This window comes from Streptomyces sp. NPDC041200 (assembly GCF_055591805.1).
In genome coordinates this window covers 1-56,992 of record NZ_JBVIZF010000016.1, presented here as the reverse complement: position 1 = coordinate 56,992, position 56,992 = coordinate 1, and the positions used below count along the sequence as shown (strand labels likewise).

46 protein-coding genes (1 of these 46 cut by a window edge) are annotated in these 56,992 nt (G+C 73.2%); 18 read left to right on the top strand and 28 right to left on the bottom strand.

The genetic code is table 11. The features are described 5' to 3' along the window. A protein-coding gene (gene afsR, locus ACZ6CL_RS28720; protein ID WP_468940579.1) for an SARP-family global regulator AfsR crosses the window boundary here: on the top strand, positions 1-1,637 show its 3' portion. Its footprint begins 1,297 nt before the window's first position; 1,637 of the gene's 2,934 nt are visible here — the last part of the coding sequence; its start codon lies off the left edge, out of view; it ends in the stop codon at positions 1,635-1,637. Positions 1,638-1,849: 212 nt separating this feature from the next. After that, the gene (locus tag ACZ6CL_RS28715) at positions 1,850-2,128 is read left to right on the top strand and encodes a hypothetical protein (protein WP_468940576.1); all 279 of its coding nucleotides are present in this window, start codon (positions 1,850-1,852) and stop codon (positions 2,126-2,128) included. 481 nt (positions 2,129-2,609) lie between these two features. On the opposite strand, the gene ACZ6CL_RS28710 is transcribed toward ACZ6CL_RS28715, so the two are convergent. Then, the gene (locus ACZ6CL_RS28710) at positions 2,610-4,211 is read right to left on the bottom strand and encodes a FadD3 family acyl-CoA ligase (RefSeq protein WP_468940573.1); all 1,602 of its coding nucleotides are present in this window, start codon (positions 4,209-4,211) and stop codon (positions 2,610-2,612) included. Positions 4,212-4,312: 101 nt separating this feature from the next. Between ACZ6CL_RS28710 and ACZ6CL_RS28705 the strand changes: the two genes are divergently transcribed. The 3 genes from ACZ6CL_RS28705 to ACZ6CL_RS28695 are packed head-to-tail and all read left to right on the top strand — an operon-like array spanning position 4,313 to position 6,681. Then, on the top strand, positions 4,313-5,458 hold the full coding sequence (locus ACZ6CL_RS28705) for a lipid-transfer protein (protein ID WP_468940571.1): 1,146 nt from the start codon (positions 4,313-4,315) through the stop codon (positions 5,456-5,458). Positions 5,459-5,461: 3 nt separating this feature from the next. Next, positions 5,462-5,917, top strand: a complete 456-nt coding sequence (locus tag ACZ6CL_RS28700; RefSeq protein ID WP_468940568.1) for a Zn-ribbon domain-containing OB-fold protein — start codon at positions 5,462-5,464, stop codon at positions 5,915-5,917. Further along, a complete protein-coding gene (locus ACZ6CL_RS28695) occupies positions 5,914-6,681 on the top strand; it encodes an enoyl-CoA hydratase/isomerase family protein (RefSeq protein WP_468940565.1) in 768 nt (255 codons plus the stop codon). The genes ACZ6CL_RS28700 and ACZ6CL_RS28695 overlap by 4 nt, the downstream gene beginning before the upstream one ends. Positions 6,682-6,699: 18 nt before the next feature. Here ACZ6CL_RS28695 and ACZ6CL_RS28690 read toward each other — a convergent pair whose 3' ends face one another. The 4 genes from ACZ6CL_RS28690 to ACZ6CL_RS28675 all read right to left on the bottom strand — a co-directional run bounded on the left by ACZ6CL_RS28690 (position 6,700) and on the right by ACZ6CL_RS28675 (position 11,792). Continuing rightward, complete coding sequence (locus tag ACZ6CL_RS28690; RefSeq protein ID WP_468940563.1) at positions 6,700-7,233, bottom strand: hypothetical protein; 534 nt, start codon at positions 7,231-7,233, stop codon at positions 6,700-6,702. A 162-nt stretch (positions 7,234-7,395) separates the two neighbouring features. Then, positions 7,396-7,944, bottom strand: coding sequence for a hypothetical protein (locus ACZ6CL_RS28685; protein ID WP_468940561.1), 549 nt, complete (start codon positions 7,942-7,944; stop codon positions 7,396-7,398). A 102-nt stretch (positions 7,945-8,046) separates the two neighbouring features. Beyond that, positions 8,047-10,710 (bottom strand): protein serine/threonine kinase AfsK, encoded by a 2,664-nt coding sequence (gene afsK / locus ACZ6CL_RS28680; protein WP_468940559.1) that lies wholly within the window; start codon positions 10,708-10,710, stop codon positions 8,047-8,049. Positions 10,711-10,907: 197 nt separating this feature from the next. Continuing rightward, positions 10,908-11,792 (bottom strand): VOC family protein, encoded by an 885-nt coding sequence (locus ACZ6CL_RS28675; RefSeq protein WP_468940556.1) that lies wholly within the window; start codon positions 11,790-11,792, stop codon positions 10,908-10,910. Between the two features lie 356 nt (positions 11,793-12,148). Here ACZ6CL_RS28675 and ACZ6CL_RS28670 point away from each other — a divergent pair, with 356 nt between their 5' ends. After that, the gene (locus tag ACZ6CL_RS28670; RefSeq protein WP_468940553.1) at positions 12,149-12,796 is read left to right on the top strand and encodes a TetR family transcriptional regulator; all 648 of its coding nucleotides are present in this window, start codon (positions 12,149-12,151) and stop codon (positions 12,794-12,796) included. Between the two features lie 159 nt (positions 12,797-12,955). Here the strand turns inward: ACZ6CL_RS28670 and ACZ6CL_RS28665 are convergent, their stop codons facing one another. From ACZ6CL_RS28665 to ACZ6CL_RS28655, 3 genes are all read right to left on the bottom strand, one after another. Then, positions 12,956-13,321, bottom strand: a complete 366-nt coding sequence (locus tag ACZ6CL_RS28665) for a hypothetical protein (protein ID WP_468940551.1) — start codon at positions 13,319-13,321, stop codon at positions 12,956-12,958. Positions 13,322-13,438: 117 nt separating this feature from the next. Continuing rightward, entirely contained in the window at positions 13,439-13,915 is a 477-nt protein-coding gene (locus tag ACZ6CL_RS28660; RefSeq protein ID WP_468940549.1) for a nitroreductase family deazaflavin-dependent oxidoreductase, read from the bottom strand. Positions 13,916-13,932: 17 nt separating this feature from the next. Next, positions 13,933-15,180 carry an acyl-CoA dehydrogenase family protein gene (locus ACZ6CL_RS28655; RefSeq protein WP_468940546.1) on the bottom strand — a complete coding sequence of 416 codons (1,248 nt, stop codon included), beginning with the start codon at positions 15,178-15,180 and terminating at the stop codon, positions 13,933-13,935. 68 nt (positions 15,181-15,248) lie between these two features. On the opposite strand from ACZ6CL_RS28655, the gene ACZ6CL_RS28650 reads away from it, so the two are divergent. Then, positions 15,249-16,418, top strand: coding sequence for a thiolase C-terminal domain-containing protein (locus ACZ6CL_RS28650; protein WP_468940543.1), 1,170 nt, complete (start codon positions 15,249-15,251; stop codon positions 16,416-16,418). 56 nt (positions 16,419-16,474) lie between these two features. Beyond that, entirely contained in the window at positions 16,475-17,173 is a 699-nt protein-coding gene (locus tag ACZ6CL_RS28645) for a pyridoxine/pyridoxamine 5'-phosphate oxidase (RefSeq protein ID WP_468940541.1), read from the top strand. Between the two features lie 50 nt (positions 17,174-17,223). Here the strand turns inward: ACZ6CL_RS28645 and ACZ6CL_RS28640 are convergent, their stop codons facing one another. The 7 genes from ACZ6CL_RS28640 to ACZ6CL_RS28610 all read right to left on the bottom strand — a co-directional run bounded on the left by ACZ6CL_RS28640 (position 17,224) and on the right by ACZ6CL_RS28610 (position 23,631). Then, positions 17,224-18,459, bottom strand: a complete 1,236-nt coding sequence (locus tag ACZ6CL_RS28640) for a cytochrome P450 family protein (protein ID WP_468940539.1) — start codon at positions 18,457-18,459, stop codon at positions 17,224-17,226. Beyond that, positions 18,450-19,820, bottom strand: a complete 1,371-nt coding sequence (locus ACZ6CL_RS28635) for a cytochrome P450 family protein (protein WP_468940536.1) — start codon at positions 19,818-19,820, stop codon at positions 18,450-18,452. Before ACZ6CL_RS28635 ends, ACZ6CL_RS28640 begins: the two co-directional genes overlap by 10 nt. After that, positions 19,817-20,431, bottom strand: coding sequence for a GTP-binding protein (locus ACZ6CL_RS28630; protein ID WP_468940535.1), 615 nt, complete (start codon positions 20,429-20,431; stop codon positions 19,817-19,819). Before ACZ6CL_RS28630 ends, ACZ6CL_RS28635 begins: the two co-directional genes overlap by 4 nt. 37 nt (positions 20,432-20,468) lie before the next feature. Beyond that, positions 20,469-20,879, bottom strand: coding sequence for a DUF742 domain-containing protein (locus ACZ6CL_RS28625; protein WP_468940532.1), 411 nt, complete (start codon positions 20,877-20,879; stop codon positions 20,469-20,471). Then, entirely contained in the window at positions 20,876-21,292 is a 417-nt protein-coding gene (locus ACZ6CL_RS28620) for a roadblock/LC7 domain-containing protein (RefSeq protein ID WP_385443668.1), read from the bottom strand. The genes ACZ6CL_RS28625 and ACZ6CL_RS28620 overlap by 4 nt, the downstream gene beginning before the upstream one ends. Further along, positions 21,289-23,007: a sensor histidine kinase gene (locus tag ACZ6CL_RS28615; protein WP_468940529.1), complete on the bottom strand. Its 1,719-nt coding sequence runs from the start codon at positions 23,005-23,007 to the stop codon at positions 21,289-21,291. The genes ACZ6CL_RS28620 and ACZ6CL_RS28615 overlap by 4 nt, the downstream gene beginning before the upstream one ends. A gap of 180 nt (positions 23,008-23,187) precedes the next feature. Continuing rightward, positions 23,188-23,631 carry a Zn-ribbon domain-containing OB-fold protein gene (locus tag ACZ6CL_RS28610; protein WP_468940526.1) on the bottom strand — a complete coding sequence of 148 codons (444 nt, stop codon included), beginning with the start codon at positions 23,629-23,631 and terminating at the stop codon, positions 23,188-23,190. A 200-nt stretch (positions 23,632-23,831) separates the two neighbouring features. Here ACZ6CL_RS28610 and ACZ6CL_RS28605 point away from each other — a divergent pair, with 200 nt between their 5' ends. The 4 genes from ACZ6CL_RS28605 to ACZ6CL_RS28590 all read left to right on the top strand — a co-directional run bounded on the left by ACZ6CL_RS28605 (position 23,832) and on the right by ACZ6CL_RS28590 (position 29,011). After that, positions 23,832-24,989 (top strand): flavin-containing monooxygenase, encoded by a 1,158-nt coding sequence (locus ACZ6CL_RS28605; protein ID WP_468940524.1) that lies wholly within the window; start codon positions 23,832-23,834, stop codon positions 24,987-24,989. 218 nt (positions 24,990-25,207) lie between these two features. Then, positions 25,208-27,448 carry an acetate--CoA ligase family protein gene (locus ACZ6CL_RS28600; protein ID WP_468940521.1) on the top strand — a complete coding sequence of 747 codons (2,241 nt, stop codon included), beginning with the start codon at positions 25,208-25,210 and terminating at the stop codon, positions 27,446-27,448. Positions 27,449-27,518: 70 nt separating this feature from the next. Next, complete coding sequence (locus tag ACZ6CL_RS28595) at positions 27,519-28,337, top strand: enoyl-CoA hydratase/isomerase family protein (protein ID WP_468940518.1); 819 nt, start codon at positions 27,519-27,521, stop codon at positions 28,335-28,337. 56 nt (positions 28,338-28,393) lie between these two features. Continuing rightward, positions 28,394-29,011, top strand: coding sequence for a flavin reductase family protein (locus ACZ6CL_RS28590; protein ID WP_468940515.1), 618 nt, complete (start codon positions 28,394-28,396; stop codon positions 29,009-29,011). On the opposite strand, the gene ACZ6CL_RS28585 is transcribed toward ACZ6CL_RS28590, so the two are convergent. Further along, positions 28,986-30,320 carry an MFS transporter gene (locus ACZ6CL_RS28585; RefSeq protein ID WP_468940513.1) on the bottom strand — a complete coding sequence of 445 codons (1,335 nt, stop codon included), beginning with the start codon at positions 30,318-30,320 and terminating at the stop codon, positions 28,986-28,988. The two genes, ACZ6CL_RS28590 and ACZ6CL_RS28585, sit on opposite strands and share 26 nt — an antisense overlap. 97 nt (positions 30,321-30,417) lie before the next feature. Here ACZ6CL_RS28585 and ACZ6CL_RS28580 point away from each other — a divergent pair, with 97 nt between their 5' ends. Beyond that, positions 30,418-31,548: a GlxA family transcriptional regulator gene (locus tag ACZ6CL_RS28580; RefSeq protein ID WP_468940511.1), complete on the top strand. Its 1,131-nt coding sequence runs from the start codon at positions 30,418-30,420 to the stop codon at positions 31,546-31,548. Here ACZ6CL_RS28580 and ACZ6CL_RS28575 read toward each other — a convergent pair. The 4 genes from ACZ6CL_RS28575 to ACZ6CL_RS28560 are packed head-to-tail and all read right to left on the bottom strand — an operon-like array spanning position 31,470 to position 36,300. Continuing rightward, a complete protein-coding gene (locus tag ACZ6CL_RS28575) occupies positions 31,470-32,522 on the bottom strand; it encodes a Zn-dependent alcohol dehydrogenase (protein WP_468940508.1) in 1,053 nt (350 codons plus the stop codon). The genes ACZ6CL_RS28580 and ACZ6CL_RS28575 overlap by 79 nt on opposite strands. A gap of 37 nt (positions 32,523-32,559) precedes the next feature. Beyond that, positions 32,560-34,038 carry an aldehyde dehydrogenase family protein gene (locus tag ACZ6CL_RS28570; RefSeq protein ID WP_468940505.1) on the bottom strand — a complete coding sequence of 493 codons (1,479 nt, stop codon included), beginning with the start codon at positions 34,036-34,038 and terminating at the stop codon, positions 32,560-32,562. Next, complete coding sequence (locus ACZ6CL_RS28565; RefSeq protein WP_468940503.1) at positions 34,035-35,348, bottom strand: acyl-CoA dehydrogenase family protein; 1,314 nt, start codon at positions 35,346-35,348, stop codon at positions 34,035-34,037. The genes ACZ6CL_RS28570 and ACZ6CL_RS28565 overlap by 4 nt, the downstream gene beginning before the upstream one ends. Positions 35,349-35,388: 40 nt before the next feature. Further along, positions 35,389-36,300 carry an SDR family oxidoreductase gene (locus ACZ6CL_RS28560; RefSeq protein ID WP_468940502.1) on the bottom strand — a complete coding sequence of 304 codons (912 nt, stop codon included), beginning with the start codon at positions 36,298-36,300 and terminating at the stop codon, positions 35,389-35,391. 150 nt (positions 36,301-36,450) lie between these two features. On the opposite strand from ACZ6CL_RS28560, the gene ACZ6CL_RS28555 reads away from it, so the two are divergent. Then, the gene (locus ACZ6CL_RS28555; protein ID WP_468940500.1) at positions 36,451-37,377 is read left to right on the top strand and encodes a cyclase family protein; all 927 of its coding nucleotides are present in this window, start codon (positions 36,451-36,453) and stop codon (positions 37,375-37,377) included. 246 nt (positions 37,378-37,623) lie between these two features. Here the strand turns inward: ACZ6CL_RS28555 and ACZ6CL_RS28550 are convergent, their stop codons facing one another. The 3 genes from ACZ6CL_RS28550 to ACZ6CL_RS28540 form a co-directional block, all read right to left on the bottom strand. Then, a complete protein-coding gene (locus tag ACZ6CL_RS28550; protein WP_468940498.1) occupies positions 37,624-38,241 on the bottom strand; it encodes an ATP-binding protein in 618 nt (205 codons plus the stop codon). A gap of 484 nt (positions 38,242-38,725) precedes the next feature. Then, positions 38,726-39,754, bottom strand: a complete 1,029-nt coding sequence (locus tag ACZ6CL_RS28545; protein WP_468940496.1) for an acyl-CoA dehydrogenase family protein — start codon at positions 39,752-39,754, stop codon at positions 38,726-38,728. Positions 39,755-39,762: 8 nt separating this feature from the next. Continuing rightward, a complete protein-coding gene (locus tag ACZ6CL_RS28540; RefSeq protein WP_468940494.1) occupies positions 39,763-40,926 on the bottom strand; it encodes an acyl-CoA dehydrogenase family protein in 1,164 nt (387 codons plus the stop codon). 150 nt (positions 40,927-41,076) lie between these two features. On the opposite strand from ACZ6CL_RS28540, the gene ACZ6CL_RS28535 reads away from it, so the two are divergent. Beyond that, positions 41,077-42,624, top strand: a complete 1,548-nt coding sequence (locus ACZ6CL_RS28535; protein WP_468940493.1) for an AMP-binding protein — start codon at positions 41,077-41,079, stop codon at positions 42,622-42,624. Positions 42,625-42,641: 17 nt separating this feature from the next. Here the strand turns inward: ACZ6CL_RS28535 and ACZ6CL_RS28530 are convergent, their stop codons facing one another. Together ACZ6CL_RS28530 and ACZ6CL_RS28525 are read right to left on the bottom strand one after the other, a co-directional pair. After that, positions 42,642-45,410 (bottom strand): protein kinase, encoded by a 2,769-nt coding sequence (locus tag ACZ6CL_RS28530; RefSeq protein WP_468940491.1) that lies wholly within the window; start codon positions 45,408-45,410, stop codon positions 42,642-42,644. Between the two features lie 162 nt (positions 45,411-45,572). Beyond that, positions 45,573-47,753 (bottom strand): serine/threonine-protein kinase, encoded by a 2,181-nt coding sequence (locus ACZ6CL_RS28525; protein ID WP_468940489.1) that lies wholly within the window; start codon positions 47,751-47,753, stop codon positions 45,573-45,575. Between the two features lie 212 nt (positions 47,754-47,965). On the opposite strand from ACZ6CL_RS28525, the gene ACZ6CL_RS28520 reads away from it, so the two are divergent. Continuing rightward, positions 47,966-49,105: a serine hydrolase domain-containing protein gene (locus tag ACZ6CL_RS28520; protein ID WP_468940486.1), complete on the top strand. Its 1,140-nt coding sequence runs from the start codon at positions 47,966-47,968 to the stop codon at positions 49,103-49,105. Between the two features lie 80 nt (positions 49,106-49,185). Here the strand turns inward: ACZ6CL_RS28520 and ACZ6CL_RS28515 are convergent, their stop codons facing one another. Further along, the gene (locus ACZ6CL_RS28515; RefSeq protein WP_468940484.1) at positions 49,186-50,892 is read right to left on the bottom strand and encodes a glycerol-3-phosphate dehydrogenase/oxidase; all 1,707 of its coding nucleotides are present in this window, start codon (positions 50,890-50,892) and stop codon (positions 49,186-49,188) included. 245 nt (positions 50,893-51,137) lie between these two features. Here ACZ6CL_RS28515 and ACZ6CL_RS28510 point away from each other — a divergent pair, with 245 nt between their 5' ends. Then, positions 51,138-52,409: a nucleotide sugar dehydrogenase gene (locus ACZ6CL_RS28510; RefSeq protein ID WP_468940481.1), complete on the top strand. Its 1,272-nt coding sequence runs from the start codon at positions 51,138-51,140 to the stop codon at positions 52,407-52,409. Positions 52,410-52,475: 66 nt separating this feature from the next. Here the strand turns inward: ACZ6CL_RS28510 and ACZ6CL_RS28505 are convergent, their stop codons facing one another. Together ACZ6CL_RS28505 and ACZ6CL_RS28500 are read right to left on the bottom strand one after the other, a co-directional pair. Then, complete coding sequence (locus ACZ6CL_RS28505) at positions 52,476-54,659, bottom strand: DUF6049 family protein (protein WP_468940480.1); 2,184 nt, start codon at positions 54,657-54,659, stop codon at positions 52,476-52,478. A 94-nt stretch (positions 54,660-54,753) separates the two neighbouring features. Further along, positions 54,754-55,902 (bottom strand): rod shape-determining protein, encoded by a 1,149-nt coding sequence (locus ACZ6CL_RS28500; RefSeq protein WP_468940477.1) that lies wholly within the window; start codon positions 55,900-55,902, stop codon positions 54,754-54,756. A 293-nt stretch (positions 55,903-56,195) separates the two neighbouring features. Here ACZ6CL_RS28500 and ACZ6CL_RS28495 point away from each other — a divergent pair, with 293 nt between their 5' ends. Continuing rightward, positions 56,196-56,855, top strand: coding sequence for a hypothetical protein (locus ACZ6CL_RS28495; RefSeq protein ID WP_468940475.1), 660 nt, complete (start codon positions 56,196-56,198; stop codon positions 56,853-56,855). Positions 56,856-56,992 lie beyond the last annotated feature (137 nt).

The window sequence follows — 56,992 nt, the reverse complement described above, 5'->3', positions numbered from 1 at the left end:
GCGCCCACCTGGTCGACCTCGATGTGATGAGCCCCGAAGAGGCGCTCGTCCTGTTCACCCGCATCGTCGGCGAGGAGCGGGTCGGCTCCGAGCGCGACGCCGCCATGGACGTCGTCGCGGCCTGCGGCTTCCTGCCGCTGGCCATCCGTATCGCCGCCTCCCGGCTGGCCTCCCGCCGCACCTGGACCGTCTCCGCCCTGGCGGGCAAGCTCGGCGACGAGCGGCGGCGGCTGGACGAGCTGCGCGCGGGTGACCTCGCGGTCAAGGCCACGTTCGAACTCGGCTACGGCCAGCTCGAACCGCAGCAGGCCCGCGCCTTCCGGCTGCTGGGCCTGGCCGACGGCCCGGACATCTCGCTCGCCGCGGCGGCGGCCGTGCTGGAGATGGACGTCGACGACGCGGAGGACCTGCTGGAGAGCCTGGTCGACACCAGCCTCCTGGAGTCCGCCTCCCCCGGCCGCTACCGCTTCCACGACCTCGTCCGGCTCTTCGCGCGCGCCTGTGCGGAGCGGGACGAGATGCCGCCCGCCGAGCGCGACGCGGCGCTGTCCCGGCTGCTGGACTTCTACCTGGCCTCCGCCGCCCGCGTCTTCGCCCTGGCCCGCCCCGGGGACCGGCTGGTCGACCACCTGGAGCCGACGCGGTACCCGGGGCTGGACTTCCAGAGCCGGGAGGCGGCGGTCGACTGGCTGCTCGCCGAGGCGAACTGCGTGCTCTCCTGCATCCAGCAGTCCGCCGTCGGCGACACCCTCCGGCGTGCGGCCGACCTACTGCTGGCCACCAAGGACCTGGGGGAGTCAGGCGCCAACTCGCGCCAGTACGAAGCGGCGGCCAAAGAGGTGCGTGACGCCGCCCAGCAGGCGGGGGACCTGCATTCCGAGGGCCGGGCGCGCATGACCCTGACGCACCTGCACTGGATGGCCAGCAGGTACGAGATGGCCGACGAAGAGGCGCGGCAGGCCATGGTCCTCGCGCTCGCGGCCGAAGACCCGGTGCCCGGCTGCGAGGCGCCCAACGAGCGGGGCATCATCGCGCTCTACCAGAAGCGGTACGAGGACGCCGAGAGGTTCTTCCGTCAGGCGCTCGACGCCTTCCGAACCGATGAGAACCGCCCCGGCATCGCCAGCGCCCTGTGCAACATCTCCCGGGCACACGCGGCCATGGGCCAGTACGAGAGTGCCATCGCTCTCGCGACGCAGGGCATCGAGATCCTCAACAGCCTGGGGCTCGCACTGCGTGTGGCGAACGGCCGTTTCGCGCTGGGGCTCGCCCTTCTCCAAGCCGGACGGCATGCCGAGGCGCTGGAGCAGCTGACCAGCGCCCTCGAATTGTTCCGCGAGAACCGGCAGCGACTGTGGGAAGGCTCCACCCACGCCAGGCTGGCCGAGGTCCACCTCGCCGCACACCGTCCCGCCGAGGCGGCCACACACGCCGAGCGGGCACTCGCTCTCCGTCTCGTGGGTGGAGAGTCCCGCCGCGGCAACGTGCTGACCGTACTGGGCAAGTCTCTGGACAGGCTCGGTCAGACGGACCGAGCCCGGGCCTGCTGGCGCGAGGCGCTGGTCATCTACGAGCGGCTGAACTCCGCCGAGGCGGACGAGGTTCGCAACCTCCTGGCCCCCGCGGAAGCGGCGTAGCAGAGCCAGTACTGACCGTTCATCAATCGTTTATCGCCGGACGGCACTCTCTATATCAGTCGGTCCGTCCCCGCGGGGGGCAGACGGATCGATTGTCAGGCCCCGCCATTACGGTGAGTGGCTCTGGAGACATCCGTCCGGCGACCCACGGGGGAGTCGCTGGGCGGATGTCGATCGCCCTGCAAGCTACTGCCCTGAAGGAGTCGATCCTGATGAGTCAGGACAACAAGCCCACTTCCGACGCCTACCGGCCCCTGGACAGCTTTCCCGACAGCGCGGCCGCGGCCGCGCCTGTCGGCACGGACGACAGTTACCCCGACGGTATCAAGTCCGCCGCCGCGCAGGACAGCTACCCGGACAGCGCCAAGTCCGCTGTCGCGCAGGACAGCTACCCGGACTCCCCGGCTCCCGCATCCGCACAGGACAGCTACCCGGACTCGCCGGCACCGGTCGCGCCGAAGGACAGCTACCCGGACGGGGCCAAGCAGTAGGGAGCGGTACATCCCGTTGGGGGGCGGGAAGGCGGGACCGGCCGCGATGGCCAGGAGGGGAGGCCATCGTGACCGGTCCCGCCGAAAGACGGCGAATGACGACAGTCGCGCCAATATTCGATCACTTCAGGACAGTTGATCGAACATATGCTCCCATGCCGCCAGGTCTGGGTATCAGTAGCGAATATTCGTGCCCCACGGAGGAGTTGGAATGACCCGCTCAAAAAAGGCCCTTCTGGCCTGCGCGTTTGCTGCGACCATAGCCGCCGGAACCGCAGCCCCAGCCTTTGCGGATGCTTACCCGGACCACGCCTCGGGCGTGACGACACAGGACGCTTACCCGGACAGCCCCGCGCCGGTTTCCCCGGCTCTCGAGACGAGCGACGTCAACAGCTGACTGCCCGCCGTCGCATACCTCACCCGTGGGGTCGAGCCGCACCGGCTCGGCCCCACGTCGTGGTTTCCGGTCTGCGTCGCGGCCTCAGGCCCGGCCGCTCCGCAGGCTGCGCTTGAGCACCTTGCCGCTCGCGTTGCGCGGCAGCTCCGGCAGGAACTCGACCTGGCGCGGCACCTTGTAGTTGGCCATCTCGCGGCGGGCCCAGGCGACCAGGCCGTCGGCCGTCAGCGCGGAGTCCGGGCGGCGGACCGCGTAGGCCTTGGCGACCTCGCCGAGGCGGGCGTCCGGGACGCCGACGACGGCGACATCGGCGATGTCCGGGTGACGGGCGAGGAGTTGCTCGATCTCGGCGGGATAGGCGTTGAAGCCCCCGACGATGAACATGTCCTTGATCCGGTCGGTGATCCGCAGATTGCCCTCCGCGTCGAGGACGCCGATGTCGCCCGTCCGCAGCCAGCCGTCCGGCGTGATGGCGCGGGCGGTGGCGACCGGGTCCTCGAAGTAGCCGCGCATCACGTGATAGCCGCGGACCAGCACCTCACCGGGGGTGCCCGGCGGGCGCGGGCCGCCCGCTGGGCTCACCACCTTGACCTCGGTGTCCGGGATGGCGCGACCGGAGGTGGCGGCGATGGTCTCCGGCGGATCGCCCCGGCGACACATGGTGACGGTGCCGGACGCCTCCGTCAGGCCGTACGCCGTCAGCACGGTGGCGACCCGCAGTTCGGAGCGCAGCCGCTCCACCAGCTCCAGCGGGACGACGGCGGCGCCGGTGACGACGAGGCGCAGCGTGGACAGGTCGTGCGCGGCGCGTGCCGGGTGGTCCAGGATCGCCTGGTGCAGCGTCGGCGGCCCGGGCAGCACGCTGACGCGCTCGGCGGCGATGCGGGCGAGCGCGGTGTCCGCGTCGAAGACCGGCTGCGGCACCATCGTCGCGCCGCGCGTCAGGCAGGCGAGGACGCCCGCCTTGTAACCGAAGGTGTGGAAGAAGGGGTTGACGATGAGATAGCGGTCGCCGTGCGTCAGCCCCGTCACCTCGCTCCAGGTGTCGTAGACGCGCAGGGTCTGCGCATGGGTGATGACCACGCCCTTGGGGTCGCCCGTGGTGCCGGAGGTGAAGGTGATGTCGGAGGGGTCGGACGGGCGGACGGAGTCGGCCCGGGCCCGTACGGCGTCCGGCGGCACGGACTCGCCCGCGGCCAGGAAGTCCTTCCAGGTGCGGAAGTCGTCCGGGGCGTCCTCCGCGAGGACGATCACCTCGCGCAGATACGGCAGCCCCGGCAGCGGAACCCCCTGCCCGGCCCCCTGCTCCGCCGCCCGCCGCAGTGACGCCACGTACGAGGCGCCCAGGAAGGTGCCGGTGATGAACAGATGGGTGGCCCGGGTGCGCCGCAGGACGTACGCCGCCTCGGCCCCCTTGAAGCGGGTGTTGACCGGGACGAGGACGCCGCCCGCGGTGACCGCGCCGAGGGCCGCCACGATCCAGTCGGTGGTGTTGGGCGCCCAGATCGCGACCCGGTCGCCCCGCTCGACGCCGGAGGCGACGCAGGCGGCCGCGGCGCGCTCGATACGGGCGCCGAGTTCGGCGTACGAGATCCGCGCGCGGCCCTCGACGACGGCTTCCGTCGCCTCCCCGTAAGCCCGCGCCGCGTCCCGTATCAGCGCCGGGATGGTCTGCCACTGAGCCATGAGACGCCTCCGCACCCGGATCCCACTAGCTGACTACCCGTCAGATTAGCGGTAGCCTTCCCCGCTGTCAGCACCGGTGACCGCGACGTACGGAGGTGGCCATGGGCCTGAAGGACGCGACGGCGATCGTCGGCATCGGCCAGACCCCGTTCGCCAAACGCCTCCCCGAATCCGAGAAAACCCTCGCCTGCCGGGCGATCCTGGCCGCCCTCGACGACGCCGGAATCGCCCCCTCCGAGGTGGACGCCTTCGCCTCGTACACCATGGAGGAGACCGACGAGGTCGAGGTCGCCAAGGCGATCGGCGCGGGCGACGTCACGTTCTTCAGCAAGGTCGGCTACGGGGGCGGCGGTTCCTGCGCCACCGTCGCGCACCTGGCCGCCGCGATCGCCACCGGCCAGGCGGGCGTCGGGGTGGCCTGGCGCTCCCGCAAACGCGGCAGCGGGCCCCGGCCCTGGACCAACACCCGCGTCCAGCTGCCCACCCCCGCCCAGTGGACCCGGCCGTACGGACTGCTGCGGCCCGCCGACGAGATCGGGCTGCTGGCGCGGCGCTACATGCACGAGTACGGCGCCACCCGCGACCACTTCTTCAACGTCGCGCTGGCCTGCCGCAACCGCGCCAACCAGAACCCCGCCGCGATGATGTACGACCGCCCGCTGACCCGCGAGATGTACATGACCGCCCGCTGGATCAGCGAACCGCTGTGCCTGTTCGACAACTGCCTGGAGACGGACGGCGCGCTGGCCTGCGTCATCGTCTCCGCCGAGCGGGCGCGCGACTGCGCCCGCCCGCCGGTGTACGTCCACTCCGCCGCCCAGGGGCTGCCCGCCCAGCACCACGGGATGGTCAACTACTGGAACGACGACCCGCTCACCGGGCCCGCCTGGACCGCCGCCCGCCACCTGTGGAAAACCGCCGACTTCGGCCCGCGGGACGTGGACGTGGCGCAGATCTACGACGCGTTCACCCCGCTGATCCCGCTGTCCCTGGAGGGCTACGGCTTCTGCGGGCGCGGCGAGGGCGCCGCGTTCACCGAGGGCGGCGCGCTGGAGGTGGGCGGACTGCTGCCGCTCAACACCGGCGGGGGCGGGCTGAGCGAGGCGTACGTGCACGGCTTCAACCTCATCACCGAGGGGGTCAGACAGCTGCGCGGAACCAGCACCGCCCAGGTCCCCGACGCCCGGACCTGCCTGGTCACAGCGGGCGAGGGAGTTCCCACATCGGCCCTGCTGCTGAGGAGTTGACCCATGACCGAGCCGACCGAGCCGCTGGAGCTGCTCCGGCCCGTGCCCGACGAGGACGGCGCCCCCTTCTTCGACTACGCGGCCCGCGGGGAGCTGCGCGTCCAGACCTGCGGCGGCTGCGGTGAACCGCGCTTCCCGCCCCGGCCGTGCTGCCCGCGCTGCCAGTCCTTCGACAGCCTGTGGACACGGACGAGCGGGCGTGGCCGGATCTGGTCGTACGTCCTGCCGCATCCGCCGCTGCTGCCCGCCTACGCGGCCCAGGCCCCGTACAACGTGATCCTCGTCGAACTGGCCGAGGCCCCGCGCATCCGGCTGGTGGGCAACCTGGTCGACTCCCCCGGCGCCGCGCTGAACTCCGTCGACCCGGCGCGGATACGGATCGGCGCGCCCGTGCGGGCCGTCTTCCATCCCATGCCGGGCGGGCCCACGGTGGTGCGCTGGCTGCTGGAGCGGCCATGACGGTCGTGAGGGAGACCCGGGACGACGGGGTCGCGGTCGTCACCCTGGACCGGCCCGAGCGCCACAACGCCATCGACCTGGCGACCGCCGCCGAACTGGCCTCCGTATGGCGGGACCTGCGCCGGGACGAGTCGGTGCGGGCGGTGGTGCTCACCGGGGCGGGCGAGCGGGCGTTCTGCACCGGGATCGACCGCACGGTGACGGTCCCCCAGCCGCCGTCCCCGTACGCGATGGACGATCCGCTGCGGGACATCGGGCCCAAGGCGAACGACCTGTGGAAGCCGGTCGTGGCGGCGGTGGGCGGGATGGCGTGCGGCGGGGCGTTCTACCTGCTGGGCGAGACCGAGTTCATCGTCGCCGACGAGACCGCCACCTTCTTCGACCCGCACACCTCCTACGGGATGGTCAGCGCGTACGAGGCCGTCTACATGGCGCAGCGCATGCCCGCCGGGGAGGTCGCGCGGATGGCGCTGATGGGGACCGCCGAGCGGGTCTCCGCGCGACGGGCCTATGAGACGGGGCTGGTCAGCGAGGTGGTGCCGCCGGGCGAGGCGGTGGCCGCCGCGGTGCGGGCCGCCGCGGTCATCGCGGCGCACCCGACGGAGGCGGTCCAGGGCACCGTACGGGCGCTGTGGGCGGCGAAGGAGGCGGCGCTGTCCCCGGCGCTCGCCCGGGCCCCGGAGCTGATCGCCCTGGGGAACCTGCCGCCGGGCGCGCAGGCCGCGCTCTTCGCGGCCCGCACGCCCGGCTTCCGTACGCGGTGAGCCGGAGCCCCCGCCGCGTCAGCTCGTCGTGTACTTGGAGGAGAGGCTGATCTGGCAGGTGTACTGGGTGCGCTTGGTGATGGTGTAGCTCGCGGTGGCCGTGAACGTCTCGCTCTGGCCGGGCAGCACGGTCACGTCCTGGCTGTCGTAGCCGAGCAGCCCGTCGTCCGCGTAGTCGTTCCACTTGACGCTGACCGAGTAGCGGAAGCTGCGGGTGGTGTCGGTGTTGGTGACCTTGATGTCGTACTTGAACTGGCTGGTCGACTGGTCGTAGCGGCAGTTGGTGCCGCTCGTCTCGCTGGTCGCGTCCGGGTTGTAGGTGGGCGGCGCGGAGTAGGTGTATGAGTCCGACGGCGTCGGGGCGCCGTAGGACGGCAGGTCCGAGGGCCCGCTCGGCAGGTCGGTGGGGATGTCGCTGGACAGTCCGCTGGGGCCGGACGCGGGCTCGTCGCCGCCGCCGGTACCGCCGGAGACGAATCCGTTGTCGCTCCCCCCGAGTCCGTGGCTCTTCTTCTTTCCGCATCCGGTGAGCGATCCGGTGAGCGCGAGCACGCCGACCAAGGTGACGGCAAACAGGCGCGAGGAACGGCGTTGCATGGAATTACCCCCGTGGAAAAGCCGCAATCAAGCCAACCTGATATCGGTTGACAAGTGCACGCCACCCTAGCCAACGGGTGCCCGTACTCCCAAGTCACCACGGCTCGGCACACCGGCTCAGTAGACGGACGCGACCTCGCACCGCACGACGTTCCGGGCCTCCAGCGGATCGTCGAGCGGCACCCGGACGGTCTCGGTCCGCCCCGCGGGGACGCGTACGTTCTCGCTGCCCCGGGTCACCTCGGCCCCGCTCTTGTCGAGGAAGGTCATGTCGACGATGTACAGCTCGGACGAGCCCGAGCGGTTGCGCACCTTGACCGTGGCGGCCGGGTCACCGTCCTTGTCCCGGCCCGCGCAGGTGACGACGGTCGTCTCCGGCTCCTTCGGCGACGCGCTCGCCGTACCACCGGCGGACGGGGTGGAGCCGTAGCGGTTGTTGTGGCGGTAGCGGGAGCCGCCGGAACCGGAATACGAGTCGTCGGAGTCCGAGTAGCCGCCGGAGCTCGAACCGGAACCGGAACTGGAACCGGACTGATGCGAACTGGAGCTGGAGCAGCCGCCTCCGCCGCCTCCGTGCCCCCGGCTTCCGCGCGATTTGCCCTTGAACCCGGTGAGCGCCACCAGCACCACCATGAGCACGGCCGTGAGCCGCAGACCTCTCCGCATGATGAACCACTTTCCCCCGTCGATACCAGCGGCCTCCCGGGCGCCGCCCGGGAGGTCAGTGAACGCGCATCACCGTAGCAGGGGTTGTCAGGGACACAGCCGCTATGGGCGGGCCGAGGGGCGGGACTGGCCGGTGCCCTTGACCGCGTCCAGGGCGTACACACAGCGGTCCTTGCTGCACGCGTACACCACACCGCCCGCCGCCACCGGCGAGCCGGTGATCTCGCCGCCCGTGGCCAGCTTCCAGCGGAGCTGGCCGCCGGCCGCGTCGACCGTGTAGAGGCAGTGGTCGGCCGAGCCGAAGTGGACGCGGCCGTCGGCGACGACCGGGGAGCCGATGACCTCGCCGCCCGCCGCGAAGCGCCACTTGGGGGTGCCCGTGACCGCGTCGAGCGTGTACAGGGCGCTGCCGCTGCCCAGGTGGACGGAGCCGTCGGCCACCAGGACCGGTTCGACCGAGCCGCGCGCCTCGGTGGCGATGCGCCAGCGGTCGCGGCCGTTCGAGGCGTCGAGCGCGTAGACCGTGCCCAGGTAGTCGGCGATGTAGATGCCGCCGCCGGTCACCGCGGGCCCGGGCGCGTACGCCGGGGCGCTCAGGAAGACGGCGGGCGCCTCGAAGCGCCACCGCACCTCCCCGCGGGCGATGTCGATCGCCAGCACCCGGGTACCGGCCGAGACGTACACGGCCCCGTCGGGCGCCGGGAGCAGCCGCAGCGGCACGCCGCCGCAGGACGCCGTGTCGCCGACCGGGTACGACCAGCGCTCATGGCCCGTACGCGCCTCCAGGGCGCGCAGCCGGGCGTCCGACCACACGTAGACCGTGCCGTCGTGCACGGCCGGACCGGACTCGGGCGTCTCGAAGTCGGTCTGGATGCCCTGCGTCTCCCACAGCAGCTCGCCGTTGGCCGCCTCCCAGGCCTGGACGCCGCCGCCGCGGGTGCCGGTGACGACCGTGCCGCGGTCGACCTTGAGCGAGTAGACCCAGCCGTCCGTGGACAGCCGCCACCGCTCGGAGCCGTCCGTCGCGTCCAGCGCGTACAGGGTGGGCCCGTCGGAGGCGTGGATACGGCCGCCCTCGACGGCCATCGCCCAGGCCACGTCGCGGGTCTTGAACTGCCGCCGCCCGGTGGCCACATCCAGGGCGTGCACCTCGAACGAGGTGACGTAGAGCAGGTCTCCGGCGACGGCCGGGGTGCCCCACACGTCGTTCGACATGCGGAACCGCCAGGGGCGCCAGCGGCCGTGGCCCGCCGCGCCCGGCTGCTCGGCCGCGTCGGTGGCCGGGGAGTGGGAGGGCGGCGGGACGGCGCCCGCGGCCTCGCCCCCGCTCACCCCGCCGGTGGTCAGACCGGTGGGCGGCCGCACCCAGCCCGTGGCCGGCCCGGTGTCGTGCCGCGGCTGCGGGTCGCGCGTGGCGGCGGCGTGCAGCCCGGGGCCGATGGCCACCTGGGAGTTGTGCAGCCGGACCGGCCCGTCAGTCCCGGTGGGCATGGGCATGGGCAGGGGCGCGGGCGCCGGGGCGGGCGCGGGCGCGGGTGCGGAGGGCACGGGAGCTGAGGGGCCGGGTGCGGACGGCGGCGCGGCGTGCCGCCCGGGGCCGATGGCGCCCAGCGCGTTCGACGGACCGGCCGCCTGGTCCGCGCGCATGCCTCCGCGCGGATCGCCCGCGCCCACCGGCTCCCAGCCGCCCGCTCCCGCGGGCGCCCCGTGCCGCCCGCCGCCGCGCCCGTCGGCCCCGGCAGGGGCGTACGAGGGCGGTGTGGGCGGCCGCTCGGGCGGCAGCGGCACGGACGGACGGCTTCCGGCCCCGCCGCTCCCGGAGGGGCGGGAGGAGCCGGACGGGGGCCGCGAGCCGCGGGCCACCTGATTGCGTCCGCTGCGCTTGCGCTCGATGAGCGCGACCGCGCCGCCCGGCAACCACGCCGAGGCCGTACCGCTGTCGTCGGCGTTGGACGCGAAGAGGTGCGGGGCCAGCTGCGACTGCAAATCCGCCGGGGACGGCCGCCGGTCGGCCTCCATCTGCATGCACGACTCGATGAGCGGCCGCAGCTCGTCCGGCAGCCCGGTCAGGTCCGGGCCCTCGCGCAGCAGCATGAACACGGTCTCGACCGGGTTGGCGCCGTGGAAGGGGGCGTGCCCGGTGGCCGCGAAGGTCAGGGTCGAGCCGAGCGAGAAGATGTCACTGGCGCCCGTCACGCTGCGTGAGTCGCGCGCCTGCTCGGGTGACATATAGGCGGGCGTGCCCACGGCGACGTTGGTCATCGTCAGCCGGGTGTTGGAGACGCCCGAGGCGATACCGAAGTCGATCACGCGCGGGCCGTCCTCGACGACCAGCACGTTCGACGGCTTCAGGTCCCGGTGGACCAGGCCCGCGCCGTGGATGGACTGCAGCGCCTCGGCGACCCCGGCCGCCAGCCAGCGCACCGCCTGGGCGGGCATCGGCCCGCACTCATTGACTATTTCCTCAAGGGAGGGCGCGGGGACGTAGGCCGTGGCCAGCCAGGGCACCGCGGCGCGCGGATCGGCGTCCACGACGGCGGCCGTGTAGAAACCGCTGACCGCGCGGGCCGCCTCCACCTCGCGGGTGAAGCGGACGCGGAACAACTGGTCCTCGGCCAGCTCGGTCCGGACCGTCTTGATCGCGACCCGTCGGCCGGACGCCGAACGTGCCAGATAGACGAGCCCCATGCCGCCCGCGCCAAGCCGGCCCAGCACCTCGAAGGGACCGATCCGCCTCGGATCGTGCTGCGTCAGCTGGTCCACCACTTGCCTGCCACCTCCCCGTGGGGGCTTGAAAAAATACAGCCCCGTGCAGCGTCTCACCGACAAACCAACCGGCGGCACGCATCCTGCATTCTCTCTGGCGAAGGCGGCGGTTGCGAACCCGGGGGCGATTCGTCGTGTCATCGGGCGATACGGAGCCGGAGCCCATCCGGTTCGACCGACCGGCCGCCGGACCGCCCTCAGCCCCGCCCCGCCCTGTTCTCCGTTGTTCCGGAGTCCGCCGACGAGGTGTCGATGACCGCGAAAACCGCGCCCTGATTGTCCGCTAGGACCGCGAAACGCCCGTACGGCGTATCTTCGGGCCCATTGAGGACCCGCCCGCCCAGCCGTTGGGCCGTACGCGACACATGATCGCAGTCCGCCACCACAAAGTACGTCAGGAAGTGCGCGGGCAGTTCGACCGGGTGCCGTTCACTCATCACGACCCGCGCGGCGACGGCGTGACCGGGGTCGGCGGGGTCGCCGCGCGGCGACCACAGCAGGATCTCGGCGGGGCGCTTCGACCCGGGCGCGGGCCCCTGGGCGCCGGGCGCGGGCCCCTGGGTGCCGGGCGCGGTCTCGCCGACGCCGGGCGCGGGAGCCGCCTCGTAGCCGAAGACCGTCCGGTAGAAGGCGTCCACCACCCGCGGCTCCCGGGTGTGGACCTCGGTCCATCCATACGCGCCGGGTTCGTCCCGGCGGGCGAAGCCGGGGTGGCTGCCGGCCTGCCAGAGCCCGAAGACCGCGCCGCCCGGGTCGGCGGCCGTGGCCATCACACCCAGGTCGTCGATCCACCGGGGCGCGACGATCACCCGGCCGCCCGCCTCGCGGATCCGGGCGGTGGCCGCGGCGGCGTCCCCGGTCGCGAGGTAGACGTTCCAGACGGTGGGCATCCGGCCGTCGGACTTGGGGACCAGCGCCGCGACGTCCTTCCCGCCGAGCCGGGCCCAGGTGTACGGGCGGTAGCCCGCGGTGCCCTCGGTGAAGGTCCAGCCGAACAGCTCGCCGTAGAAGCGGCGGCCCGCCGCGAGGTCGGGCAGCATCGCGTCCACCCAGCAGGGCACGCCTTCCGCGCAAGCGACCATGGCCCGAGTCCTCCCGCGTCCCGCGTATTCGCGGCCTTTGCCGCGTTTGCCACGCTAACGGGGGATCGCCGCGTCTGCCCGCTCCGGAAGTCGAAATATTTGGCCAATCCTTGGCCCGTTCCGCCAGGCTCCGACCGGGTCATCCACGCTTCTTATCCACAGCCTGTTGATAACACGATTCACCCGCATGGCTGAGCGGTGATTGACGGCTTGACGCCATCCGAGAGGCCCTCGGATGGGGCCGGAATCAGCCATTCCGAGCTGCGACGGAGGGCTCACAAACCCTCTCATCCCGCACGAACCCCATTTGCACGCAGTCGAATCGCGCTTCGATCACCCCTCGGTAAGCTGACTGCATGACAGGACAAGTACGCACCGTCGACGGTCGGGTGGCCGGTCGTCGCGGGCAGGCGACGCGGCAGAAGCTGCTCGACTGCCTCGGCGAGATGCTCAGCACATCCCCGTACCGAGACGTCAAAGTCATCGATGTCGCCCGCAAGGCAGGCACCTCACCGGCGACGTTCTACCAGTACTTCCCCGATGTGGAGGGCGCCGTCCTCGAGATCGCCGAGGAGATGGCGAAGGAGGGCGCGAGCCTGACCGATCTGGTCGCCGGGCGCTCCTGGGCGGGCAAGTCCGGCGCCACGGCCGCCGACGAGCTGGTCGACGGCTTCCTCTCCTTCTGGCGCAAACACGACGCCATTCTGCGTGTGGTCGACCTCGGCGCGGCCGAGGGAGACAAGCGGTTCTACAAGATCCGCATGAAGATCCTCAACGCCGTCACCAACTCCCTGACGGACGCGATCAAGGAGCTTCAGTCCAAGGGCCGGTACGACAAGGACGTCCAGCCGGCTGCCGTGGCGGGCTCGCTCGTCGCGATGCTGGCGGCGGTCTCCGCCCACCAGAAGGGGTTCCAGAGCTGGGGCGTCAAGCAGGCCGACCTGAAGCCGAGCCTGGCGCTGCTGGTGCACCTGGGGATCACCGGTCGCAAGCCACCGAAGTAGCGCCGCGGCGCTCACTACCGCGCCCGCGTGCCCGTCCGCGCCCCCGCGTGCATCCGCGCGCCGAAGCCGGCCGGGCCCGGTCGGCGGGCCAGCACGTCCTGTCATGTCACGGCGGACCACTCGACCCGAGTGGTCCGCCGCGGCCGTTTCCGCGCGGGGTCAGTACCGCGTCGGGAACAGCTGAAGGCTGGCCTTGCGGCCGGAGACCGACTTCACCCAGATCTTCAGGTTGTTGAACGTGACGGTGCCGCCCGGGCTGGTGCTGCCGCTGAGGCTCCCTCCCGCGGCCGACATCCTGACGGTCCGGGAGCTGACGCTCGTGATCTTCAAGCTCCCGAACCCGAACTTGCGGCTGTCGACCTTGATGGTCTTGGGCGCCGACACGGTGGTCTTGCACCGCCCGTCGTAGCAGGGTCCGTTGGCGGCGGACGCCGTCGGCGTCATCAGGCCGAACCCGAGGGTGCCCGCCATGGTCAGCGTCACGGCGGTGGTCGCGGCCCGTCGGCCCATACGGTTGCTGTTCACGTCATCGTCCTTCGGTCGGTCGGAAGCGGTACGGCGGGTGCTGCCCCGCCGCACCGATTCCAACGGCCGCCGGGTTGTTCGGTAAGGCACTCCCCCGCCCTGAACAACCCGCGGCGCCTACCGCTCCCGCCCGGGCACCGGCTCCAGGCGGAAGAGCCGGATCCGGCGGTCCACCCGCGCCTGGTAGCTCGCGTACGGCGGCCAGAAGGCCACCACCGCCGTCCAGGCCCGCTCCCGCTCCGCGCCCTCCAGCAGACGGGCCCGGACCCGGATGTCGCGGCCCTGCCAGCTGATCTCCGCGTCCGGGTGGCGCAGCAGATTGGCGGTCCAGGCCGGATGGCCGGGGCGGCCGAAGTTACTGCCGACCAGGAGCCAGCCGCCGTCCTCCTCCGGCATGCACGCCAGCGGCGTACGGCGGGGCAGCCCGGACTTCGCGCCGCGCGCCGTGAGGATCACCCCCGGCAGCATCCGCGCGCTCGGCAGCACCCGGCCCCGGGTCAGCCGGTGGACGGCGCGGTCGAGGGCCGGGACGACGTGCGGGGCGAGCCGCGCGAAGGTACGCCCCGAGGACATCTTCTGGACGAGCCGCGTCATCCGCGCCCCCGGCGGCATCAGACCGTCACCGCCGCGGCGGCGGCCGGGGCGAAGAGCCCGTCCCGGTCGGCCGCCCGCTCCCGCAGCCGGTGCGCGGGGCCGAACAGCAGCTCGTCGGAGGCGGCCCGCTTGAGATACAGATGCGCGTCGTGCTCCCAGGTGATGCCGATGCCGCCGTGCAGCTGCACGGCCTCGCCCGCGGCTACCCGCTGCGCCTCCAGGGCCGCCGCGAGCGCCAGCGGCCCCGCGACCCGGCCCTGTGGCCCGTCGGCCGCCCATGCCGCGTAGTACGCCGCCGAGCGGGCCGCCTGGACCGCCACGTACACATCGGCCAGCCGGTGCTTGACCGCCTGGAAGGAGCCGATCGGGCGGCCGAACTGCTCCCGGGTCCGTACGTGGCCGACCGTACGGGCGAGGGCCGCGTCCGCCGCGCCCACCGCCTCGGCGGCGAGGGCGGCCGCCGCCGGTCCGCCCAGCCCGGCCAGCGCGCCCGCCACGTCCGCGCCGTCCTCGCCCAGCAGCTCGGCCGGGACGTCCCGCAGCTCGATACGGGCCTGCGGCCGGGTCTCGTCCAGCGCGGTCAGCCGGGTGCGGACCAGTCCGGGCGCCCCCGCCCGTACGGCGAAGACCAGAGTGCGGCCGCGCGTATAGCCCCCGGCGCGGGCGGCGACCAGCAGCAGCCGGGCGCTGTGCCCGTCGAGCACCTGCTCCACCTGCCCGTACAGCCGCCAGCCCCCGTCCCGGACCCGGGCCTGGACACCCCCCGCGCGCCCGCCCCCCGCCCAGTCCGCCGCGCCCTGGCGATCGCACGCTCCCCCTGGCGCCGCGGGCCCGTCCGGCGCGACCACGCGGACCAGCCCCAGCGCCGCGGGCAGCGCCCGGCCCGGGACCGCGAGGGCCGCCGTCAGGTCGCCGCGCGCGACGCGCGGCAGCAGCTCGGCGCGCTGGGCGGCGGTCCCGAGGGCGGCGACCAGGGGCGCGGCGAGCACGGCGGTGGCCAGCAGCGGCGAGGGCAACAGCGCGCGCCCGGTCTCCTCGCAGGCGAGCGCCAGCTCGACGGACCCGCAGCCGACGCCCCCGTACACGGTGGGCAGCGCGAGCCCGGGCAGGCCCAGCCGTCCCGCGAGACAGCCCCACAGCGCCTCGTCGTATCCGGCGGCGGTGCGGACCGCGGCCTTGACCTCGTCGCCGCCGCACCGCCCCCGCAGCAGCTCGCGCAGGGTGCGCCGGATCTCCTCCTGCTCCTCACTGAGCGCGGCATCCATCGGACGAAGCACCTCCCGTTCCTGACGACCAGTCATACTAACGCCGAATCTGATGTACCGTCAGATACATGACGCCCGCCCCCCGCAAGGTCGCCGTCGTCGGCGTCGCCCTCGCCGACTGCGGGCGCGTCGACGGCCCCACCCCCTACACCCTGCACGCCCAGGCCGCCCGCCGCGCGCTCGCCGACTCCGGTCTCGACCGGTCCGTGGTGGACGGCTTCGCCTCGGCGGGGCTCGGCACCCTGGCACCCGTGGAGGTGGCCGAGTACCTGGGGCTGCGGCCCGGCTGGACCGACTCCACGGCCGTCGGCGGCGCCACGTGGGAGGTGATGGCGGCGCACGCGGCGGACGCCATCGCCGCCGGGCACGCCCGCGCCGTCCTCCTCGTCTACGGGTCGACCGCCCGCGCCGACATCCGGGCGGGACGCCGGACCGCGAACCTCTCCTTCGGGGCGCGCGGACCGCTCCAGTTCGAGGTGGCGTACGGCCACACCCTGATCGCCAAGTACGCGATGGCCGCGCGCCGCCATATGCACGAGTACGGCACCACCCTCGAACAGCTCGCGGACATCGCCGTTCAGGCACGCGCCAACGCCGCGCACAACCCGGACGCGATGTTCCGCGACGCGATCACGGTCGATGACGTCCTGAGCGGGCCGATGATCGCCGACCCGTTCACCAAACTGCACTGCTGCATCCGCTCGGACGGCGGCTGCGCGGTGCTGCTGGCGGCCGAGGAGCTCGTCGCGGACACGGCCCGGCCCCCGGTGTGGGTGCTGGGGGCGGGCACCGCCGTCTCCCACTCCGCGATGTCGGAGTGGGACGACTTCACCGTCTCACCCGCGGCGGCCTCCGGCCGGGCGGCCTTCGCGCGGGCGGGGGTGCGGCCGTCGGAGATCGATGTGGCGGAGCTGTACGACGCGTTCACCTATATGACGCTGGTGACCCTGGAGGACCTCGGCTTCTGCGCGAAGGGCGAGGGCGGCGCGTTCGCGGCGGGCGGCCGGCTGACGCTCGGCGGCGCGCTGCCGGTCAACACCGACGGCGGCGGCCTGTCCGCCTGCCACCCCGGGATGCGCGGGCTGTTCCTGCTGGTCGAGGCGGTACGGCAGCTGCGCGGCGAGGCGGGTGAACGCCAGGTGCGCAAGGCGGGCGGACGGCTGCCGGAACTGGCCGTGGCGTCGGGGACGGGCGGCTGGTTCTGCTCCTCCGGGACGGTCGTGCTCGGCCGCGGCTGACCGGCGTACGGCTTCCGCTTGCCCCGCCCGGCGCCGGGTGGTCGGATGGTGCCCCCATGAACGACGCCCACGACGCACACGACGACGAGGCCTTCCGGGAACTGCTGCGGGGCCTGCGCGTCCCGCACGCGGACGAACTGCCCGTATTCGACCCCGCCCAGGCCCCGGACGCACCGCTTCCGCTGTTCCGGCGGTGGCTGCGCGAGGCCGCCGAGGGCGGCGAACCGGGCCCGCACACGATGATGCTCGCCACGGCCGGTGCGGACGGCCGCCCGTCCCTGCGCACCGTGATGCTGCGCGGCGCCGACGCCCGTGGCTGGCACTTCGGCACCCATCGCACCAGCCGCAAGGGCCGCGATCTGGCCGAGCACCCGTACGCGTCGCTGGGCTTCCACTGGATGCGCGACGGACGCCAGGTCCGGATCAGCGGGCGCGTCACGCAGGCCGCGCCCGAGGAGAGCGCGGCGGACCTGCGCGGCCGCTCCCCCGCCGCGCTGGCGGCGGCACTGGCCGGGGCGGGGAGGCAGAGCGCGGTGCTCGGTTCGCAGGAGGAGCTGGAGGCGGCCTTCGCGGACGCGGACGAGCGGGCCGCGCGCGAACCGGACGCCACCGCCTCCACCTGGACGCTGTACGCCCTGGAGCCGGACGAGGTGGAGTTCTACCAGGAGGAGGCGCGGCGGCGGCACGTACGGCTCCGCTACCGCCGCGCCCCGGAGGAACGCGGCGGCTGGCGGCGCGAGTCGCTCTGGCCGTGAGGTCCCCCGTAAGGCCCCGCAAGGCCCCGCAAGGCCTGCGGTCAGGCCCGTCAGCCCAGCCGCACCGGCAGCGCCCGGTGGCCGTTGACGATGACCGACGGGGAGCGCTCCAGCGGCTCGTCCGGGTCGGCGAGCCGCAGACCGGGGAAGCGGGCGAAGAGTTCCCGCAGCGCGATGGTGGTCTCCAGACGGGCGAGCGAGGCGCCCGGGCAGCTGTGCGGGCCATGGCCGAACGAGGTGTGCCGGGGGCGGCGGGCGATGTCGAAGCGGTCGGCGTCCGCGCCGTGCTGGGCGCGGTCGCGGCCCATGCCGCCGTAACTGATCACCACGCCCTCCCCCGCGCGCACGAGGGTTCCGGCGACGTCGATGTCCTCCGTGGCGAAGCGGAACAGGAAGTTCAGCGCCGGGGCGTCCAGCCGCAGGCTCTCCTCGACCACGTCGTCCCAGCTGTAGCGGCCGGTGTGGACGAGTTCGAGCTGCGCGGGGTCGCCCAGCAGCGACCGTACGGAGTTCACGATCACATGGACGCTGGTCTCGTGCCCGGCCGTGATCATCACCTGGATGGTGGCGATCAGCTCCTCGAGGGCCTCCTGTGACGGTTCGTCGCCGAGTTCCGACAGCAGCGCGCTGGTGAGGTCGGCGCCGGGCTCGTCGCGCTTGAGCTGGACCAGCCGCGCGATGTAGTCGTACAGCCCCTGGAGGGTGGCGAGGACGGTCTCGGGGGCGGAGTTGTTGTCGAAGAAGGCGTCATACAGCTTCCGCATCGGCCGGTGCCATTCGGTCGGCATGCCGAACAGCTCGCCGACCACGGTGATGGGCAGCGGGAACGCGAAGGTGTCCTTGAGGTCCACCACCCCGCCCGAACCCCCGTCCGCGACGGCCTCCGCCGTACGGTCGAGCAGCTCGCGGGTGATCTCCTCGACACGGCCGCGCAGCGCCTCCACCCGCTGCGGGGTGAACTCCCGGGCGACCGGGCGGCGCAACCGCCGGTGCTCGGGGCCGTCCGTGCTGACCATGGAGGTCCCCAGGTCGACCAGGCCGATCAGCGGCCAGTCCGGGGGGATCTCCCCGCGCGTCCAGGCGCCCCACTGGCCGATGTCCTTCACGAAGCGGCTGTCGCGCATCACCTCGCGGGCGGGCGCGTCATGGGTGACGGCCCAGGCGGGCACCCCGCCCGGCAGCTCCACCCGGACCACGGGGCCTGCTGCGTAGAGGAGTTCGCTCTCCTCCGCGGACGTACGGATCGTCGGGTCGAGCAGGAAGGGTCGTTCCTCGGTCAGTCCCAACCGAAGCCTCCGGTGTATGAGTGGGCGGGCGTATAGGTGACGGGCAGCGAGGTCAGGCCGCGCAGCCACGGCGAGGGACGCCACCGCAACGCGTCCGCGGGCACGGCCAGTTCCACGTCCGGCAGGTGCTCCAGCAGCGTCTCGACGGCGGTGTGGGCGACGACCTCGGCGATCCACTGGCCCGCGTACGGGCACCGGTGCTCGCCGTGGCTGTACGACATATAGGCGTTGTGGCCCTCCGGCCCGGCCGCCCCGGCCATCCCGGCGATCCCGGCCGCCTGGGGGCGTACGTACGGGTCGGTGTTGGCCCCCGCGAGTCCGAGCAGCACCAGGTCACCGGCCGGGATGCGGGTAGCGCCGAGGACGGTGTCCTGGGTGGTGAACCGGCCCGCGAAGATCTGCACCGGCGTGTGGTCACGCAGCACCTGGTGCATGGCCTGGCGGACCGAGCGGCGGCCGCCGCCCATGTCGGCTGCGTAGTCGTGGTCGGTGAGCAGCAGCCACAGCGTCATGCCGATCCAGTCCATGCAGGGCTGGTGTCCGGCGAGGGTGAGGACCATCAGGTCCTCGACCACCTCCTGGTCGGTGAGACCGGCGTGGTCGGCGAGCATCCGGGAGGTGGCGTCCGGGCCGGGGTCCTTCCGTTTGCGGGCCACCAGCCGCTCCATGGTGTCGCGCACCTCGATCTGCCCGCGCAGGGCGTCGGGGCCGCCGTCGACGATGTCGTTGATGGCCTTCACCAGGGCGACGCCCTCGGCGTCGGACAGGCCGAGGACGCGGCTGAGGGCGAGCACGGGCAGCGGATGGGCGTAGTCGGCGATCAGGTCGGCCCGGCTGCCTTCGCTCAGCTTCTCGATCAGGCCCTGCGCGAACGACTGGGTGGCGTCCTGCATCTGATTGAGATCGACCGCTTCGAGGGCGGATCCGACCGCTCCGGCGCGCCTGCGGTGATCGTCGCCCTCCCGGTACAGCAGCGACCCGTTGTCCTCGACCATGGGACGCAGCGGCCAGTCCGGCGGGATCTGCGGCCACAGCTTCCAGCGCGCCGAAGCGCGCCCGAACACCTTGGTGTTCTCGGTGACGCGCAGCAGTTCGCGGTAGCCGACGACCAGCCAGGCGGGGACGCCGCCGGGGAGCAGCACGGGGGCGACCGGTCCGTAGGTGTTCCGCAGCTCCCGGTACACCTCCGCGGGCGTGTCCTGGAAGCGCGTGCCGAACAGCTCGGGGGCGTCGTGGTGGGACGCGGGCTGCTCGATGGGGGGCGCGTCGGCCTCTGGCGGGGAAGGTGCGCCGGGTTCGTCGCGTAAACCCGGCCCGTCTGGTGCGGCGGGTTCGTCGGACGGTGAGGTCGGCTGGGTCACGAAGCGGCCTCCTGGGCGGCGGACAGGGTGTGGAGATGGTCGAGCAGCGCCACCAGGACGTCCTTGCCCGAGGTGTGGGAGCGGGCGTCGCAGGCGACCAGCGGTATCGCGTCCGCGAGGTCGAGCGCGCCGCGTATGGCGTCGAGGCCGTGGTCCGGACTGTCGTCGAAGCGGTTGTGGGCGACGACGAACGGCATCCCCTTGCGCTCCAGGTGGTCGATGACGGGGAACGAGTCCGCCAGCCGCCGGGTGTCCACCAGGACCACCGCGCCCCAGGCGCCCACGAACAGGTTGTCCCACAGGAACCGGAAGCGGCTCTGCCCGGGGGCGCCGAACAGATACGTCACGATCCGCTCCGTGACGCTGATCCGGCCGAAGTCGAAGGCGACCGTGGTGGCCGACTTGCCCTCCACCCCGGCCACGTCGTCGACGCCCACGCCCGTCTCGGTCATCACGGCCTCGGTCGTCAGCGGGTCGATCTCGCTGACGGCCCGGACGAAGGTCGTCTTGCCGACGCCGAAGCCGCCCGAGATCACGATCTTCACCGCGTCCCGGGCCCTGTCGCTCAAGGGCGCCTCGACGTCGCCCAAGGAGGCCTCGACGTCGCCCAAGGGGGACTCGTCGACCGTCTCAGAGGTCTTTGAGTGCTCAGAGATTTTTGAGTGCAACGAGAACCTCTCGGACCAGGCCGGTGTCGGGCAGCGGGTGCCGCGCCGGGGCGGGCTCCACGCCGCGCGGAGCCGACTGCCCGCCGGAGCGCGGCGGGGCACCGGCCACACTGCTGGGGTGGCGGACGGAGATCCGGCCCTCGGCGAGCAGATCGGACAGCAGGATCGCGACGACGCCCACGGGCATGCGTAGCCGCGCGGAGACCTCCACCAGCGCCATCGGATGGCGGCACAGCCTCAGGATCTGAACCGTCTCCGGGGTCATACCCGCCGCCGGTTCGGACTCGCTGACGACCAGTGACACCAGATCGAATTCCGTGTACGCGCGGCTACGTCCTCCCGTCGCGGCGAACAGCCGGTCCGGCTGTTCATGGACGTCCCAGCGCATCATGCCGTCGCGCCGCCCTCCTCCCCGGGCATGCGCTGCGGCGAGGTGAGGTACGAGAGAAGCCCGTCGACCAGCACGGACATGCTGTTGCCGACGATCCCCGGGTCGGCGTCCTCGCGGGCGAGCACCGCGAGATGGGCGCCCTCGCCCGCCTCGACGGTCATCAGCACCGCACCGCCGACCGCGACCAGGGAGTGCTCCACGCTGCCGGTGCCGTCGCCGAACTTGGTCGACACCGTTCTGGCCAGGCTCTGGATGCCGGAGGCGATGGCGGCCAGCGTCTCCGCCTCCGACTGGGTCAGGTCGGAGGAGTGGGTGATCACCAGCCCGTCGTTGGACACCGCGAGCGCGTGCCGCGCCCCCGGCGTCTTCGCCAGCAGGGCGTCGAGCTTCCAGTCGAGGTCATGCGGGTTCATGAGGTCGTGCCTTCCGAGCGTGGTGTCGTGCGAGTGCGGTCCTGCTTGACGGCGGTGTGGAACGAACCGAACCGGTTCCCCGCCTCCGCGGGCTTCTTCCGTACGGGAGGCGGCGGCACTGGTGGCGGGGCACCCCGCTCGGCGCCGGTCTCGACCTGTTTGCGGCGTCGCCTGGGCAGCCCCTCGGGGGTGAGCGGATGGGCGCCGGACCGCTCTTCGGGCGACTCCTCAGGGAGTGGGGGCGTGGGCGACGGCGGTCGGCGGGAGGGGAGCACGGGCGCGGCGGCGCGGTGTTCCGGAGCCCGCTCGCGCGTCGTGCCGCGCGGGTGATCGTCCGGTGCGTGCCGACCCGGTGCGTGCCGACCCGGTGCGTGCTGGCCCGGTGCGTGCCGACTGGGTGCGTGGTCGCCCGGTGCGTGCTGGCCCGGTCCGTGGTGCTCGGCCCGGGGCTCGGTGAGCAGCTGCTGCGGGATCAGTACGGTGACCGCCGTACCGCCGGTCGCGGACGACTGATACGTGACGCGCAGCCCGAACTTACGGGCGATCATGCCCACCACCAGCAGCCCCTGCCGGGTGCCGGACAGCTTCAGCATGCTCGACGGGTCGTCGGTGACCGCCTGCTGCGCCCGGGCGAGCATGTCGGGCTGCATGGCCAGGCCGCTGTCCGCGATCTCGACGGCGATCCCGCGCGGGACCTCCTGGACGTAGACGTTCACGGTGGTGGAGGGCGGCGAGAAGCTCACGGCGTTGTCGATCAGCTCGGCGAGGAGCGTGATCACCTTCTCGGCAGCGGCGCCGACCACGGCCTGTTCGCTGGAGCAGCGGATCTCCACCCGCTCCAGCCCCTCGATACGGGAGGTGGCGGCCCGCAGCACCCGCCAGATGACGATGGGCCGGGGCCAGTGCTTACCGGACAGCGCGCCGGTGAGGACGGCGACGCGGTCGGCCATCCGGCCGGTCTGCGAGGCGGTGCTGTCGAGCTGGAAGAGGTCGTCGAGGGCATCGGCCTCGTAGCGGTCCTGCATCTCCCGCAGCCGGGCGAGGTTGCCCGCGACCAGCGCCTGGAGGCGACCGGCGATGCTGCGGAACGCGGCCACCATCTCGGTGCGCTTCTGCCGCTCCCGGGACAGCTCACCGCCCACGGTCTCCAGCAGGGCGCGCAGCGGGCCGGTCGCGGGCCGCTCGGTCCCGGCCAGGGCCTGGTCGACCGGGACCCGGCCGCGCAGCTGCCCGACGAGGGCGGGTAACGCGGTGCCGACGGTGTGGTCGAGGTCCCGTTCCGCGGCGGCGGCGCGCTGCTCGGAGGCCGCGACCCGCTGCTCCGCGGCCGCGACCTGGGCCCTCAGCTCGCGGACCTCGGCTTCGGCGCGCTCGGCGGTCAGCCGGTTCGTCTCCGCGATGGCCCCGGCCTCGGCGGCCCGGGCCTCGGCCTGCGCGGCCCGGAACTCCAGGGCCCGTACGGCCGATTCGGCGCGCGCGAGGGCCGCGGCGCGATGGGCGGCGGCCGCGACCGCGGCGCTCACCAGCGCCCCGGCCATGACCGCCCACCCGATCACCGCGGGTCTCGCCGCTTCGGGGGCGACTGCCGCCGCCACCCACCCGGCGATGCCGAGCACGGGGACGGTCACCAGGAGGCCGAGGAAGGCCCGCTTGGCGGGGGAGTCCCACCGGCGGCCGCGCGACCGCTGACGCTGATCGGGGTGTATCGGAGTCATCGATTCCTCGCGGCCGGTGGGTCGAGCGGGCAACAGCCGCCGGGCGCCCTTGGGTCTAGCTCGGGAGAGTAAGTCCTCGGTAAAAGGCGGAAGTTAGGCGGTCAGTCTAGGCATCAGGCCGAGCGATTATTCAAGATTGATCATCGAATTTCTTTGTCGGCTGATGCGAATTCGGCCTGATCATTCGGGCAGCGGCCGGAAGACGGGAACGGCCGGGGCGCCGTCCCCCAGCACGCGGAAGACGACGCGCAGCCGCATCCCGGCACGCAGCCCGCGCGCGGGGTGGTCGACGATCCGGGTCATCATCCGCGGCCCCTCGGCGAGATCCACGACGGCGGCGGTGTACGGGACCTGGGCGCCGAAGGGCGGGAGGTCGTTGCGGTGCACCTCTGACCAGGCGTAGAGGGCGGCGGCGCCGCTCGCCTCCTCCCAGTCGACGTCCTCGCTCCAGCAGTGCGGGCAGAACTCGCGGGGGTAGTGGTGGGCCCGGCCGCAGGAGCCGCAGCGGCGGATCAGGAGCCTGCCCTGGGCGGCGGCGTCCCAGTAGGGGCGGGTGAAGGGGTCGGGCTCGGGAAGGTCGAAGCGGGGCGCCGCGGGGGCGCCGGAGGCATCGGGGCCGCTCATGGGCACACTCCCTTCCGACCCGCCATTCCTGACGGCACATCAGTTTCGGGGGTCGGACGGAAGCGCGCAAGGGGCGAACGGAGGCCGCGAGGAGCGGCCCGCGGGAGGGCCGACCGGCCACCCGCCCCCGTGACCGATCCGCAACCGATTCGGAATTCCTTTGACCGAAACCCGTCAAGCAGCGGACTACGCTCGGCGCCATGGCCGATAGTCTCCCCGCGAGATCCCCTTCACCCGTCTATGTGATCGGCGGCGGACCGGGCGGGCTCGCCACCGCCGCCGCACTGGGCAGGCGCGGCATTCACGCCGTCGTCCTGGAGAAGTCCGACACGGTCGCCGCCTCCTGGCGGGGCCACTACGACCGGCTGCGCCTGCACACCACACGCCACCTCTCCGCGCTGCCCGGGCTGCCGATCCCGCGCGCGTACGGGCGCTGGGTCGCCCGGGACGACGTGGTGCGCTACCTGGAGCGATACGCGGAGCACCATCGGCTGGAGATCGCCACGGGGGTGGAGGTGAGCCGGATCGACCGGTCCGGCGACGACACCGGCTGGGTGCTGCGGGCCGGTGGCGGCCGCGAACTGTTCTCGCCGGTGGCCGTCGTCGCGACCGGCTACAACCACACGCCGCGACTGCCGGACTGGCCGGGCCGGGACACGTACACCGGGGAGCTGCTGCACGCCCACCGCTACCGCCATGCCCGGCCGTACGAGGGCCGGGACGTGCTGGTGGTCGGGGTCGGCAACACGGGCGCGGAGATCGCGGTCGACTTGGTCGAGGGCGGCGCGGCGCGGGTGCGGCTGGCGGTCCGTACGGCGCCGCACATCCTGCGCCGCTCGACGGCGGGCTGGCCCGCCCAGCGCACCGGCATCCTGGTGCGGCGGCTGCCGCGGGGCGCGGTGGACCGGGCGGCGCGGGTGATGAGCCGCCTGAGCATGCCGGACCTGTCCGCACAGGGGCTGCCGTGGCCGGAGGCCGGGCTCTACACCCGGGTGCGGGAGGGCGCGATCCCGGTGCAGGACGTGGGGCTGGTCGACGCGGTGCGGACAGGGCGGGTGGAGGTGGTCGCCGCGGTCGCGTCACTGGACGGCGACAAGGTGGTGCTGGCCGACGGCTCCCGCATCGGCCCCGAGGCGGTGATAGCGGCGACCGGCTACCGGCGCGGACTGGAGGACCTGGTCGGGCACCTGGACGTCCTGGACGGCCGCGGGCATCCGCTCGCCCACGGCAGACGGACCCTGCCCACCGCACCGGGCCTGTACTTCACGGGCTATACGAACCCGATCAGCGGCATGCTGCGCGAGCTGGCCCTCGACGCGAGGAAGATCGCCACGACGGTGTCCCGCACGACGGCTTGATTTCGCCGTCCGCGCGGCGGCGTGAGCACACCGCCGCGCGGGCACTCTCTTGTTGCCGTCGCGCCGTACCGCCGGTAACGGCACGCCGTCACCCTGCGTGTTCTCCGCGCACCGAGCATTCCTGACAAGCCGTCAGCTCTGTAGCCTGACTACTCAGTAATGTGACTGGGCGTCAGTTACCTGGTTATTGGCCAACGAGCAGGAGTGGCGGATACCCAATGCTTGGATCGACTCACGGCACCCTCACCACCAACTCCCGTCACGCCCGCGCCGTCGCCTGCGGGAGGCCCCCCGGCCCCGCCGTCCACGTCCACAGCAGCGCCTCGGCCCTCGACGACGCCGAGGACCTGGACGTCAGCGGCCGCCCGCTGCACGCCGACGTCCCCGATCTGGACCGCTTCTTCCGCCCCGAGGCGGTGGCCCTCATCGGCGCCTCCGACACCGAGGGCCGCCCGGGCACCGGCATCACCCGGCAGCTCCTCGCCTGGGCAGAGCGCGTCGGCGCCCGGCTGCACCCCGTGCACCCCTCCCGTACGGCCGTCTTCGGCCTCCCGTGCGTCCCGTCCGTCGCCGAGCTGCCCGAACCCGTCGACCTCGCCGTCCTCCTCGTCCGCGACCCCCTCCCGGTCATCGAGGAACTCGCCCAGATCAAGGTCAAGTTCGCCGTCGTCTTCGCCTCCGGCTTCGCCGAGACCGGCGACGAGGGCGCCGCCGCCCAGGCCCGGCTGACCGCCGCGGCCCGCCGCGCCGGGCTGCGGCTGCTCGGCCCCAACACCAACCTCAACGCCTTCGAGGAGTTCCGCGACGACCTCGAAGGGCCCGCCATCGCCCTCATCACCCAGTCAGGCCACCAGGGACGCCCCCTCTACACCCTCCAGGAACTGGGCATCCGGCTCAGCCACTGGGCCCCGACCGGCAACGAGGCCGACCTGGAGAGCGCCGACTTCCTCTCCTACTTCACGACCCGCCCCGAGGTCGGTGCCATCGCCCTGTACGCGGAAGGGCTCAAGGACGGCCGCGGCTTCCTCCTCGCCGCCGACCGGGCCGCCCGCGCCAAGGTGCCCGTCGTCGCCGTCAAGGTCGGCCGCACCGAGACCGGCGCCCGCACCGCCGCCTCCCACACCGGCCAACTGACCGGCGCGGACGAGGTCGTGGACGCGGCCATGCGCCAGTTCGGCGTGATCCGGGTGGACGGCCTCGACGAACTCCAGGACACGGCCGCCCTGCTCGCCCGCGCCCGGCCCCCGCGCGCCGAGGGCGTCGTCGTGTATTCGATCTCCGGGGGCACCGGCGCCCACGTCGCCGACCTCGCCACCGCGGCCGGACTTCCGATGCCCGCCCTCTCCGCCGAGAAGCAGGCCGAACTCCACCAGTGGATACCCGGCGACCTCTCCGTCGCCAACCCGGTCGACAACGGCGGCCACCCCGTGGGCGACTGGCGCGGCCCGAAGATCATCGACGCGATCCTCGCCGACCCGGCCGTGGGCGTCCTGATCTGTCCCATCACCGGCCCCTTCCCGCCGATGAGCGACAAGCTCGCACGCGACCTCGTCGACGCCGCGGAACGCACCGACAAACTCGTCTGCGTCGTGTGGGGCTCGCCCGTCGGCACCGAGGACGCCTACCGCACCACCCTCCTCGGCTCCTCCCGCGTCGCCACCTTCCGCACCGTCGGCAACTGCCTCACCGCCGTCCGCGCCTATCTGGGCCACCACCGCTTCACCGCCTCCTACCGCTCCCCCTTCGACGACGCCCCGCGCACCCCCTCCCCGTCGATGCGCAAGGCGAGCGGACTGCTGCGCCCCGGCCAGCGCCTGAGCGAACACGCCGCCAAGCAGCTGCTGCGCGCCTACGGCATCCGGGTGCCGCGCGAGCAGCTCGTCACCAGCGCCGCCGCGGCCGTCCGCGCCGCCGGGCTGGTCGGCTACCCCGTCGTCATGAAGGCGTCCGCGCCCCAGCTCGCCCACAAGACCGAACTCGGCCTGGTCCGCCTCGGCCTCACCTCCGCCAGCCAGGTCCGCGACACCTACCGCGAACTCACCGACATCGCCCGCTACGAAGGCGTCGAGCTGGACGGCGTCCTGGTGTGCCAGATGGTCGAGCGCGGCGTCGAGATGGTCGTCGGCGTCACCCACGACAGCCTCTTCGGGCCCACCGTGACCGTCGGCCTCGGCGGCGTGCTCGTCGAGGTGCTGCGCGACACCGCCGTCCGCGTCCCCCCGTTCGGCGAGGACCAGGCCCGCGCCATGCTCGGCGAACTGCGCGGCCACGCCCTCCTCGACGGCGTACGCGGCGCGCCCCCGTCCGACGTGGACGCCCTGGTCGAAGTCGTCCTGCGCGTGCAGCGCATGGCCCTGGAACTCGGCGACCAGCTCGCCGAACTCGACGTCAACCCCCTGATGGTGCTGCCCCGCGGCCAGGGCGCGGTGGCCCTCGACGCGCTGGCGATCTGCCGCTGAGCGCACCCCTCGCGCACGGCCGAGCCGCCGACGCCGCGCCCACAGACCGAGGAGCCTGAGGAGCCTTCCCATGACGTCTCCCTCCCCCGAAGAAGTGCTCGATTCCGTTGTACGGCACGCCACTGACAACGGGGTCGTCTGGATCACCCTCGACCGGCCATCCGCGCTCAACGCCCTCACCCCTGACCAGCGGGAACGCCTGATTTTCCGGCTCGATCAGGCCTCCGCCGACCCGGCCGCGCGGGCCGTCGTGCTCACCGCCACCGGCAAGGGCTTCTGCGCGGGTGCCGATCTGCGCGGCACCCCCAGCGCCCCGGCCGAGCGGATCGCTGGCGATGTCGCCCGGCTGATCCGCGGCGGAGCGCAGCGGCTCATCAGCGCCGTACTCGACTGCGAGAAGCCCGTCATCGCCGCCGTCAACGGCACCGCCGCCGGGCTCGGCGCCCATCTCGCGCTCGCCTGTGATCTGGTCCTGGCCGCCGAATCGGCCACCTTCACCGAGGTCTTCGTACGCCGCGGACTCGTCCCGGACGGCGGCGGCGCCTACCTCCTCCCCCGGCTGATCGGCCCGCAGCGGGCGAAGGAACTGCTGTTCTTCGGCGACGCGCTGCCCGCCGCCGAGGCGCGGCGGCTGGGGCTGGTCAACCGCGTCGTACCGGACGGCGAACTCGCGAAGACCGCCCGCGCCTGGGCCGAACGCCTGGCCGCTGGCCCCACCCGCGCCCTCGCCGCCACCAAGGCGCTGGTCAACGCCTCGCTGGAGTCCGGCCGGGCGGCCGCCTTCGCCGCCGAGGCCGCCGCGCAGGAGACCAACATGACCACGGCCGACGCGAACGAGGGCGTCCGTGCCTTCGTCGAACGCCGCTCCCCGGTCTACCGGGGCCGCTGAACACACCACACCACCACGAACAGGAGAGATGCGGAACCATGATGGGACACGCCGCAATGGCCGCCACCGCCGTCCGCTATCTGCGCTCGGCGGGCTCGCCCACCACCGCCGGGCCACCGCCTCCGCCCAGCGCGCGCCGCGCGCTGCACGCCGTACAGGAGGATGAGCGCCCGCCCCTGTCCCCGGCGGAATTCCGCCGGGTGCTGGGCCACTTCGCGAGCGGCGTCACCGTGATCGCGACCACCGACGAGGCGGGCCCGACCGGCTTCGCCTGCCAGTCGTTCACCTCGCTGTCCCTCGACCCGCCGCTGATCGCCTTCATGGTGGCCCGTACGTCCACGACCTGGCCTCGCATCGCCCGCAGCGGCGTCTTCTGCGTCAGCGTCCTCGGCGCGGCCCAGGCCGGGCTGTGCCGGTCCTTCGCGGTCAGCTCGGCCGACCGCCCGGACAAGTTCGCCGGTGTCCCCTATACCGCGTGCCCGGTGACCGGTTCGCCCCGCCTCACGGGCGCCCCCGCCTGGATCGACTGCACCGTCCACACGGTCCACACCGGCGGCGACCATCTGGTGGTGGTGGGCCGGGTGTGCGCCCTGGACACCGACGAGCGGGCGGCGGCCGACGGCCCCCTGCTCTTCCACCGGGGCGCGTTCACAGGGCTGGCGCCGGGTCTTTAGCGTCACCCCGCCGGATCATCAGCGCCATCAGCGCCGCCACCGCGCACAGTCCGCCCGCCCCGATCCAGACCAGGTCGTACGACCCGAAGGCGTCTCGCGCCAGGCCCCCGACGAACGCCACGAGCCCCGCGCCCACCTGGTGCGACGCCAGCACCCACCCGAACACGATGGCGCTGTCCTCCCCGTACCACTCCCGGCACAGCGCGATCGTCGGCGGCACCGTGGCGACCCAGTCGAGCCCGTAGAAGACGATGAAGAAGATCATCGGCGGGTGCACCGCGTCATCCAGCAGCAGCGGCAGGACCATCAGGGACAGCCCCCGCAGCGCGTAGTACACGGCCAGCAGCCGCCGCGCGTCGAAGCGGTCGGTGAACCAGCCGGAGGCGACCGTCCCGACGATGTCGAAGACGCCGATCACCGCGAGCAGGCCCGCGGCCGCCGTCACCGCCATGCCGTGGTCGTGCGCGGCGGGTACGAAATGGGTCTTGACCAGGCCGTTCGTCGAGGCGCCGCAGACCGCGAACGTCCCCGCGAGCAGCCAGAACGTACCGGTCCTGGAGGCCGAGACGAGGGCCGTCACCGCGCGCCGGGCGGCACCGCGGCGCGGGGCGGGCCGGGGCGCGGGCGGGCCGTCGGCCCCGTACGCGGCGAGCCCCACATCGGACGGGTAGTCGCGCAGGAGCAGCCATACGCAGGGCACGATGGCGAGCGCGGCGAGCGTGACGGTCATGGCGGCGGGGCGCCAGTCGTGCTGCCGCTCCATGATCCAGGAGAGCAGCGGCAGGAAGACGAGCTGGCCGGACGCCCCGCCCGCGGTGAGGATGCCGGTGACCAGGCCGCGCCGGGCGGTGAACCACCGGTTGGTGACGGTAGCGGCGAAGGCGAGCGCCATGGACCCGCTGCCGAGGCCGACGAGCACGCCCCAGCACAGGATGAGCTGCCAGGGGGCGGTCATGAAGACCGTGAGACCGCCGCCGACGGCGATGACCATCAGCGCGGCGACGACGACCTTGCGGACGCCGAAACGGTCCATCAGGGCGGCGGCGAACGGAGCGGTGAGCCCGTAGAGCGCGAGGTTGACGGAGACGGCGAACCCGATGGTGCCGCGCGACCAGCCGAACTCCTCATGGAGGGGGTCGATCAGCAGTCCGGGCAGGGAGGCGAATCCGCCCGCCGCGACGATCGTCACGAAGGTGACGGCGGCGACCAGCCAGGCCCGGTGCGGACGGCGTCGGCGGGCCCGCGGCTGCTCGTCCTGTCCGGGGGCCTGCTGCCCGGGGGCCTGGGAACGTCTGGTTGTCTGCGTCACCTGACCAGCATCGGGTGGCGGCTTTCCGCGAACGAGTGGCCCGTGGGACAGCGTTCGCTAGGATCGGGCCACACCGCTGCGACGGGAGGCCGGACCCATGACCCAGCCCGGGATGACCGAAAAGCTCCACCGCGTCGTCGTGCTCGCCCTGCCCGGCGTGATCCCCTTCGAACTGGGCATCCCCTACCGGATCTTCGGCAAGGCCCGCTCCGCCGCCGGACGGCCGTTGTACGAGGTGACGATCTGCACCCCTGAACCCGGTCCGCTGGCCACCGACGCCGACTTCCCGATCGTGGTCGAGCGGGGCCCGGAGGCCCTGGCCGAGGCGGACACCATCGTGGTGCCCGCCTCGTACGCACTCGGGCCGGTGCGGGACGAGGGCAGGCTGACCGCACCGCTCGCCGCCACCCTCGCCCACGCCCGCCCCGGCGTCCGCTGGGTGTCCATCTGCACCGGCTCGTACGTACTCGCCGCCGCCGGACTGCTCGACGGCCGCCCCGCCACCACCCACTGGTCCTCCACCGACCACTTCCGGCGGCTCTTTCCGGCCATCATGGTCGACCCGGACGTGCTGTTCGTCGACGACGGCGACGTCCTCACCTCCGCCGGGGTCGCCTCGGGCATCGACCTGTGTCTGCACCTCGTACGGCGCGACCACGGCACCGCCGTCGCCAACGAGGTCGCCCGGAACAGCCTGGTGCCGCCGCACCGCGACGGCGGCCAGGCCCAGTACATCCGGCGCCCGGTGCCCGCGCCGCAGCAGGCCACCACGACCGGGGCCCGCGCCTGGGCCCTGGGCCGCCTCGACCGTCCCCTCACCCTGCGCGACCTGGCCGCGCAGGAGTCGATGAGCGTCCGTACCTTCACCCGCCGCTTCCGCGAGGAGGTCGGCGTCAGCCCCGGCCAGTGGCTGACCCAGCAGCGGGTGGAGCGGGCCCGGCATCTGCTGGAGGACACGGACCTGTCGGTGGACCAGGTCGCGCGGGACGCGGGCTTCGGCACGCCCGCGTCGATGCGGCAGCATCTGCAGACCGCGCTCGGAGTCTCCCCCACCGCCTACCGGCGCACCTTCCGGGCCTCCGCCTCTGCTTCCACCTCTGCCTCCGGCTCCTCCTCCGGCTCCGGCTCCGCCTCGGGTGACGGGCCCGTTCAGAAGGTGAGCACGGCCCGCGCCACCCGCCCACCGCGCGCGTCGTCCACGGCCTGGGGGAAGTCCTCCACCGGGTAGACGCGGGTGACGAGTTCGTCCAGCAGCAGCTTGCCCTGCTGGTACAGCTCCGCGTACAGGGCGATGTCGCGCTGCGGACGGGAGGATCCGTAGCGGCAGCCCAGGATGGACTTGTCCAGATAGAGGGTGGAGACCCGGAAGGCCGCTTCGGCGTCCGCGGGCGGGACCCCGAGCAGCACCGCCTGGCCGTGCCGGTCGAGGAGGTCGACGGCCTGCCGGATGAGCCGGGTGGAGCCGACGCATTCGAAGGCGTGGTCGGCGCCGGTGGGCAGGATCTCCCGTACGGCGTCGGGGTCACCGGCGAAGTGGGTGGCGCCGAAGCGCCGGGCCAGCGGCTCCTTGGCCGGGTTGTTGTCGACGGCGACGATCGTGGTCGCCCCGGCGATCCGGGCCCCCTGGAGGACGTTGAGGCCGATGCCGCCGGTGCCGATGACGACGACCGACTCGCCGCGGTCCACCCGGGCCCGGTTGAGGACGGCGCCGACGCCGGTGAGGACGCCGCAGCCGATGAGGGCGGCCGAGGTGAGCGGGATCCCGTCCGGGATCTTCACAGCCTGGACGGCCGTGACCACGGTGCGCTGCGCGAAGGCCGAGTTGGAGGCGAAGTTGAAGAGCCGCTCGCCCCCTTCGCGGCGGAAGGGGCGGCCCGGTCTGCCGATCGCGGCGCGGCACATGGTGGGACGGCCGCGGTCGCAGTCGGCGCAGGTACCGCAGTTGGCGAGGGTGGAGAGGGCGACGTGATCGCCGGGGGCGACATGGGTGACGCCGGGGCCGACCGCCTCGACCACGCCCGCGCCCTCGTGGCCGAGCACCACCGGCACGGGAAACGGAATGGTGCCGTCGATGACGGACAGATCGCTGTGGCACAGCCCCGCGGCGGCCACGGCCACCAGCACCTCGCCCGGCCCCGGGTCGCGTACCTCCAGGTCATCGACCACCCGTGGCCCCCCGCCGTCGAACACGACACCTCTCATGCCGCCCTCCCCCTCTCCCTCATCTCTGGGACCTTGGTCAGGAGGCCCAGACCACCGACTGGAGTTCGCTGTACGCGTGCAGTCCGAACGAGCCGCCGTCGCGGCCGACTCCGCTGTGCTTGAAACCGCCGAACGGCGTCTCGGGGTGGCGCTGAACCGTGTTGATGCCGACGTTTCCGCTGCGCAGCCGGGATGCCAGCGCCCAGGCGCGGCCCGCGTCGGTGCTGAAGACGTAGTCGTAGAGGCCGTACGAGGTGCCGTTGGCGATCCGCACCGCCTCCTCCTCATCGTCGAAGGGCAGGGCGACGACGACGGGCCCGAACAGCTCCTCGCGGGCCACGGTCATGCCGGGGTCGGCGTCGGCGACGAGGGTCGGCGCGACGTAGAACCCGGGCTTGACAGCCGGGCGTTCACCGCCGGTCACGATACGGGCGCCCTGCTCACGGGCCCCGGCGAGGTACGCCTCGACCCGGTCGCGCTGCGCCGCGGAGATCAACGGGCCCACGACCGTGGAGTTATCCACAGGGTCCCCCACGGTCAGTGACTTTGCGTAATCTGTGAGTGCGGCGACCACCCGCTCGTACAGCGATCGATGTACGAGCACCCGAGTCGGCGCCGTGCAGATCTGCCCGCTGTGGAAGGAGAAGGTCGAACCGACCGCCCCGACCGCCGACGCGATCACTCGCTTGTCGGCGTCCCCAAGGACGATGGCCGCACCCTTGCCCCCCAGTTCCATCAGGGTGCGCTTCATCGAGTGGCCTGCGGATTCGGCGATCTTCTTCCCCACGGCGGTGGATCCGGTGAAGCTGACCATGTCGACACCGGGGTGCGCTACCAGCGCCTCGCCGACGGCCGCGCGCGAGCCGGTGACGACATTGAAGACACCGTCCGGAAGACCGGCCTCGGCCAGCAGCGGGCCGAGTTCGAGACAGGCCAGCGGGTCCTGCGGGGCCGGTTTGGCGACGACCGTATTGCCCATGGCGAGCGCCGGGGCGACCTTGCCCGCGAGATTGGCGAGGGGAAAGTTGTAGGAGGTGATGCAGGCGACGACACCCACCGGACGGCGGACCGCCGCCGCGCCGATCAGCCCGCCGGGCGCCAGCGGGCTGGCGGCGACCGGCAGCGGGGCGAGCGGGACGGTGTCCGGTTCCATGGCGCCGCGCGCGTATCGGCGGAAGCGGTCGGCCGCGGGGGGCACTTGGAGGGCCGCGGTGACCCGCAGCGTCGCGCCCGTCTCCGCCTGGACGAGGGGCACCAGGTCGGGGGCGCGCTCGACGAGCAGGTCGGCCGCGCGGTCGAGTACGGCGGCGCGCTCCCGGGGGGCGGTGCGCGACCAGCCGTCGTACGCGGCCCGCGCGGCCCGCACCGCGGCGTCGGCGTCGGCCTCGTCGGCCTCGGGCGCCCGGCCGACGGTTTCCTCGGTGGCCGGGTTGACGACCGCGTAGTGCCCGGCCCCGGGCGCCCGCCAGGACCCGCCGATCCAGTGCCCGCGCGTTGTCCGCTCGTACGACTTCATCGGGGCTCCCTCGGGAGGTGGAGTACGCGCTCGGCGATGATGTTGCGCTGGATCTCGTCCGAGCCGCCGTAGATGGTGTCGGCGCGGGAGAAGAGGAAGAGCCGCTGCGCGGTGTCGAGTTCATACGGCCGCCCCTCGGTCCAGCGCACCGGTCCGAGCGCGGCCGCGGTGCCCCGCACCCGCACGGCCAGCTCGCCCAGCCGCCGGTGCCAGCCGCCCCACAGCAGCTTGGCCACACTGGGCACCCCCGCGTCGTGCGACGCGGGCCGCTGGGGCGCGGATCGATGGGGCGCGGGGTGATGGGAGGCGGAGGAGGAGGTGGGAGGGGTGGGGGTGGGGCCCCCGGGGGCGGGATTCCGGGCGGCGCCCAGCGTGCGCAGGGCGTTCCAGCGCATGACCTTCAGCTCGGCCCACTGCTGGATCAGCTGGTCGCGCAGGGCGGGTTCGCGGGCGGCGCCGGTGTCCAGGGCCTGCCGTATGACGCGGTCGAGTTCCTGGGCGAAGCCGATCTGCTGGACCAGGGTGGAGACTCCGCGTTCCACGGCGAGCAGGCTCATGGCCACGCTCCAGCCCTGGCCCGGGCCGCCGACGACGTGGTCGGGGTGGGCGAGGGCGCCGTCGAAGAACACCTCGTTGAACTCCGCTGTGCCGGTGAGCTGCCGGATCGGCCGGACCTCGATGCGTCCTGGCTGGTCCATCGGCACCAGCAGGAAGGAGAGGCCGTGGTGGCGTTGTGATCCCTCTTCCGTGCGGGCCAGGACGAAGCACCAGTCGGCTTCGCGGGCGTGGGAGGTCCAGATCTTCTGGCCGGTGACGCGGTAGGTTCCGTCGCCCGGGTCGCGGACCGCGCGGGTGCGCAGTCCGGCGAGGTCGGAGCCCGCGTCGGGTTCGCTGTAGCCCTGGCACCACAGTTCCTCGCCGCGGGCGATGGGGGGCAGGAAGCGGGCGCGCTGGGCGGGGTCGCCGTGGGCGAGCAGGGTGGGGGCGAGCAGGTTCTCGCCGATGTGCCCGAGCCGGGCGGGGGCTGCGGCGCGGGCGTATTCCTCGGCCCAGACGACCTGTTGGGTCAGGGTGGCGGCCCGGTTTCCGTAGGTCCCGTGGGTCCGGTCCCAGCCGAGCCCGATCCAGCCGCCGCCGCCCAGTTCGCGTTCCCAGGCGCGCTGCGCGGTGGCGGTGGCGGTGGCGGGGTCGTCGGCGTCGCCGGCCGCCGCGTTCGCGGGTGCGGTGAAGCGGCCGGTCAGATGGGCGTCGAGCCAGGCGCGGGCCTCGTCGCGGAAATGTTCGTCCCCGGGCCCGAAGGCGAAGTCCACGGCCTCTCCCCTTCCTCACATCGCACGGTGGGCGCGTGGGTCACGCGTTGGGGCGCTGGTCGGCCGCGGCGGCCTGGGCCATGGCTTCGAGCTGGGCCAGCAGCGGCATGGGGTCGGTGCCGACCGTGCCGGGCAGGAAGTCGGCGATCTTGTCCGGGGTCCAGGCGCCCTCGGCGTATCCGGCGCGCAGTTCCCTCGGCTGGGCCCAGACCGCGATCTTGGGGCCCGCGATCGTATAGACCTGTCCGGTGATCCGTTCCGCGCGGGCCCGTTCGCTCAGCAGGTAGACGACCAGGGCCGCGACGTCCTCCGGTTCGCCGATCTCCTTCAGTTCCATCGGCACATTGGCGGACATGCGGGTACGGGCGACCGGGGCGACACAGTTGGCGGTGACGCCGTATTTGTGCAGGCCGAGGGCCGCGCTGCGGACGAGCGAGATGATGCCGCCCTTGGCCGAGGCGTAGTTGGCCTGCGCGACGCTGCCCTGGTGGTTGCCGCTGGTGAAGCCGATCAGGGTGCCGGAGCGCTGCCGCCGCATCACCGCGGACGCGGCGCGGAAGACGGTGAAGGTGCCCTTGAGGTGGGTGGCGACCACCGGGTCCCACTCCTCCTCGGTCATGTTGAAGAGCATCCGCTCGCGCAGGATTCCGGCCACGCACACCACACCGTCGAGCCGTCCGAACCGGTCGACGGCGGTGTCCACGATCCGCTGGCCACCGGCCATCGTGGAGACGTCGTCGGCGACCGCGACCGCCTCTCCGCCCGCAGCCGCGATCTCCTTGACCACCGCTTCGGCGATCTCGCTGGTGGGTTCGCCGCCTTCGATCGAGACGCCGTAGTCGTTGACGACGACCTTCGCGCCCTCGGCCGCGCAGGCGAGGGCCACGGCGCGTCCGATGCCGCGCCCGGCCCCGGTGACGGCGATCACCTTGGCGTCCAAGAAGTTGGCCACGTCGCGTCCCCTCCCACAGTTTCTGACGGACCGTTAGATTTTTGAGCAGACCCGCCACGAGTACAAGCCCTGGAACGGAACCGGCCGAGGGAACTGCCCGACGGAACCGACAGGCGGAACCGACCGAACGACACCACCGAAGGAGGCGTCATGCCGCTGCCGCCCGAGTTCCACGACATCGCCCAGCGCGTCAACAACTGGGGGCGCTGGGGCGCCGACGATGAGATCGGCACACTCAACCTGATCACCGACGCGGTGGTCCGGGACGCCGCCGCCGCGGTGCGCACCGGCCGCCGCGTCCCGCTCGCGGTTCCGCTACGGCAGGACGGCATCCAGACCGGGCTGATCCCCGGAAGGGTCAACCCGCTGCACACCATGGTCGCCGTGAACGCCGAGATGTTCGGCCCGGATACGGTCGCCACCAGCGATGACGCCGTGACGATGGGGCTGCAGGCCGGGACCCACTGGGACGGGCTGGCCCATGTCTCGCACTCCGGCAGGATCTACAACGGCCGCCCCGCCGCCTCCGTCACCGCCCATGGCCGCGCGGCCTTCAGCGGCATCCACACGGCGCGGCACATCGTCTCGCGGGGGGTGCTGCTCGATGTCGCGCGCGCCCGGGGAGCGGACCGGCTGCCCGAGGGGCACGCCGTCACCCCCGAAGACCTCGCCGCCGCCGAGGAACTGGCCCGGGTCGCGGTCCGGCCGGGCGACATCGCGCTCGTACGGACCGGGCAGATTCAGCGGTACCTCGCGGGCGAGCGGGAGGCGTACGCGTTTCCGTCGCCGGGTCTGTCGCTCCGCACGCCCGAGTGGTTCCACGCCCGTGACGTGGCCGCGGTCGCCAACGACACCCTCGTCTTCGAGATCTACCCACCGGAGATCGAGAACCTGTGGCTGCCCGTCCACGCCCTCGACCTGGTCGAGATGGGCATGCCGCAGGGCCAGAACTGGAACCTGGAGGAGCTGTCGGCGGCCTGCGCCGAGGAGGGGCGGTACGCCTTCCTGCTGTCGGCCACGCCCGAGCCGTTCACCGGCGGGACCGGCGCCCCGGTCGCGCCCGTGGCGATCCTCTGAGGTCAGGGGCGCGAGGGGACGGGCGGACGGGCGGGATCTATCGGGCGGCGGTGCGCTCATGCACACCCCGAGCACGGCATCGCGCACCGCCACCCGGCTCCGGCGCCACGAGCCCTGATCAGGCGCCGGGCCGCGACCCGCACTCGCCAAGGTCCGGGCCCGTGAACACATGGTTCACAGAGACCACACAGCCCTCGGCGTCCCCTCGCGACGAATCGCTCATCCTAGAGTGATCACTCGGCCACGTCACGTCAACACCTGGTCTGGACTTTGTGGGGTCCGACCCAGATGCGATGGCGCACGAGAGGTGCCATGCCCCGTCAGAAGAGGCTTTTCGCGCGCCCCGTGATCGTCGCGCTCGGCGCGCTCCGCGCCGTCCGCGCACTCTTCCCGCCGGTCGCGGTCGATTTCGCACCAGATGCGCTTGCCCGCGCCCTCCGGCTGCCAGCCCCAGCGGTCCGCGAGCCCGTCGACCAGCTCCAGCCCGCGGCCGTTGGTGGCCTCCTCGTCGGCCCGGCGCTGACGCGGTGCGCGGGCGCTGGCGTCCGCGACCTCGATCCGAACCGCGCCCAGCTCGGACCCCTTGCCCGTGGAAGGCTCCGCGGACCCGTCGCCGCCCTCGCCGCTCCCGCCAGCGCCACCCGTGCCGGTCTGCGCGGGAAAGCGCATGCGCAGCACGGCCGGACAGCCGGTGTGCACCACGGCGTTGGTGACGAGTTCGGAGATGAGCAGGATCAACGTCTCGGCGAGCGGCTCATCGGCCCCGATACCGGACCCGGCGAGCCGCGAACGCGCCCACCGACGGGCGCGACTCACCTCCGCGGGGTCGGGCCGGACCTCCATCTGCATCTGAAGCACCTGCACCGCTCACACCATCCGAACCGGCGGACACATCGCCTCATACCTCCAAGAGGTCCTCCAGGAGGTCACGGAACGTGACTCTCCCCCGGCTGCCGCCGGGAGGTACCCCCTTGCGAGAGAGCATGGTTGACGTACAGTCACCCCAACAAGCGCTTCGGTCATATTCCAGCGCCAAGGAGTATGCGTGGGGCATACTGTGCGACGCACGCCCCGAGGACTCGAACAGCGAGGCTTTACCGGAGCGAGCCCCGTGCGAGCGGGACACATCGGTGTGCCCGGAGTCGCCCCACGGGCCACGCCGGGTTCGCTGTACCCCAAAACCGCTCGCACCCAACGGAGAGTACCCGAGCCGGAGCCCGACTCCCCCCTGTGACGAGTCACGCCTAGGAAACAACCCGATATCAACGCTCGGTCACCTCAAAGCCTCCGGGGATCTCCCCCAGAGAATGCGACATCCCAACAATTCAGGCGTATCCATGGAGCCCGGTTACAAACCTGTTTCACCGGTCAACAGGAGTCCGGTGGCGAGTTCCTCCTCGGCCGCGGCGGCCGCCTGCCACTGACCGGCGCGCACCCAGGCCCGTTTGAGGTGCAGATGGACATCGGATTCCCAGGTGAAACCCATCCCACCGTGCACCTGAAGACAGTCACGGGCATTACGGACGGCCGCCTCGTCGGCGAGCAGTGTGGCGGCGGCGATGTCACCCGCCTCTTCTGTGACCGCGGCGGCGTACACCACACTTCTGGCTGATTCGGCGCGCACGAGCATCCGCGCGCACAGATGTTGTACGGCCTGGAAGGCGCCGATCGGGCGGCCGAACTGCGCGCGCGCCGTGGCGTGATCGACCGCCATCCGGACCGTACGGGAGGCGCTGCCGAGCTGTTGGGCGGCGGTCAGCAGGGCCGCCTCGCGGCGCAGCCGGGCGGCAACCCCACCGCCCGCGATGCCGCCCGTCCTCACGCCCGTCCCGTCCACCCCGCCCACCCCGTCCACCCCGTCCACCCGGTGCAGCGGTGTGGCCGGGTCCACGGAACGTATCGGCCGTGCCGCGTCCGCGAGCGCGGCCGCCGGGCGCACCCCGGCGTCCTCGCCGTTCAGCACCAGCACGGCGTCCGCCGAGGCCAGATGCTCCACCAACCGGCCCGCCGCGGCCTGAGGCCCGGCACCCAGGTCCAGCGCGGTGACCACGGCGGCCCCCTCCGCGGCGTCCGCGGCTCCCAGGCCCGCCGCGAGCTGGGTGGCGACCAGCGGCCCCGGGAGCAGCGCCCGACCCGCCTCCTCCATGGCCAGCACCGCCTCCGGCAGTCCGAGCCCCACCCCGCCCGCCGCCTCGGGCAGCCGCAGCGCGAAGAACCCGGCCGTGCCCAGTTCCCGCCACAGGGCGCGGTCCAGTGGCGCCGTATCCCCGGCGCCGTCCACCACCGCCCGTAACCGGGCGCGGGGGAAGCGCCGTTCCAGCAGTTCGCGCATCCCGTCCCGCAGCGCCCGCTGGTCGTCGTCAAGCTGGAAGTCCACGCTCCCGGTCACCGCCCCTTCGGCAGGCCGAGGATGCGCTCGGCGACGATGTTGCGCTGAATCTGCGAGGTGCCCGCCGCGATGGTGTACGAGAGGGACGACAGCCGGTCCGCGACCCATGCGTGCCCGGCGTCCAGCGCGTCCGGGCCCAGCACCTCGGCGGCCGCCTCGTACAGCTCCTGCCGCACCTCCGAGAAGCGGAGCTTGAAGACCGAGCCGCCGACGCCCGGCACTCCGCCGGTGCGCTGCGCCTCGCTCACGTTCCACTGGGTGAGCCGCCACAGCGCCGCGCAGTCGGCCGCGAGCCGCCCCAGCCGCCGCCGCAGTACGGGGTCGTCCCAGCGTCCGCTGGCCTTGGCGGTACGGGCCAGCGCCTCCAGGACCCGTCGGCAGGCGATGACCTCGCCGACGAACGCCGTGCCGCGTTCGAAGGAGAGGGTCACCATGGTCACCCGCCAGCCGTCGTTCTCGTCCCCGATCCGGTGGTCGACGGGCACCCGCACCTCGTCCAGGAAGACCTCGGCGAACTCGGCGGTCCCGGCGAGGGTGCGCAGCGGCCGTACGGTCACGCCGGGCGCGTCCATCGGCAGGGCGAGCCAGGTGATGCCCCGGTGCTTCGGCGTGTCGGGGTTTACGGGCGCGGTACGCACCAATAGTTCGCACCAGTCGGCGATCTCGGCGTGCGAGGTCCAGATCTTGCTGCCGCTGACGATGTAGTTGTCGCCGTCCCGTACGGCGCGGGTGCGCAGGGAGGCGAGGTCGGATCCGGCGTCGGGTTCGGAGAAGCCCTGGCACCAGACCTGGTCGCCGCGGAGGATCGGCGGCAGCCAGCGGGCCCGCTGGGCGGGTGTGCCCTCGGCGGCGATGGTGGGGCCCGCGTGCAGCAGGCCGACGAAGTTGGCGCCGACGTAGGGAGCGCCCGCGCGTTCGGTCTCCTCCAGGAAGATCAGGTGCTGGGTGGGGGTGGCGCCCCGGCCCCCGGCGTCCTTGGGCCAGTGGAGTCCGGCGTATCCGGCGTCGTACAGCATGCGCTGCCAGCCGCAGTCGTAGGCGCGGCGGGCGGGCCAGTCGGCGGGGTCGGGGCGGCCTGGCAGGGTGGGGAGGACGTCCGCGAGCCAGGCGCGCAGTCGGCGCCGGAAGTCCTCCTCGTCCTCCGTGAAGGCGAGATCCATCGGCGACCGTCCTCCCACTTCTGATGCAGCGTCAGATCAGGCGCCAGGGGAAGGCTAATCCGCACCCCCTGGACCGACAAGACGGACGGCCTTACGCTTCCCGCATTATCTGACTACTCGTCAGGTTGATGGGTCCATCGGGAGGCCGGGATGACCGACACCGCACACGCCCTCGGCACATCCGCGACGCTCTGGGAACTGCTGGAGCGGCGCGCCGCGCTCACCCCGGACGCCACCGCGCTGATCCAGGCCGCCGCGAGCGGCCGTCACGACCGGAGGCTGACCTTCCGCGCCCTGCTCACCCGCGCGGAGCGCACGGCGGCCGGGCTGTACGCGATGGGGGTGGGCCCCGGCAGCCGGGTCGCCTGGCAGCTGCCCACCCGGCTGGAGACGGTCGTGCTGACCATGGCGCTGGCCCGGCTGGGCGCCGTACAGACCCCGCTCATCCCGTACTACCGCGACCGCGAGGTGGGGTACGCGCTCCGGGCGTCCGGCGCGCGGTTCTTCGCCGTTCCCGGGGTCTGGCGCGGCTTCGACCATGCGGCGATGGCGCACCGGCTGGGCGCCCGGCTGCCGCAGCCGCCGCACGTCTTCGAGGCGTACGACGCGCTTCCGGTCGCCGACCCGAAGGCGGCCAAGCTGCCGCCGCCGCCCACCGACGGGACCGCCGTCCGCTGGATCTACTGGACCTCGGGCACCACCTCCGACCCCAAGGGCGTGCTGCACACCGACCGCAGCCTCATCGCCGCGGGTTCCTGTCTCGCCCACGCGCTGCGGCTGAGACCCGACGACGTCGGCTCGATGGCCTTCCCGTACGCCCATGTCGCCGGGCCCGACTACACGGTGATGCTGCTGCTGTACGGCTTCCCCGCCGTGCTGCTGGAGCACTTCGCGCTGCCGGACTCGCTGGCCGCGTACCGGCGGCACGGGGTGACGGTCGCGGGCGGCAGCACCGCCTTCTACTCCATGTTCCTGGCCGAGCAGCGCAAGGACCCCGCCCACAAGCTCATTCCGACGCTGCGGCTGCTGGCCGGTGGCGGCGCCCCCAAGCCGCCCGAGCTGTACTACGAGGTGGTGCGGGAGCTGGGGTGCCACCTCACCCACGGGTACGGGATGACCGAGGTCCCCATGATCACGATGGGGTCGCCGGACGACGGTGACGAACTGCTGGCGACGACGGAGGGCCGCCCGCCCGCGGAAATGGAGATCCGCGTCGTGGACGGGGAGGTGCGGCTGCGGGGTGAGGCGGTGTGCGCCGGATATCTGGACGAGGCGCAGACCCGGGAGGCGTTCGACGCGGACGGCTTCTTCCGCACCGGCGATCTCGGCCATCTGACGGCAAGCGGTCATCTCGTGCTCACGGGGCGCGCCAAGGACATCATCATCCGTAAGGGCGAGAACATTTCCGCGAAGGAGATCGAGCAACTGCTGTACCGGCATCCGGATGTGGGGGATGTGGCGGTGATCGGACTGCCGGACGCGGAGCGCGGCGAGGTGGTGTGCGCCGTCGTGGAGCAGCCGGTGGGGGCGGCGCCGCTGACGGTGGAGGGCGTCGGGGCGTATCTGCGGGACGTGGGGCTGTCGGTGCACAAGGTGCCGGAGAGGGTGGAGGTGGTGGACGCGCTGCCGCGGAACGAGACGCTGCGGAAGGTGCTGAAGTACCGGCTGCGGGAGCGGTTCGGGGGCGCGGTCCGCTAGGGGGTGCCAGCCGGTGGTCAGCCCGTCGTGCTGTACGTGGCTGTCGCCTGCTCGAAGTGCTGGTTCACCGCACGGCGCTCATCGGCCGGGCCTATCGCCAGGACCACGTGATAGCGCCCGCCGATCAGCATCGCCAGGTTGCGCGCGTACACATCGCGGCCGCTGCTGTCCCGCCAGCTGAACTGGCCCTCGGCCATCGCCGTCCGCCCGACGTCGATCCGCTTCAGCCCGGAGGACGACGCCCACGCCGAGTCGCGGAAGGCGGCCAGTTCGGCCTCCCGGTTCTGCTGGTACGCCATCGGGTCCGAGCCGTAGGCGGACACCGTGTCGCGCCCGGCCACGATCACCAGCTCGATGTCGCCGCCGAGGTAGCGGACCTGCCCGCGCGCGTTCTCGCCGCGCCGGGTCCAGTCCTCGTCGACGGCGACGGTGAAGCCCTTGGGGTCCTTGCGGACCGCGAAGCCCTTGGCGAGACCGGCCGGTTCGGTGGACTGGGGTTCGTCGGAGCCCGGGTCCGCCGTGCCGCCGCCCTCGCCCTTCCCGCTGTCGTCGTTCGGCGCCGGGTCGTGGGGAGCGCTGGGCGCCGGGCTCCCGGCGCCCGCCGACCCCGTACGGTCCTGGCTGCCCGTGTCCTCGGCGCGCGGCATGAACATCACCGCGTACAGCACCGCCGCCGCCAGGCCCAGCAGTATCAGCAGGAGCAGCATCCGCCCCAGCCTGCGCGGCTTGCGGCCGGAGGGCTGCTCCGCTCGCGGGGCCGGGCCCGGTTCCCGTGCGGGCTGCTTCGCCCGCTTGTGCCGCCCGTGCGCGGTCGCCGCGCGCTCGGGACGGCCCCGGTCCTGGCGCACCCGCTCGGGGCGGCCCCGGCCCTTGCGCACCAGCCAGCCGCGGCGGCGCACGATCGGCAGCCGACTGGGGTCCGACGCCCCGCCCGGACCGATCGACGGAACGGTGACCGTGCTGCTGCCGACGTCCGGTTCCGGCGCCGACCTGATCAGCGAGCGCAGCCAGCCGCGCAGCTCCTCGAAGCCGGGCCGCTCGGTGGGGTCCTGGCGCATCAGCGACTCGACGACGGGGCGCAGCGGACCGCACTCCTCCGCGTACGCGGGTGCCTCCGCGCACACCATCTGCACCAGCTCGGCGGCGTTCTCCTCGGGGTACGGGGCGTGGCCCTGGACGGCGCGGAAGAGCAGCACGCCGAGTGCCCACAGGTCGGCGGCCGGGCCGACGGGCGGCGCCAGCTGCCAGTTCTCGTGGACGGGTCCGGCCTGCTCGGGCGCCCAGCGCTCGGTGACGGCGCCGACCACGACGATCCGCGCCTGCCGGGCCCGTTCGGCGGCGAGCGCGGTGGCGGGGCCGCGCGGCGGGTCGCCGTCCGCCGGGCCGCCGCTGTCCCAGGACCCGCCACCGGCCTCGCCGTTCGGCTGCCGGGGCACCGCGGCGCCTTCCGGCGCGTGGGAAACGGAACCAGAAACAGAACGAGAAGCAGAAGCGGAAGCGGAATCGAAACCGGAGGCGGAGGCGGGCCAGGACGCACCGCCCGTAAGCGGCCCCGGCTCCTGAGCGGGGGCGGGCGTGGGGGCAGGGGCGGGGTGCTGGGGGGCGTCGGCGTCGGCCCGTGCGGCGGCCGCGCGGGCTCCCGCCGCGTACGCGGCGATGGCCTTCGCCCGCGCCGCGCGCGCGGCCGCCCCCTGCACATCGTCCGCGACGCCGCCCTGGGGGTCGTCTCCCGCGCCCTGCGCCGGGATGTGCCCGGTCCCGTCGGCAACCCAATCGGCTTCCGGTTCCGGCCCGTCCCAGGCACCCGGCGCGGCACCAAAGCCGGTGCCGGTGCCGGTCTCGATGCCGCTGCCGAGGCCGTTGAGGTCCGGGCGGCGGCCGTGGTGCTCATGTGGTCCGGCCGACCCGGCCGACTCCGGATATCCGTACGCCCCGGGCCCCTCACCGAACTCGCCCGCGCCGCGCGGAGCGGGGAAGCCGCCCGCCGCGCCCTGGTCGCGGTAGACCGGGCCCTGATCGTGGTAACCGGGGCCCCGCGCGCCGGGGCGCTGGTGTGGGTCGGCGCTCTCGTAGCCGTGCGGCAGGGCCGGGGTGGGAGCGGCGGTGGGGGTGGGGGTGGCGGTGGGCGCGCCGCCGTACGCCTCGTCCTCATCGGCCGCCTTCGGCGGCGACATGTCCGCGCCCCCGCCCGGCGGCCTCGGCACCGGGTCGTAGCCGCACAGCGCCTCCTCCGCCGCGCCCGCCGCCAGGCCCGTCAGCATCGCGCGGCCGTCGTCGCACAACAGCACCGTGCGGGCGGTGATGTTGCGGTGCGTCCAGCCGTGGGCGTGGAGCGCGCGGAGCGCCGTCAGCACATCGCTGGCGACCTCGGCGGCGCGGTGCGGGGACAGATTCTGCTCGGCGAGCAGCGCGGCGAGCGGGCGCCCGGCGACGAGTTCGCTGACGATCCACAGGCTTCCGGCCTCCGTGAAGACGTGGAAGACCTGGCCGAGCGCCGGGTGGTCGGGGATCTGCGCCGCCGCCGTCGCCGCGTCCAGGGCGCGCCGCACGACCGGGTCGCCCGTGCCCCGGGCGGTACGGGACGCCCCGCTCAGCGCCCCGCCCAGGTGGCCGTCGTCGTCGACGACTTCGGCGTCGACGACCTCCGGAAGCGGTATCTGCCGCAGATGGACCGGTTGCCCGCTGTAGGTGTCGAAGGCGCGGGTCTCGGTGAACTCGTACTCGTCGGCGGGCGGCACGGGCAGGCGATAGCGGTCGGCCAGCACCCGGCCCGCGTACTCGTCCACGACGCCTCCCCTCGCGCACGACCAGCGCGTTCAACGTCCCTTTATGCGATCAGCACAGCGCTGAACCGTCAATTGTGGTCGTTTTGGCGGGTTCATGCGACTGCGCACGGTCTACGGGCACTCACGATACGGGCCCCCGCGACGCTTCGCCGACAGGAGTGCTCAGTCCGTGATGTCGAAGGTTTTGAAGGCGGTGTCGCGCAGCGTCCGGCACTCCTTCTCGTCCCACTTGCTCGCCTCGCACGTGATCATGATGGAGAAGCCGTGGCTGTCGTCCACCTTGAAGCCGCGGTTGAGCACCCGTACGTGCTTGCCGTCCTGGTCACGCTCGAACCGCCAGTCCGCGACGGTCGGGTAGCCCCGCCACTCGACCGACTTGATGCCGAGGCCCTTGTACCCGGACATGCTGCTCCGCGCGGCGGCCTCGCCCTTGCGCCACTCGGCCGCCGCGTCCGGCTTCGGGGAAGAGGTGAAGTCGATCTGGATACGCGGGATGCTGGAGCCGCCGTAGTACTTTCGGCTGCCGCTGTAGCTCCCGCTGTGCACCGACCATCCCTTGGGCATCGCCATGGTGAAGGGGAAGTCGGAGCTGTTGACGGTCTCGTAGCCGCCCGGCACGGAGGCGCCCTTGCCCTGCTCCTTGCCGCCGCTTCCGCCGTCGTCCCCGCTTCCGCCCTTGCCCTCGTCCTTGCTCTTGCCGCCGTCGTCGTCCGCGTCGCCGCCCTTGGACTTCTCGGCGTCGGTCTGTTCCGTCGAACCGCCGGACGTCTTGCCGTCCGGGGCCGGGCTGTTCGTCCCGCCGGACGCTCCGGCGTCCTTGCCGCTCCGCCGGTCGTCCGACGCCCCGGCCGAGGCCGACGCCTTGGCACCGGACGCTCCCTTGGACTTTTCGCCGTCGCCGCTGAAGGCGATGGCGAGCACGGTGCCCACGATGACGACCACGACCACCGCGATGATGATCAGCGTCCGCTTGGACACCACATCGGTGATCGGCGCGCGCGGCGGCACCGGACGGTACGGGCTGGACCCGCCGTCGGGCTGCCCGGCAGCGGAGGACGAAGAGGAAGCGGAAGCGGAACCGGAAGAAGCCGAACCGGCGGCGGCCTCCCCCTTCTTCGAGGGCCCCGAGGACCCCAAGGCCCCCGAGGACCCAGAGGACGGCCAGGACATCGAAGGCTTCGAGGAGTCCGATGCCTTCGTGGCCTTCGAAGACCCGGCGGACCCGGCGGACTTCGAAGACGGTGAGGCCGCGGCGGACCCGGCGGACTTCGTGGACCCCGCGGACTTCGAGGAGGACTCGGCCTTCTTCGCCGTCTCCGGCTTCTTCGCCGGGGCCGCCTTCTGGTCGGCCTTCGCGTTCCGTACGGACTTCAGCGCACCCCGGGCGCGCTCCGCGACCGCCGCGGACTTGACCTCCGCGGCCGCCTCGTCCTCCGCCGAGGGGGCGGGCGGCAGGGTCATCGTGCGGGTCGCGTCGGCGGGGACCGACTTCGACGTGTCCTCCGGGGCGCTCAGGGCGTGCTCCAGCAGCGCCCGCGCCCCCGCGTCGTCCAGCCGCTGGTCGGGGTCCTTGGTCAGCAGACCGTAGATGACCTCCTCCAGCGGGCCCGCGTTCTTCGGCGGCTCGACCGGCTCGGTCATCACGGCGGTGAGGGTCGCTATGGCCGTGCTCTTGTCGTACGGCGGTACGCCCTCGACCGACGCGTACAGCAGGCCGCCCAGCGACCACAGGTCGGACGGCGGGCCGGGCTTGTGGCCGCGGGCGCGCTCCGGGGAGATGTAGGAGGGCGCGCCGACGAGCATGCCGGTGGAGGTGACGGACGGGTCGCCCTCGACCTGGGCGATGCCGAAGTCGGTGAGGACGACGCGGCCGTCGTCCGAGATCAGCACGTTGGACGGCTTCACGTCGCGGTGCAGGATGCCCGACTGGTGCGCGGCGCGCAGCACGTCGAGGACGGCGAGCCCGACCTCGGCGGCGCGCTGCGGGGTGAGCGGCCCGTCGTCCCGGACGACATCGGCGAGCGAACGGCCCTCGATCAGCTCCATGACGATCCAGGGGCGGTCGTCCTCGTCGACCACGTCGTAGACGGTGACGGCACCGTTGCTGCGGATCCGGGCGATCGCCTTCGCCTCGCGCAGCGTGCGGGTGATGAGCCGTCTCTTCTCGTCTTCCTCGACGCTGGACGGGAAGCGCAACTCCTTGACCGCGACCGTACGGCCGAGGGTCTGGTCGCTCGCGCGCCAGACCGTGCCCATGCCGCCCTGACCGAGGATCTCCCCCAGCCGGTAACGCCCGGCGAGGAGGCGCCCAGTCGAACCCTGCGTCTTCTCAGCCTCCGACATGCGACCCCTCTGCGAATCAACCCACCCTGAACCCACCCTGGGAGAGCCCCCATTGTCTCTCATCCACGACCCCGGGAAAGCCCGGGGTCCGGGCGTGGAGCGGGCACGGTGCGGCGGCCGTCCCGGCACCTGCGAACATCGGAGGGTCCGCAGGAAACGGAAAGGCCCGTGTCATGCCCATCTCCGCCATACGATGGCACAGGCGAGGCCGGATGCCGACCGCTGTGGCGCTGGTCGCGGCCATGGGCGTCGCGCTGACGGGCTGTACGGCGGACGCGGACGCCCGCGCGAGCGTGGGCGGTGACAGCCGGAAGGCCGCCGCGCGGGAGGAGCGCCGCGCCGTCACGGCGGCCCTGCGGCGGCTGGTGACCGACGGCGAGGCGCCTGGCGCCGCGGTGCTGGTCCGAGACGGGGGCGCGGCCCGGTTCGCCACGGCGGGGGTCGCGGACACCCGGAGCGGGCGGCGCATCGAGCGGGACGATCACTTCCGCGCGGGCAGCGTCACCAAGACCGTCATCGCGGCGCTGACGCTGCGGCTGGCCGCCGAGGGCAGGCTCGACCTGTCCGATCCCGTCGAGAAGCATCTGCCGGGGCTGATACGCGGGCAGGGCAACAATGGCCGAAAAATCACCCTGCGCCAGCTCCTCACCCACACCAGCGGGCTCTTCGACTACACCGCCGACCCGGTGCTGGCGCGTCAGCTGTCCGCCGCGAACAGCACGGCGACGCACAGCCCCGCCTCCCTCGTACGGACCGCCCTCACCCACCGGCCCGCGTTCGCGCCCGGGGCGACGTGGCATTACTCCAACACCAACTACGTGCTGCTGGGCATGGTCGTCGAGCGGGTCACCGGGCGCCCGTACGCCGCCGAGGCCCGGCGCCGGGTGCTCGCTCCGCTCGCGCTGCGCGACACCTCGTTCCCCGGCACCCGCACCACCCTCCCGGCCCCGCACGGCCACGGGTACGACGACCGGGGCGGCGCCTGGCGCGACGTCACCGACCTCGATCCCTCGTCGGCCGGTGCGGCGGGCGAGATGATATCCACGCTGGACGATCTGTCCCGGCTGCTCGGCTCGCTGCTGCGCGGCAAGGCGATGCCGCGGGCCCAGCTGCGGCGGATGGAGGACACCTCGGCGTCCGGCGGCCGGTACGGCATGGGCCTGTTCCCGGTGAGGCTGCCGTGCGGGACGACGGTCTGGGGGCACAACGGGCAGGTGGGCGGCTCGTACGCGCTGGCCGTGGCCACCCGCGACGGCCGCCACACCCTCGTCTACCGCCTCAACAGCGCCGGGCCGCCGGCCCCGGACGCCGAGACGGCCCTGCTCACGGCGGAGTTCTGCCCGGACCGGTGATCCCGGCATCCAGGCGATCCCCGCGCCCGGGTGCCCGGGCGCCCAGGTGCCCCGGCGCCCCTCCGGCAGGCCCGCGCGGGCTACAGCGGCACGATGTCCGGGGCGCCCAGCCGGGCCGCGTCCGCCGTCAGATCGTCCGGCTGCCGCTGCGATTCGCGCTCCGCCTCCACCCGCTTCTCGTAGTGCTCGACCTCCTTGTCGGTCTGCTCCGGCCCCCAGCCCAGCACCGGCGCCATCAGCTCGGCCGCCTCGCGGGCGCCACGGGTGCCCCGGTCGAAGGTCTCGATGGAGATGCGGGTGCGCCGGGTGAGGACATCGTCCAGGTGGCGGGCGCCCTCGTGGGAGGCGGCGTAGACGACCTCGGCGCGCAGATAGTCATCGGCGGCGGTGAGCGGTTCGGCGAGCGACGGATCGGCGGCGATCAGCTCCAGCACCTCCTCGGCGAGCGCGCCGTACCGGTTCAGCAGGTGTTCGACGCGGGCGACGTGCAGCCCGGTGCGCTTGGCCATGCGCGCCCGCGCGTTCCACAGCGCCGTGTAGCCGACGGCACCGACCAGCGGCACCTCCTCGGTGACGCACGGCCCGACCCGCCGGTCGAGGCCGTGCACCGCCTCGTCCACGGCGTCCTTGGCCATGACCCGGTACGTCGTGTACTTGCCGCCCGCGACCACCACCAGGCCCGGCACCGGATGGGCGACCGTGTGCTCGCGCGAGAGCTTGCTGGTCGCGTCCGACTCCCCGGCCAGCAGCGGGCGCAGCCCGGCGTAGACGCCTTCGACGTCGTCGCGGGTCAGCGGCACCGCGAGCACCTCGTTGACGTGCTCCAGCAGATAGTCGATGTCGGCGCTGGACGCGGCCGGATGCGCCTTGTCGAGGTCCCAGCCGGTGTCGGTGGTGCCGATGATCCAGTGCCGCCCCCACGGGATCACGAACAGCACGCTCTTCTCGGTGCGCAGGATCAGCCCGGTCGTGGAGTGGATACGGTCCCGGGGCACGACCAGGTGGATGCCCTTGGACGCGCGGACGTGGAACTGGCCCCGCTCCCCGATCAGCGCCTGCGTCTCGTCCGTCCACACCCCACTGGCGTTCACCACCTGGCGGGCCCGGACCTCGAACTCGCCGCCCTGCTCCAGATCGTGCACCCGGGCCCCGACGACGCGCGCCCCCTCGCGCAGGAAGCCGACCACCCGGGCCCGGTTGGCGACCTGCGCGCCGTACCGGGCGGCGGTGCGCACCAGGGAGGTGACGAAGCGCGCGTCGTCCACCTGGGCGTCGTAGTACTGGAGCGCTCCGACCAGGGCGTCCTTGCGCAGGCAGGGGGCGACGCGCAGCGCGCGGGTGCGGGAGAGATGGCGGTGGACGGGCAGCCCGCGGCCGTGCCCGGAGGAGATCGACATCGCGTCGTAGAGCGCGACGCCCGCCCCGGCGTACGCCCGCTCCCAGCCCCGGTGCTTGAGCGGATAGAGGAACGGGACGGGCTTGACCAGGTGCGGGGCGATCCGCTCCAGCAGCAGTCCGCGCTCCTTCAGCGCCTCTCTGACGAGGGCGAAGTCGAGCATCTCCAGGTAGCGCAGACCGCCGTGGACCAGTTTGCTGGAGCGGCTGGAGGTGCCGGAGGCCCAGTCCCTGGACTCGACGAGGCCGGTCTCCAGGCCGCGGGTCGCGGCGTCGAGCGCGGTGCCCGCGCCGACCACGCCGCCGCCCACGACCAGCACGTCCAGCTCACGGTCCGCCATCCGGGCCAGCGCCTGACCGCGCTCGGCCGGTCCCAGTGCCGGTGTGTTCACCGCTGCCTCCCGTAGTGATCGACGTCACGACGCTCGCCTGCCGATTTTCCTGGCTTTCTCCTCGCCGTGCCATGCCGCTGTGCCATGCCGGTCCGCGCCCTGGGCGGGCCGCCACGCGGGCTGTCCCCTGCCGGTGACCGCAACACCGCGTCGCCATCCTCCGTCAATACTGAATACGAGTCATATTTCCGCTTAGTCTGCCTTTGCGCCATCCGGAATCGCCTCGGGAAGGACGGCTCGAAGTCATGCCCGCAGATCTCGCCGTCATCGGACTCGGCCATCTCGGCCTCCCGCTCGCCCAGGCCGCCACCGCCGCCGGTGTCCGTACGATCGGCTACGACCCGGACTCGCGGGCCGCCGACGAGCTGCGGGCGGGGCGGCTGCCCACCGGGGCGGGCGACGGTTCGCTGACCGCCGCCGAACTGCGCCGGATGATCTCCGGCGGCTTCCGGACCACCACCGACCCGGCCGAGCTGGGCCGGGTCCGCACCGCCGTGATCTGTTCCCCCACCCCGCTCGGCGAGGACCACAGGCTGGATCTGTCCGCGGTCGGCGAGGCGGCGCGCACACTGGCGGGGCGGCTGCGCCCGCACACCACTGTTCTGCTGGAATCCACCGTGTACCCCGGCAGCACCGAGGAATTCCTGCGTCCGCTGCTGGAGGAGGGGTCCGGGCTGCGGGCCGGGCGCGACTTCCACCTCGCGTACTCCCCCGGCCGCCTCGACCCCGGCAACCGCGTCTACGGCTACGCCAACACCCCCAAGGTCATCGGCGGTCTCACCGCCGCCTGCACCGAGGCGGCCGCCGCGTTCTACGGCCGCCTCACCGAGAAGGTCGTCCGCGCCCGCGGGCCGCGCGAGGCCGAGACCGTGAAGGTCCTGGAGACCAACTACCGGCACGTCAACATCGCCCTGGTCAACGAGATGGCGGCGTTCTGCCACGACAACGGCGTCGACCTGTGGGACGTGGTGCGCTGCGCCGAGACCAAGCCGTTCGGCTTCCAGTCCTTCCGCCCCGGCCCCGGCGTCGGCGGCCACGGCGCACCCATCGAATGCGACCGGATGACGCACCCGCAGCGCGGGCTCGGCCTCCCGCTGCGCATGGTCGAGCTGGCGCGGCAGGTCAACGGGCGGATGCCGGGCTACGTCACCCGGCGCTGTACGGCGCTCCTCAACGAGCACGGCAAGTCGGCGCGCGGCGCCCACGTCCTGCTGCTCGGCGTCAGCTACAAGCCGGACGTGGCGGACGAGGAGGGCTCCCCGGCCCGTGAGATCGCCGCCCGCCTGATGGAGCTGGGCGCCCAGCTGGGCTACCACGACCCGTATGTGCCGGGCTGGCGCGTCCTCGGCCGCCCGGTGCCGCGCGCGGACGCGGTGTACGAGGCGGTGGCCGAGGCCGACCTGACCGTCCTGCTGCAGCACCACCGCACGTACGACCTCCAAGGCCTGGCGGCCAAGGCCCAGCTGCTCCTGGACACCCGCGGCGCGAGCCCGGCGGGCACCGCCCACCGGCTGTAGCGGCCCCCGGCCCACGGGCACCCCACGGGCCGCCGCACGGCGCGGCGCCGCCGCCCCGGCGCCGCGTCACCCGCCACCGCCCTCGCGCCGCCGTGCCGCCCGCAGGCGCAGCGCCGCCGCCAGGACGATCAGCGCCACCCCGCCCGCCACGAACGCGACCGCGCCCGACGGCACCGAGCGCACCTCGGCGGTGAACGTCATCGGTGCTCCCCACGGACGCCCGTCGGCGCGGGTGTGGAGCTGGGCGGTGAGCCGCACCGGGCCGTTCGCGTGCGCGCTCACCCGGACCCGTACCGTTCGGCTCACCGCCCGCGACGCCCGCACCGCCACGGCGCGGTCGACCGCGCGGGCCCGCTCCGGGCGGCTGGAGACCACCCGCAGCTCGACCCCGGTGAGATCCTGCTGCAGCCCGTTGGCGACCGTGACCGGGATGGTCGCGTTGCCCCCGGTCACCACCACCCTCGACTTGGGCACCAGCCGCACCGAGGCGATCGACGCGCGCAGGTAGCGGGCCACGCCCTCCTGGTACGCGCGCGCCCCCGCCGCGTCACCCCGCCACCCCGTGGACACGGACCGGGCCAGCGCCGCGCGCACCGACGCCACCGTGGCCCGCGCGTCGGACAGCACCATCGCCAGCGCGCGCAGCGCCCGCCGGTCCCGGGCGACCGCCGCCACCCGCTCCGGCGGCAGCTCGGAGGCGCGCAGCGCGGCCGGATGGCCGCCGCCGTCCGGCAACTCCCCCGGCTCCGGCTCCCGCAGCGCCACCTCGAACCGCGACGGCTCCAGCCAGCCCGCCTCCTGACCCGCGGCCAGCGCCGAGAGCAGCGTCCGCGCGACCCCGGCGGGCATCCGGCGCGGCGGTACGACGACCAGGTCGCGCGCCGCGTACGGCAGCTCCCGTACGGCCGTCAGGGTCTCGGCCAGCAGCCGCTGCCGCAGCGCGAGCCGGGCGGACTCACCGGCGGCGCCCGTGGCGGGGTGGCTGCGGAACAGCAGGGAGGCGATGGTCGCGTCGTACGTCAGCGCGGTGCTCCCGCCGCCGATGGCGACCGCCCCGTCGTCCGTGGCGCCCCCGGCGACGAGCGACGCGCCGTACGGGCCGGGCCCCGGTCCTGAGGCGAGCACCGTGGCCAGGCCGAGCCGCCGCGCGTATGCGGCCGTCCCGGCGTCGAGCGCGCCGCCCGCGGGCCAGGCCAGCCCGTCGCGGGCGCGGACACCGAGCGCCCGGTTCACCACCACGGTGCCGGTGGCGGACGCGCGGCGCAGCAGCGCGGCGAGCGCGGGGTCGCCGCCTCGGGCGAGCGAGGCCAGATCGGGGTCCGCGTAGGGCAGGACGACCACGTCCCGGCCGCGTACCGCCTTGCGCAGCGCGGCCAGCCACCCGGCCGCCGCCTTGCCGCCCCGGCCGGGACCGGCCTCCTGCGGATCGCTGCTGCCGGGCGTGCGGGCCACCCGGTAGCCGCGCACCATGGCCTGCGCCTGGACGATCAGATCGGGGTCGATCGCCCAGGTCACCGGCTCGTCCTCGCCCAGTTCGACCAGCCGCCGCAGCCGCCCGCCGGGGCCGAACGCGGCGGTCAGCGCGTCGTCGCGGAAGACCGGCAGCACGCTGTCGTCGCCGGTGCGCCGCGTCAGCGCTTCCATGTGCGGGACGTCGGTGAGGGGCCACAGAACGGTGGTGCGCAGCCGCCGCAGGCCGCTGCCGTCGGGGTAGACGGGCAGCTGGCCACGGGTCAGGCCGAGCACCGTGCCGTCCGCACCGGCGGCGGTCACGGTGAGGGGGTACGCGCCCGCGCCCTCCAGCCCCAGGCCGGAGACGGGCACGGTGAGGTCGAAGCGGCGCCCGGCGTGGGCGTCGAGCCGGGCTAGGCGGGCGGTGTGGCCGTCGAGTTCGGGACCGTCGGCGCGGGTCAGGACGGTGCGCGCGGCGTGGACGGCGAGGGCGCCGCGGGTGTCGGCGGCCCCGGCCGCGCCGATGCGCAGGCCGATATGGGCGCCGGTGATCCGCCGCCCGGAGGTGTTGATGACGGTGCCGCTGACCCTGATCTCGCCGTCGTGGCGGATCACGGCGGGGCTCAGCGACCGCAGTTCGACGGCAAGGGGGTACGGGCGCGGGACGGGGGCGTTCCGGAGGGCGGCCGGGACCCGGAGGGCGACCGGGGCGGGGGCGGCGGTGGCGGGCCCGCCGGGCAGGAGCAGCGCGACCGCCACGGCGATCGTCCACCCGTACGCCCGTGCTCCTGCCGTCACCTCGCCGCCGTACCTCCCGCCTGACGCACCGGTCCGGTCACCAGCGCACCACGGTGGCTCCCGGGCCGCATGCCGGGGAGGCCCGATGGTGGTGTCAGACCCGCACGGTGTCGGAGCGGCGCGGACTGGCGTCCATCGCGGCGCGCAGGGACGCGAAGTCCTCGACACAGCGCCCGGTGCCGACGGCGACGCAGTCCAGCGGGTCGTCGGCGACCAGCACCGGGATGTCCAGCTCGCGGCCGAGCCGCACGTCCAGACCGCGCAGCAGCGCGCCGCCGCCGGTGAGCACGATGCCACGGTCCATGATGTCGCCCGCCAGCTCCGGCGGGGTCTCGTCCAGCGTGGACCGGACGGCTGCGACGATGCTGTCCACCGGCTCGGCGAGCGCGTGCCGCACCTCGTCCGCGGTGAGTTCGAGGACCTTGGGCAGCCCGGTGGCCTGGTCCCGGCCGCGGATGGTGCAGCGGTCGGGCGGCAACAGGGCCTGGGTGTCCTCGTTGTCCCCGCTGTCGAGCACTTCGACGTTGCGCTCGGTCATCCGGACGGCCGCTCCGGCGCGCGGCGCCGACCAGGAGCCGGTCGGTGAGGCGGACCCGATGGAAACCTTGATCTCCTCGGCGGTGCGCTCGCCGATGGCCAGCGCGTACTGCTTCTTGACGTACGTGCTGATCGCCACGTCCATCGCGTCGCCCGCCGTGCGCACCGAGCGCGCCGTGACGATTCCTCCCAACGAGACAACGGCCACTTCCGTCGTACCGCCGCCGATGTCGACGACCATCGACCCGGTGGGCTCGCTCACCGGCAGGCCCGCGCCGATCGCCGCCGCGATGGGCTCCTCGACCAGATGCACCTGCCGCGCTCCGGCCTGGGTCGCGGCCTCCATCACCGCGCGCCGCTCGACGCCGGTGATGCCGGACGGCACACAGACGACGACGCGGGGCCGGGCCAGCCGACGGCTGCCCATCACCTTCTTGATGAAGTACCGCAGCATGCGCTCGGCTACCTCAAAATCGGCGATGACCCCATCCCGGAGCGGTCGAACGGCGACAATGTTCGTCGGGGTCCGCCCCATGGTCTCCTTCGCTGCCGAACCCACCGACAGCACATTGCCGTCAGCCGTGTTGACCGCCACGACCGACGGTTCGTTGAGCACGATGCCCTTGCCCCGCAGGTACACCAGCGTATTCGCGGTGCCGAGGTCGATGCCCATGTCTCGCCCAGTGAACGACTTGTTCTGCGCCATAAGTTGACATTATTGCTTATGCCGGATTCTGTCCTGTCGCCGCCAAGATTCGCTCCATCGTGCGGACCCTCACTGCTCCCCACGCGTCGCCGAATAGCGGATCAATATCCACTTTTACCGGGACGCCATGTCTCCATCTGGTCCCAGGCATGTCACGGACCCCAGAACTGACTTGTCTGGTTGTCATGCACTCCTGTTACTTTATGGCTCGAATCTTTCGCGTTCCCTGCCGTCGCCGCACCTGGTCACGGCCGTCCCTGAACGCGAATCACCAGCATCCCCGGGGGATTTGAATGAGCCAGAACTGGCAGCAGCCGCAGCAGCCAGGCGGTTACCCGCAGCAGCAGGCCGGTTACCCGCAGCAGCCGGCCGCCCCGCAGCCCGGCTACGGCTACCCGCAGGCCCAGCAGCCGCAGGCGCCCCAGCCGCAGTTCGGCGGCGGATTCCCGCCGCCCGCGCCGCAGGTGGGCCGCCAGGGCAACCCGCTCGCCGCGGTCGGCGCCGCCATCGTGGCCGCTCTCGTCGGCGCGCTGGCGTACGCGTTCCTGCTCAGCTCGCTCGCGGACACCGACTCGAACCCGCCGGAGGTCACGAAGTTCGCGTACGCCGGTGTCGCGCTCGGCGCGCTCGTCGGCTTCGTGGTCTTCAAACTCGGCGGCCGCAACATGGCGCTGTGGGTCGTCGGCGCGGTTCTGGCACTCGCCGCCGTGTTCCTCGGTGAGCTGTACGGCTACGCCATGATCATGAACGAGGCGGCCTCCAACTACGTGGACAAGATCGGTGGCGCCGCCGCGTCCTCCGCCAGCATCCCGTCCGCGAACGAGATCTTCTTCGAGCACTTCGGCGACCTCTTCGACGGCTGGAAGGAAGACGCCGACGCGATCACCTGGATCTTCATGATCCTCTCCCCGGTGGCCGCCGCCGGCACCGCCTTCCGGCTCAGCAACCGCTGACCGGAGCCCGCACCTCCGCAACAGGGAAGGCCCCGACCGCATGGCGGATTCCAGGGGTCGTCGCAACACAAGTGATCAGCTGGTTGTGGCCAGGAGCTTAGCGAGGCGCTCGGCTGGGGTTTCCCAGCCGAGCGTTT

What these genes read in the sequence shown, in the direction of transcription:
- ACZ6CL_RS28610 (WP_468940526.1), bottom strand. Translation starts at nt 23,631, where the DNA reads ATGAGCGGCCCCGATGCCTCCGGCGCCCCCGCGGCGCCCCGCTTCGAC.
- ACZ6CL_RS28695 (WP_468940565.1), top strand. Translation starts at nt 5,914, where the DNA reads ATGACGGTCGTGAGGGAGACCCGGGACGACGGGGTCGCGGTCGTCACC.
- ACZ6CL_RS28595 (WP_468940518.1), top strand. Translation starts at nt 27,519, where the DNA reads ATGACGTCTCCCTCCCCCGAAGAAGTGCTCGATTCCGTTGTACGGCAC.
- ACZ6CL_RS28555 (WP_468940500.1), top strand. Translation starts at nt 36,451, where the DNA reads ATGCCGCTGCCGCCCGAGTTCCACGACATCGCCCAGCGCGTCAACAAC.
- ACZ6CL_RS28540 (WP_468940494.1), bottom strand. Translation starts at nt 40,926, where the DNA reads ATGGATCTCGCCTTCACGGAGGACGAGGAGGACTTCCGGCGCCGACTG.
- ACZ6CL_RS28700 (WP_468940568.1), top strand. Translation starts at nt 5,462, where the DNA reads ATGACCGAGCCGACCGAGCCGCTGGAGCTGCTCCGGCCCGTGCCCGAC.
- ACZ6CL_RS28675 (WP_468940556.1), bottom strand. Translation starts at nt 11,792, where the DNA reads ATGGTCGCTTGCGCGGAAGGCGTGCCCTGCTGGGTGGACGCGATGCTG.
- ACZ6CL_RS28660 (WP_468940549.1), bottom strand. Translation starts at nt 13,915, where the DNA reads ATGACGCGGCTCGTCCAGAAGATGTCCTCGGGGCGTACCTTCGCGCGG.
- ACZ6CL_RS28525 (WP_468940489.1), bottom strand. Translation starts at nt 47,753, where the DNA reads ATGTCGGAGGCTGAGAAGACGCAGGGTTCGACTGGGCGCCTCCTCGCC.
- ACZ6CL_RS28625 (WP_468940532.1), bottom strand. Translation starts at nt 20,879, where the DNA reads ATGATGCGCTGGGACGTCCATGAACAGCCGGACCGGCTGTTCGCCGCG.
- ACZ6CL_RS28715 (WP_468940576.1), top strand. Translation starts at nt 1,850, where the DNA reads ATGAGTCAGGACAACAAGCCCACTTCCGACGCCTACCGGCCCCTGGAC.
- ACZ6CL_RS28620 (WP_385443668.1), bottom strand. Translation starts at nt 21,292, where the DNA reads ATGAACCCGCATGACCTCGACTGGAAGCTCGACGCCCTGCTGGCGAAG.
- ACZ6CL_RS28580 (WP_468940511.1), top strand. Translation starts at nt 30,418, where the DNA reads ATGACCCAGCCCGGGATGACCGAAAAGCTCCACCGCGTCGTCGTGCTC.
- ACZ6CL_RS28575 (WP_468940508.1), bottom strand. Translation starts at nt 32,522, where the DNA reads ATGAGAGGTGTCGTGTTCGACGGCGGGGGGCCACGGGTGGTCGATGAC.
- ACZ6CL_RS28570 (WP_468940505.1), bottom strand. Translation starts at nt 34,038, where the DNA reads ATGAAGTCGTACGAGCGGACAACGCGCGGGCACTGGATCGGCGGGTCC.
- ACZ6CL_RS28600 (WP_468940521.1), top strand. Translation starts at nt 25,208, where the DNA reads ATGCTTGGATCGACTCACGGCACCCTCACCACCAACTCCCGTCACGCC.
- ACZ6CL_RS28705 (WP_468940571.1), top strand. Translation starts at nt 4,313, where the DNA reads ATGGGCCTGAAGGACGCGACGGCGATCGTCGGCATCGGCCAGACCCCG.
- ACZ6CL_RS28655 (WP_468940546.1), bottom strand. Translation starts at nt 15,180, where the DNA reads ATGGATGCCGCGCTCAGTGAGGAGCAGGAGGAGATCCGGCGCACCCTG.
- ACZ6CL_RS28615 (WP_468940529.1), bottom strand. Translation starts at nt 23,007, where the DNA reads ATGACTCCGATACACCCCGATCAGCGTCAGCGGTCGCGCGGCCGCCGG.
- ACZ6CL_RS28590 (WP_468940515.1), top strand. Translation starts at nt 28,394, where the DNA reads ATGGCCGCCACCGCCGTCCGCTATCTGCGCTCGGCGGGCTCGCCCACC.
- ACZ6CL_RS28710 (WP_468940573.1), bottom strand. Translation starts at nt 4,211, where the DNA reads ATGGCTCAGTGGCAGACCATCCCGGCGCTGATACGGGACGCGGCGCGG.
- ACZ6CL_RS28650 (WP_468940543.1), top strand. Translation starts at nt 15,249, where the DNA reads ATGACGCCCGCCCCCCGCAAGGTCGCCGTCGTCGGCGTCGCCCTCGCC.
- ACZ6CL_RS28520 (WP_468940486.1), top strand. Translation starts at nt 47,966, where the DNA reads ATGCCGACCGCTGTGGCGCTGGTCGCGGCCATGGGCGTCGCGCTGACG.
- ACZ6CL_RS28685 (WP_468940561.1), bottom strand. Translation starts at nt 7,944, where the DNA reads ATGCGGAGAGGTCTGCGGCTCACGGCCGTGCTCATGGTGGTGCTGGTG.
- ACZ6CL_RS28645 (WP_468940541.1), top strand. Translation starts at nt 16,475, where the DNA reads ATGAACGACGCCCACGACGCACACGACGACGAGGCCTTCCGGGAACTG.
- ACZ6CL_RS28495 (WP_468940475.1), top strand. Translation starts at nt 56,196, where the DNA reads ATGAGCCAGAACTGGCAGCAGCCGCAGCAGCCAGGCGGTTACCCGCAG.
- ACZ6CL_RS28510 (WP_468940481.1), top strand. Translation starts at nt 51,138, where the DNA reads ATGCCCGCAGATCTCGCCGTCATCGGACTCGGCCATCTCGGCCTCCCG.
- ACZ6CL_RS28500 (WP_468940477.1), bottom strand. Translation starts at nt 55,902, where the DNA reads ATGGCGCAGAACAAGTCGTTCACTGGGCGAGACATGGGCATCGACCTC.
- ACZ6CL_RS28670 (WP_468940553.1), top strand. Translation starts at nt 12,149, where the DNA reads ATGACAGGACAAGTACGCACCGTCGACGGTCGGGTGGCCGGTCGTCGC.
- ACZ6CL_RS28605 (WP_468940524.1), top strand. Translation starts at nt 23,832, where the DNA reads ATGGCCGATAGTCTCCCCGCGAGATCCCCTTCACCCGTCTATGTGATC.
- ACZ6CL_RS28535 (WP_468940493.1), top strand. Translation starts at nt 41,077, where the DNA reads ATGACCGACACCGCACACGCCCTCGGCACATCCGCGACGCTCTGGGAA.